Source organism: Rhodococcus artemisiae (assembly GCF_036327795.1).
Classification (GTDB): Bacteria; Actinomycetota; Actinomycetes; order Mycobacteriales; family Mycobacteriaceae; genus Rhodococcus; species Rhodococcus artemisiae.
The window spans coordinates 1-57,328 of record NZ_JAUTXY010000014.1; the positions used below are offsets into that span (position 1 = coordinate 1).

54 protein-coding genes and 1 pseudogene (1 of these 55 cut by a window edge) are annotated in these 57,328 nt (G+C 64.7%); 31 read left to right on the top strand and 24 right to left on the bottom strand.

What is annotated here, in order from left to right:
• Window positions 1-333: 333 nt before the first annotated feature.
• From Q7514_RS24365 to Q7514_RS24375, 3 genes are all read right to left on the bottom strand, one after another.
• Window positions 334-813, bottom strand: a complete 480-nt coding sequence (locus Q7514_RS24365) for a recombinase family protein (RefSeq protein WP_330136026.1) — start codon at window positions 811-813, stop codon at window positions 334-336.
• Window positions 814-1,233: 420 nt separating this feature from the next.
• Window positions 1,234-2,004: a helix-turn-helix domain-containing protein gene (locus Q7514_RS24370; protein ID WP_330135841.1), complete on the bottom strand. Its 771-nt coding sequence runs from the start codon at window positions 2,002-2,004 to the stop codon at window positions 1,234-1,236.
• Window positions 2,005-2,231: 227 nt separating this feature from the next.
• Window positions 2,232-2,639 carry an SgcJ/EcaC family oxidoreductase gene (locus Q7514_RS24375; RefSeq protein WP_330135842.1) on the bottom strand — a complete coding sequence of 136 codons (408 nt, stop codon included), beginning with the start codon at window positions 2,637-2,639 and terminating at the stop codon, window positions 2,232-2,234.
• A gap of 347 nt (window positions 2,640-2,986) precedes the next feature.
• Between Q7514_RS24375 and Q7514_RS24380 the strand changes: the two genes are divergently transcribed.
• Window positions 2,987-3,166 carry a hypothetical protein gene (locus Q7514_RS24380; RefSeq protein WP_330135843.1) on the top strand — a complete coding sequence of 60 codons (180 nt, stop codon included), beginning with the start codon at window positions 2,987-2,989 and terminating at the stop codon, window positions 3,164-3,166.
• 41 nt (window positions 3,167-3,207) lie between these two features.
• On the opposite strand, the gene Q7514_RS24385 is transcribed toward Q7514_RS24380, so the two are convergent.
• From Q7514_RS24385 to Q7514_RS24405, 5 genes are all read right to left on the bottom strand, one after another.
• Window positions 3,208-3,660: a hypothetical protein gene (locus Q7514_RS24385; protein ID WP_330135844.1), complete on the bottom strand. Its 453-nt coding sequence runs from the start codon at window positions 3,658-3,660 to the stop codon at window positions 3,208-3,210.
• A 248-nt stretch (window positions 3,661-3,908) separates the two neighbouring features.
• Window positions 3,909-5,018: an ABC transporter ATP-binding protein gene (locus Q7514_RS24390; protein ID WP_330135845.1), complete on the bottom strand. Its 1,110-nt coding sequence runs from the start codon at window positions 5,016-5,018 to the stop codon at window positions 3,909-3,911.
• The gene (locus tag Q7514_RS24395; RefSeq protein ID WP_330135846.1) at window positions 5,015-5,254 is read right to left on the bottom strand and encodes a hypothetical protein; all 240 of its coding nucleotides are present in this window, start codon (window positions 5,252-5,254) and stop codon (window positions 5,015-5,017) included. Before Q7514_RS24395 ends, Q7514_RS24390 begins: the two co-directional genes overlap by 4 nt.
• Window positions 5,197-6,342 (bottom strand): ABC transporter substrate-binding protein, encoded by a 1,146-nt coding sequence (locus tag Q7514_RS24400; protein ID WP_330135847.1) that lies wholly within the window; start codon window positions 6,340-6,342, stop codon window positions 5,197-5,199. Before Q7514_RS24400 ends, Q7514_RS24395 begins: the two co-directional genes overlap by 58 nt.
• A gap of 29 nt (window positions 6,343-6,371) precedes the next feature.
• Entirely contained in the window at window positions 6,372-6,992 is a 621-nt protein-coding gene (locus Q7514_RS24405; RefSeq protein WP_330135848.1) for a carbohydrate ABC transporter permease, read from the bottom strand.
• Between the two features lie 291 nt (window positions 6,993-7,283).
• Between Q7514_RS24405 and Q7514_RS33255 the strand changes: the two genes are divergently transcribed.
• From Q7514_RS33255 to Q7514_RS24420, 4 genes are all read left to right on the top strand, one after another.
• The gene (locus tag Q7514_RS33255) at window positions 7,284-7,514 is read left to right on the top strand and encodes a cold-shock protein (protein ID WP_408016176.1); all 231 of its coding nucleotides are present in this window, start codon (window positions 7,284-7,286) and stop codon (window positions 7,512-7,514) included.
• 469 nt (window positions 7,515-7,983) lie between these two features.
• Window positions 7,984-8,196 carry a hypothetical protein gene (locus Q7514_RS24410; protein ID WP_330135849.1) on the top strand — a complete coding sequence of 71 codons (213 nt, stop codon included), beginning with the start codon at window positions 7,984-7,986 and terminating at the stop codon, window positions 8,194-8,196.
• A gap of 760 nt (window positions 8,197-8,956) precedes the next feature.
• Complete coding sequence (locus tag Q7514_RS24415) at window positions 8,957-10,156, top strand: hypothetical protein (RefSeq protein WP_330135850.1); 1,200 nt, start codon at window positions 8,957-8,959, stop codon at window positions 10,154-10,156.
• Window positions 10,143-12,968, top strand: coding sequence for an FtsW/RodA/SpoVE family cell cycle protein (locus Q7514_RS24420; protein ID WP_330135851.1), 2,826 nt, complete (start codon window positions 10,143-10,145; stop codon window positions 12,966-12,968). Before Q7514_RS24415 ends, Q7514_RS24420 begins: the two co-directional genes overlap by 14 nt.
• A gap of 4 nt (window positions 12,969-12,972) precedes the next feature.
• Here the strand turns inward: Q7514_RS24420 and Q7514_RS24425 are convergent, their stop codons facing one another.
• A complete protein-coding gene (locus Q7514_RS24425; protein ID WP_330135852.1) occupies window positions 12,973-13,962 on the bottom strand; it encodes a rod shape-determining protein in 990 nt (329 codons plus the stop codon).
• A 297-nt stretch (window positions 13,963-14,259) separates the two neighbouring features.
• Between Q7514_RS24425 and Q7514_RS24430 the strand changes: the two genes are divergently transcribed.
• Window positions 14,260-14,595 carry an MFS transporter gene (locus Q7514_RS24430; RefSeq protein ID WP_330135853.1) on the top strand — a complete coding sequence of 112 codons (336 nt, stop codon included), beginning with the start codon at window positions 14,260-14,262 and terminating at the stop codon, window positions 14,593-14,595.
• A 221-nt stretch (window positions 14,596-14,816) separates the two neighbouring features.
• On the top strand, window positions 14,817-15,653 hold the full coding sequence (locus Q7514_RS24435) for a mycofactocin-coupled SDR family oxidoreductase (protein WP_330135854.1): 837 nt from the start codon (window positions 14,817-14,819) through the stop codon (window positions 15,651-15,653).
• A 483-nt stretch (window positions 15,654-16,136) separates the two neighbouring features.
• Here the strand turns inward: Q7514_RS24435 and Q7514_RS24440 are convergent, their stop codons facing one another.
• A complete protein-coding gene (locus Q7514_RS24440) occupies window positions 16,137-16,547 on the bottom strand; it encodes a YybH family protein (RefSeq protein WP_330135855.1) in 411 nt (136 codons plus the stop codon).
• 111 nt (window positions 16,548-16,658) lie between these two features.
• On the opposite strand from Q7514_RS24440, the gene Q7514_RS24445 reads away from it, so the two are divergent.
• From Q7514_RS24445 to Q7514_RS24455, 3 genes are all read left to right on the top strand, one after another.
• Window positions 16,659-17,654 (top strand): AraC family transcriptional regulator, encoded by a 996-nt coding sequence (locus tag Q7514_RS24445; protein ID WP_330135856.1) that lies wholly within the window; start codon window positions 16,659-16,661, stop codon window positions 17,652-17,654.
• A gap of 108 nt (window positions 17,655-17,762) precedes the next feature.
• On the top strand, window positions 17,763-18,962 hold the full coding sequence (locus Q7514_RS24450; RefSeq protein WP_330135857.1) for a serine hydrolase domain-containing protein: 1,200 nt from the start codon (window positions 17,763-17,765) through the stop codon (window positions 18,960-18,962).
• An 83-nt stretch (window positions 18,963-19,045) separates the two neighbouring features.
• A complete protein-coding gene (locus tag Q7514_RS24455; protein ID WP_330135858.1) occupies window positions 19,046-20,158 on the top strand; it encodes a hypothetical protein in 1,113 nt (370 codons plus the stop codon).
• A gap of 245 nt (window positions 20,159-20,403) precedes the next feature.
• Here the strand turns inward: Q7514_RS24455 and Q7514_RS24460 are convergent, their stop codons facing one another.
• From Q7514_RS24460 to Q7514_RS24485, 6 genes are all read right to left on the bottom strand, one after another.
• Window positions 20,404-20,691, bottom strand: a complete 288-nt coding sequence (locus Q7514_RS24460; protein ID WP_330135859.1) for a hypothetical protein — start codon at window positions 20,689-20,691, stop codon at window positions 20,404-20,406.
• 410 nt (window positions 20,692-21,101) lie between these two features.
• Window positions 21,102-21,383, bottom strand: coding sequence for a hypothetical protein (locus tag Q7514_RS24465; protein WP_330135860.1), 282 nt, complete (start codon window positions 21,381-21,383; stop codon window positions 21,102-21,104).
• Window positions 21,384-21,705: 322 nt separating this feature from the next.
• The gene (locus Q7514_RS24470) at window positions 21,706-22,476 is read right to left on the bottom strand and encodes a hypothetical protein (protein WP_330135861.1); all 771 of its coding nucleotides are present in this window, start codon (window positions 22,474-22,476) and stop codon (window positions 21,706-21,708) included.
• 4 nt (window positions 22,477-22,480) lie between these two features.
• Window positions 22,481-23,227, bottom strand: a complete 747-nt coding sequence (locus Q7514_RS24475; RefSeq protein ID WP_330135862.1) for a hypothetical protein — start codon at window positions 23,225-23,227, stop codon at window positions 22,481-22,483.
• On the bottom strand, window positions 23,224-25,557 hold the full coding sequence (locus Q7514_RS24480) for a TPR repeat region-containing protein (protein WP_330135863.1): 2,334 nt from the start codon (window positions 25,555-25,557) through the stop codon (window positions 23,224-23,226). The genes Q7514_RS24475 and Q7514_RS24480 overlap by 4 nt, the downstream gene beginning before the upstream one ends.
• 53 nt (window positions 25,558-25,610) lie before the next feature.
• Window positions 25,611-25,916: a hypothetical protein gene (locus Q7514_RS24485; protein WP_330135864.1), complete on the bottom strand. Its 306-nt coding sequence runs from the start codon at window positions 25,914-25,916 to the stop codon at window positions 25,611-25,613.
• Window positions 25,917-26,633: 717 nt separating this feature from the next.
• Between Q7514_RS24485 and Q7514_RS24490 the strand changes: the two genes are divergently transcribed.
• Both Q7514_RS24490 and Q7514_RS24495 read left to right on the top strand, forming a co-directional pair.
• Complete coding sequence (locus tag Q7514_RS24490) at window positions 26,634-26,819, top strand: hypothetical protein (RefSeq protein ID WP_330135865.1); 186 nt, start codon at window positions 26,634-26,636, stop codon at window positions 26,817-26,819.
• Window positions 26,820-27,048: 229 nt separating this feature from the next.
• Window positions 27,049-27,252, top strand: coding sequence for a cold shock domain-containing protein (locus Q7514_RS24495; RefSeq protein WP_330135866.1), 204 nt, complete (start codon window positions 27,049-27,051; stop codon window positions 27,250-27,252).
• A 9-nt stretch (window positions 27,253-27,261) separates the two neighbouring features.
• On the opposite strand, the gene Q7514_RS24500 is transcribed toward Q7514_RS24495, so the two are convergent.
• From Q7514_RS24500 to Q7514_RS24515, 4 genes are all read right to left on the bottom strand, one after another.
• Window positions 27,262-28,812 (bottom strand): alpha/beta fold hydrolase, encoded by a 1,551-nt coding sequence (locus tag Q7514_RS24500; protein WP_330135867.1) that lies wholly within the window; start codon window positions 28,810-28,812, stop codon window positions 27,262-27,264.
• 77 nt (window positions 28,813-28,889) lie between these two features.
• The gene (locus tag Q7514_RS24505) at window positions 28,890-29,618 is read right to left on the bottom strand and encodes a MerR family transcriptional regulator (RefSeq protein WP_330135868.1); all 729 of its coding nucleotides are present in this window, start codon (window positions 29,616-29,618) and stop codon (window positions 28,890-28,892) included.
• Window positions 29,619-29,644: 26 nt separating this feature from the next.
• Window positions 29,645-31,558 (bottom strand): S9 family peptidase, encoded by a 1,914-nt coding sequence (locus Q7514_RS24510; protein WP_330135869.1) that lies wholly within the window; start codon window positions 31,556-31,558, stop codon window positions 29,645-29,647.
• Window positions 31,559-31,663: 105 nt separating this feature from the next.
• Complete coding sequence (locus Q7514_RS24515) at window positions 31,664-33,163, bottom strand: alpha/beta hydrolase (RefSeq protein WP_330135870.1); 1,500 nt, start codon at window positions 33,161-33,163, stop codon at window positions 31,664-31,666.
• 151 nt (window positions 33,164-33,314) lie between these two features.
• On the opposite strand from Q7514_RS24515, the gene Q7514_RS24520 reads away from it, so the two are divergent.
• From Q7514_RS24520 to Q7514_RS24535, 4 genes are all read left to right on the top strand, one after another.
• Window positions 33,315-33,920: a TetR/AcrR family transcriptional regulator gene (locus tag Q7514_RS24520; protein ID WP_330135871.1), complete on the top strand. Its 606-nt coding sequence runs from the start codon at window positions 33,315-33,317 to the stop codon at window positions 33,918-33,920.
• Window positions 33,921-34,308: 388 nt separating this feature from the next.
• Complete coding sequence (locus Q7514_RS24525) at window positions 34,309-35,613, top strand: lipase family protein (protein ID WP_408016177.1); 1,305 nt, start codon at window positions 34,309-34,311, stop codon at window positions 35,611-35,613.
• Window positions 35,614-35,674: 61 nt separating this feature from the next.
• On the top strand, window positions 35,675-36,313 hold the full coding sequence (locus tag Q7514_RS24530; protein WP_330135872.1) for a DUF3159 domain-containing protein: 639 nt from the start codon (window positions 35,675-35,677) through the stop codon (window positions 36,311-36,313).
• A gap of 166 nt (window positions 36,314-36,479) precedes the next feature.
• A complete protein-coding gene (locus Q7514_RS24535; protein ID WP_330135873.1) occupies window positions 36,480-37,328 on the top strand; it encodes an HAD family hydrolase in 849 nt (282 codons plus the stop codon).
• 33 nt (window positions 37,329-37,361) lie between these two features.
• On the opposite strand, the gene Q7514_RS24540 is transcribed toward Q7514_RS24535, so the two are convergent.
• Window positions 37,362-38,924: an AMP-binding protein gene (locus Q7514_RS24540; protein ID WP_330135874.1), complete on the bottom strand. Its 1,563-nt coding sequence runs from the start codon at window positions 38,922-38,924 to the stop codon at window positions 37,362-37,364.
• A gap of 597 nt (window positions 38,925-39,521) precedes the next feature.
• Here Q7514_RS24540 and Q7514_RS24545 point away from each other — a divergent pair.
• From Q7514_RS24545 to Q7514_RS24560, 4 genes and pseudogenes are all read left to right on the top strand, one after another.
• A complete protein-coding gene (locus Q7514_RS24545) occupies window positions 39,522-39,701 on the top strand; it encodes an RGCVC family protein (RefSeq protein WP_330136028.1) in 180 nt (59 codons plus the stop codon).
• Between the two features lie 125 nt (window positions 39,702-39,826).
• Window positions 39,827-40,791: pseudogene (locus Q7514_RS24550) on the top strand (TIGR03557 family F420-dependent LLM class oxidoreductase).
• A gap of 77 nt (window positions 40,792-40,868) precedes the next feature.
• Window positions 40,869-41,393 carry a flavodoxin family protein gene (locus tag Q7514_RS24555; protein ID WP_330135875.1) on the top strand — a complete coding sequence of 175 codons (525 nt, stop codon included), beginning with the start codon at window positions 40,869-40,871 and terminating at the stop codon, window positions 41,391-41,393.
• 90 nt (window positions 41,394-41,483) lie between these two features.
• Entirely contained in the window at window positions 41,484-41,849 is a 366-nt protein-coding gene (locus Q7514_RS24560; RefSeq protein ID WP_330135876.1) for a VOC family protein, read from the top strand.
• A 27-nt stretch (window positions 41,850-41,876) separates the two neighbouring features.
• Here the strand turns inward: Q7514_RS24560 and Q7514_RS24565 are convergent, their stop codons facing one another.
• Together Q7514_RS24565 and Q7514_RS24570 are read right to left on the bottom strand one after the other, a co-directional pair.
• Window positions 41,877-42,305: a hypothetical protein gene (locus Q7514_RS24565; protein ID WP_330135877.1), complete on the bottom strand. Its 429-nt coding sequence runs from the start codon at window positions 42,303-42,305 to the stop codon at window positions 41,877-41,879.
• Window positions 42,306-42,373: 68 nt separating this feature from the next.
• Entirely contained in the window at window positions 42,374-43,102 is a 729-nt protein-coding gene (locus Q7514_RS24570; RefSeq protein ID WP_330135878.1) for an IclR family transcriptional regulator, read from the bottom strand.
• A gap of 125 nt (window positions 43,103-43,227) precedes the next feature.
• On the opposite strand from Q7514_RS24570, the gene Q7514_RS24575 reads away from it, so the two are divergent.
• The 8 genes from Q7514_RS24575 (at window position 43,228) to Q7514_RS24610 (ending at window position 53,159) form a co-directional block, all read left to right on the top strand.
• Window positions 43,228-44,814 (top strand): ABC transporter substrate-binding protein, encoded by a 1,587-nt coding sequence (locus Q7514_RS24575; protein ID WP_330135879.1) that lies wholly within the window; start codon window positions 43,228-43,230, stop codon window positions 44,812-44,814.
• The gene (locus tag Q7514_RS24580; protein WP_330135880.1) at window positions 44,811-45,992 is read left to right on the top strand and encodes a hypothetical protein; all 1,182 of its coding nucleotides are present in this window, start codon (window positions 44,811-44,813) and stop codon (window positions 45,990-45,992) included. Before Q7514_RS24575 ends, Q7514_RS24580 begins: the two co-directional genes overlap by 4 nt.
• A gap of 74 nt (window positions 45,993-46,066) precedes the next feature.
• Window positions 46,067-47,782 carry a CocE/NonD family hydrolase gene (locus Q7514_RS24585; protein WP_330135881.1) on the top strand — a complete coding sequence of 572 codons (1,716 nt, stop codon included), beginning with the start codon at window positions 46,067-46,069 and terminating at the stop codon, window positions 47,780-47,782.
• A gap of 139 nt (window positions 47,783-47,921) precedes the next feature.
• A complete protein-coding gene (gene treS / locus Q7514_RS24590; protein ID WP_330135882.1) occupies window positions 47,922-49,757 on the top strand; it encodes a maltose alpha-D-glucosyltransferase in 1,836 nt (611 codons plus the stop codon).
• A complete protein-coding gene (locus tag Q7514_RS24595; protein WP_330135883.1) occupies window positions 49,754-51,148 on the top strand; it encodes a maltokinase N-terminal cap-like domain-containing protein in 1,395 nt (464 codons plus the stop codon). Before treS ends, Q7514_RS24595 begins: the two co-directional genes overlap by 4 nt.
• 105 nt (window positions 51,149-51,253) lie before the next feature.
• A complete protein-coding gene (locus tag Q7514_RS24600) occupies window positions 51,254-51,709 on the top strand; it encodes a MarR family winged helix-turn-helix transcriptional regulator (protein WP_330135884.1) in 456 nt (151 codons plus the stop codon).
• 7 nt (window positions 51,710-51,716) lie between these two features.
• Complete coding sequence (locus Q7514_RS24605; RefSeq protein ID WP_330135885.1) at window positions 51,717-52,139, top strand: organic hydroperoxide resistance protein; 423 nt, start codon at window positions 51,717-51,719, stop codon at window positions 52,137-52,139.
• A gap of 216 nt (window positions 52,140-52,355) precedes the next feature.
• Window positions 52,356-53,159 (top strand): NAD(P)H-binding protein, encoded by an 804-nt coding sequence (locus Q7514_RS24610; protein ID WP_330135886.1) that lies wholly within the window; start codon window positions 52,356-52,358, stop codon window positions 53,157-53,159.
• Window positions 53,160-53,172: 13 nt separating this feature from the next.
• Here Q7514_RS24610 and Q7514_RS24615 read toward each other — a convergent pair whose 3' ends face one another.
• Window positions 53,173-53,964, bottom strand: coding sequence for an MBL fold metallo-hydrolase (locus Q7514_RS24615; protein ID WP_330135887.1), 792 nt, complete (start codon window positions 53,962-53,964; stop codon window positions 53,173-53,175).
• Window positions 53,965-53,999: 35 nt separating this feature from the next.
• Here Q7514_RS24615 and Q7514_RS24620 point away from each other — a divergent pair, with 35 nt between their 5' ends.
• The 3 genes from Q7514_RS24620 to Q7514_RS24630 form a co-directional block, all read left to right on the top strand.
• Window positions 54,000-56,060 carry a phage holin family protein gene (locus Q7514_RS24620; protein WP_330135888.1) on the top strand — a complete coding sequence of 687 codons (2,061 nt, stop codon included), beginning with the start codon at window positions 54,000-54,002 and terminating at the stop codon, window positions 56,058-56,060.
• Window positions 56,061-56,155: 95 nt separating this feature from the next.
• Window positions 56,156-56,989 carry a helix-turn-helix domain-containing protein gene (locus tag Q7514_RS24625; protein ID WP_330135889.1) on the top strand — a complete coding sequence of 278 codons (834 nt, stop codon included), beginning with the start codon at window positions 56,156-56,158 and terminating at the stop codon, window positions 56,987-56,989.
• A gap of 10 nt (window positions 56,990-56,999) precedes the next feature.
• Window positions 57,000-57,328: the 5' portion of a nuclear transport factor 2 family protein gene (locus Q7514_RS24630; RefSeq protein ID WP_330135890.1), read on the top strand. 85 nt of this gene lie beyond the right edge of the window; only the first 329 of its 414 coding nucleotides appear in the window; the start codon lies at window positions 57,000-57,002; its stop codon lies beyond the right edge, outside the window.

Sequence of the window (57,328 nt, forward strand, 5' to 3'; positions counted from 1 at the left end):
GATGAACGCCACTTGATGAGCGTAGACGGGCGCGGTTAGTGCGTGAAATCAGCCATTCAGAATCGAGAAGATCCTGGTCACAGCCCTGCGATCAGGATTTGTGGCCTGGAGTGAGCCAAGTCAGGTCTGACTCCCGCGCGAAACCAGAAAACAGCTCGGATTCAACTACAACTGAGGAGCACGCTCTACGTCGGCACAGGCAGGTGACCGCGATGGCATCTACATCGATCGTTCCATCGCCTCTCCGTACATCGGACTTGACTCTTAGCACCCTGAGATGTCTTGTCTGCTAAGAATGACGAGGTAGCGGCCACTTCCGGGGTTGTCACCGGCTCACTTCAGATGTCGATACAAAGTGGTGCGTCCGACACCGAGGATCTCGGCGATCTCGGCCTGCGCCATGCCGCCGTCACGCATCTTCTTTGCCTGCCGGATCTTGTTGGGGGTCATCTTCGGCGGCCGGCCCCCGGTACGGCCGCGTGCACGGGCCGCGGACAGACCGACCTGCGTGCGCTCACGGATGAGGTTGCGCTCGAACTCGGCGATCGCACCGAAGATCGAAGAGATCAGCCGCCCACCGGAAGTGGTGGTGTCGATAGCTTCGGTCAACGACCACAGGCCCACCCGTCGGACTTCGAGATCCTCGACGACCTGCAGGAGATGCGGCAGGGACCTACCCAGCCGGTCGAGCCGCCACACCACCAGGGTGTCGCCTGCGCGCAGGTGGGTGAACAGATCGGTCAGTTCCGGACGTGCGGTCGTCGCCCCGCTCGCAGTCTCCGTCCAGATCCTCGAACACCCGGCGATGCGCAGAGCGTCGCTCTGCGCATCGAGATGCTGATGAGACCCTCGCGTAGCCCAAAAGTTCGCTCACAGGACGACAGTGTTCCAGAACTCACCGACAACCCGATTTATGCAACATTAGTTTTGGACACGAGTTTTGCAACATCGTCCCCGCAGGTCGGCCGATTCCGGCTGCCCATCTCGCGCGATGTTTCAAATACGTTCGTTCTTGGGATATCGAAATGAGGACCGACCTGACCGAAGCACCTGGAGCGACATCTTTCAAATCTCGTGTCCACAGTCGACGTTTCAATAGTCGGACCTGCACGTGAGTTTCGGGACGATGACAGACGTCTGACTTCGCCTCAAAGTGACACATGAGTCCGATCGGGCGATGTGTAGCTCGCGTGGCGCGGGCGAGATCACAGCCCGTTTGGGGTCGTCGAGTGGTTAAGCTGCCACAGGTGCGCGACAACTACATCGAACGGCCCGTCCATACTCGTCGTCCGGCAACCACCCATACTCGTCGCACCTCCCGCACTTGTCCGGCACCATCCGCGGCGCCGCCAACCCTTGCCAGAGTGGAATCCAGGCCTGCGCGAACCTCATTGGATTGCCCAGACGATGCACTGATTTTGCCGCCGCAACCAACGTCGACACCCCATGCACCTCGATCAACTCGTCGATCGCTGCAGCCGCTTCGGGTTTGAGATATGCGAACGTCGCCGTCAATCCAGCATGCCGACACGCCGCAGCCAGGCCGGCGATGTCGGAACTCAATGGGACGTTCAAAGCCCTTGACGAGCGGTTGGTTTCAGTCCTTGGTATATCAGTACTTATAAGAGCGCCTGGCTCTCCGTCGTCCGCGTCGCCGCCGGTCGGTTTCTCAGGCCCCGGGTTGATAACAGGCTCTTCGTAGATGGTCTGAACGGTGCACCACTGGCCGAGCTCGTTCTGTAACTTCTCGCGCACGAGGTAGCCGAGTTCCGCGAGCTCGCGCAGCGCGGAGCGGATGGCATCACGACCTTCTTTCGGCGACTGCGCGGCGATCGAGTCCGATCGGGTGCGCCAATCGTCCGGCTTCGAAAGTAGCCAGATCAGGACTCCGCGTGCACGGAAGGAGAGGCGGTCGTCGTTGAGGACGGCGTTACTGAGAATGGTGAAATTGCTGGCCAGGCGCGGTCCACGACGCACCCCACCAGCCAAGGTATTCTTGGCCACGTTCGACTCCAGTCAGTCGGACAACCGGCCCGTTGGGAGTTGCCGCTCCTGACGGGCCTTCTTCACTTGTGACGCCGCTCGGAATGGCGACGATCTTGGAATCTTGGCACCGTTCGTACAGCGAACGCAAGACTTTAGTCGAAAATCGCGTGGGTGCAGGAGATTACGGGGTCCGTTCGCGTATTCGCTGTCGGCAGTGGCAGCTCTCGCTGAACGCGGCTTCAGGTCTAACTCGAGACGATGGTGTTCTGCCGCCTCCAGATGAGCCAGCGACCGTCTCGTTTCACGAAGATGTACAGCGCGTTCATCTCCGGCGGATTATCGTCGTCGGCGTCCTGCTTCGTCGACCACGCGTTCTTCCGGGCGGCGATGACGTCGGGAGAAAGCGCGGCGACGTCGCTCAGTTCGTAGTAGGCCGTCGACTCGTTCAGGTAGCCGGCGGCGAGCGCGTCCTCCGATACCTTCTGGATGGCGGTGCGTCCGGAGAGCACGGCGCCTCGCGCATTCACGACGATCGCGTCGTCGGCGAGATGGGCGTTCATCAGTGATGCGTCGTTGGTGTTGAAGCCGTCCTGCACGTCGCGGACGATGGCGCGGATCTGCTCGAGGTCGTGGGGGTCCGGAGTAGTTGTCATGTAGGTGACGGTAGAACCTCGAGCGAGCTCGAGGTCAAGGGTTGGGGCAGGAAGCCGTGGGTGTGCGCGGACGACGAACCCGCACACGCCCACGGCACCGTCAGTAACAGCCAGCACTCGACGGCCGGGACTCAACCCGCGACGAGCGCCGGATCACGAAGGCCGATGCCGCACTCCTGTGCGTTCCAGCTCTCGGACGAGTGCAAAGCCCCATTGCCCAGGTGGAACCGTTCGGGCCGCGCACTGAGTGCGTTGGTGTCGTCGCCACCGGGAAGTGGACCGACGCGCGACGTGCGGGTTTCGGGGGCGACGACGCATCGTGAGCAAGGCAGGGGCAGCGCTGTTCTATGCCGGAGATCCTCGCGCGCAAGCGGGAGATCTTTGAAGACTTCGCTCGCGAAAATGGCACCGCCCAAAGCGCACCCGAAGCCTACGAGGTTTCCGAAGCAGAGCTTGCTCGGGACGTCATTGCCGCCGAGCGCGCACGGTTGTTCTCGAATACGAGGCCGGATGCCGCAGCAACTTGATGCACGCAGATACTGTCGAGCGCCGTTTTCCGCTCACGAGCCTATAGGTTGTCAGGATGGGACGGTCGTCCTGTGCCGATCCAGTGGATCCCGTCGGGACCGGGCGAGTACGGCTCGGGCAGATAGCGAGGATAGAACTCGCCGGTGTGCCAGGCTCCGGCGACCGATTCTGGATCGTCGGGTCGGAATCCTCCTCGCACCGTGGGGAGATGCTCGCACCACCCCACGAGGACGGAGTTGTCGCGGCCCCAGACGCGCACCACCAGGGTCATGATCGAATCGGCCCAGGTCAACCGTTCGATTTCGTAGACTCCGGTGTCCCAGGGTCGCGCCGACAGATGCCTGGTCAGTGCGGACAGAAATCGCATGTCCCAGTCCGACTGCTCGAAGTCCCCGTGCCGCACGGTCGGCAATAGCCACTCTTCATCACCAAGCTCGGCCGTGCTGTAGTACTCGTGTTGGTAGTCGTCTTCGCTGTCTCGGTTGCGGTCCATGGCCGGATTCTTTCAGCGCAGCGCGACTCTTGTCGGTCAACCGCTTCCGGACTACTCGGCGCGCGGTACGCCAATGCGCCCAAGCCCAAATGTGGTCGTATCGAGCCTTCGTCCGTCGCCCTCGGCGTTCCCGCTACATTTCCATTCATACGCACGGGTCGCAGCCGGTGTGTATGGCTGAAAATGTAGCGGGAACAGCTGGACGGCAGTGTATTTCACGGTAGCGTATGTTCGGACGGTGCTAAGGGTCAGCTGTGGGCGAGTGCGGGTTCGTGGATGTCGATGCCGCGTTCCCGTGCATTTCCGAGTGGTTGCTCGGTGAGGTTCGAGTACACGTGAACGTGGCTGCGTTCGCACCATGCGGTCACGTGCTCACCGATCGCGGGCACGTTCTCACTGCCCACCAGGATGGCGAAGGATTCCACGGAGTCGCCTGACTGCACGTGCACGATGCGTTCGCGTCCGGTCGGTTCGATGAGGACGACCCTGCCGTCCACTCGCCAGATCTCCGACGAGTGCAGAGCTCCTTCACCCAAGTGGAACCGTTCGGGCCGCACACCCAGTGTGATGGCGTCGTCGCCACCGAGAAGGGGACCGAAGCGCGACGTGCGGGTTTCGGGGTCGACGCGGAAGAGGTTCATCGGAGGTGTCCCCACGAAACCTGCCACGAACAGGGTCTTCGGCTGCCGGTACAGCTCGTCGGGGGTGCCGAGTTGTTCGATGCGCCCCTTGTTGATGACGGCGATACGGGACGCCATTGCCATCGCGTCGGCCTGGTCGTGGGTGACGTTGATGCCGGTGGCACCCACCGACTGCAGCAGTCCAGCGATCTCCACGCGGAGGGAGGCGTGAAGCTGGGCGTCGAGACCGGAGAGCGGTTCGTCGAGCAACACGATGTTGCTGCGCCGGGCAAGTGCTCTGGCCAGCGCGATGCGTTGACGTTGTCCACCGGACATCTGCCGAGGTTTGCGATCGAGGAGGTGCTCGACCTGCATTCGGGTGGCGATGTCGGTGGCGCGGGCGTCCGCTTCCGCGCGGCTGAGTTTCTTTCCGTGCCGCAGGCCCAAGGTGATGTTCTCGCGACTGCTCAGATGTGGATAGAGGGCGTAGCTCTGGAAAACAATTGCCACATCACGTTTCTCGGGTGGGATCCCGTTCTGCGGTTCACCTCCAAACCGGATCTCACCGGTGTCGACCGCTTCGAGGCCCGCGATGATCCGCAAGAGAGTGGATTTGCCGGAACCGGACGGTCCGAGGATGGCGATGTTCTCACCGGTCTCGACGTCGAGGTCGATGTCTGCGAGTGCCGTGACGTCGCCGAAGGTCTTGGTGACACCCGAGATCTGGACGGCGGTCACGACACGGCTCCTACGATTGCGTTGATGGACTCGACTGCGTCCTGAACGGTGGTGTCGGCGTCGGCACCGGTCTGGAGCTGCTGGTTCATCACTTCGATGATGTCGTAGATCTCGGCGGTGTGTGCGCCGGGGAATCCGCCCCACTGGGTGAGTTCGTTGTCGAAGGTCCACGCGAAGGTCATCTGCGGTGTCGCCTGATCGGATGCCAGCAGTTCGTCGCGAGCAGTGGTGTCCACGGGGATGTAGCTGCGCTGGGTGCCTGACGCCTGCAGCACACTCTCCGGTGTGAGGATCTGGCCGATGAGTTCGTTGCCGAACGCTGCGCGGCACGGATCCTCCGAGAGGACCATGTACCGTTGCCGCCCGCGGGCAGGGCGCGGCTCTGATCGCCTTCGACGGTCGGCAGTTTGATGGGCATCCAGTCGAACTTGTCGCCGATACCTTGGCTGATCGCCGCGATGTTGGAGGTGGTGACCATCGAGATAGGCAACGTGCCCGAGGTGAAGATGTCCATGGCCTGGGTGGCGTCGGGAATTCCGGCCTCCCACCCGTTACTGCCGAGGTCGGACGAGATACGCAGTGCGTCGATACCGGTAGCATCACCGAATGCTGCTGCGCCGTCGGAATCGACGAATGTGCCGCCGGAGGCCTGGATGAGTCCTTGCGCAAACCATTCGGGTAGTCCCGTGGGTGCGATGGAGACGGAGGGCGACCCGGTGTGAGCGGTGACCTTCTCCGCGACGCGCAGAAGATCGTCGTAGGTCTTGATGTCTTCGGCGGTCCCCGCGTCGGATTCGTCGAGCAGGTCCAGGTTGACGACCATGACCGGTGCGGAGATCTGCGCGGGCGCCACGTAGGTGACACCGTCGCGTGCCGTGCCGGCGCCGAGGAACTGCTTCTGGTAGGTGTCGGCCAGAACCGAGGAGTCGAAGGGGACAGGGTTGTACGTATCGACCCAGAACTGCATCTGTCCGAGTCCGGTCATGATGACGTCGGGGCGGTTGCCGACGGCGATGTCCGCGACGATCTGCTGGGTGAGGTCGTCGTAGGAGGTGGATGCTGCCGGTTCCGCGTCGAACGTCAGGCCCGGGTATTTCGCTTCCATCGCCTTCACGGCAGCAGCCATGGATTCGGTTGCCACCGCGTTGAACGCGACATCGATGACGGTTCCTTCAGTGGCGCACTGGGCGACATCGACGGCGGCGGCCACCGACGCTCCGTCCGCGGGTTGGTTCGTGGTGGTGCCGGCGCCGCCGCATGCGGCGAGACCGAAGGTGAGTACGGTGGTGGTGGTGCCGACGAGGACACGTGTGTGAGAACGCATGCGTCTGTTGCTCCTGTAGTGAGGGGGATTCAGCCGGTGATTTCGGTGCCGCTCATGCCCCGGACGAAATGCTTCTGGGCGAAGAGGAATACGGCGACGATGGGTACGGTGACGATCGCAGCACCTGCCGCGAGCGCCGGATAGTCGAATCCGGTGCCGGCATCCTGAAAGATCGCCAGCGCCAGTGGGGGAGTTTGGATCTCGGGGATGCGTGCCACGAGAAGGGGCCACATGTAGTCGTTCCAGTGAACGAAGATCGAGTACACGCTGAAGGCTGCGATGCCGGGCAACGCGATCGGTGTGACAACGCTGACCATGGTGCGGATCGGTCCGAGACCGTCCATCTCGCACGCCTCGAACAGCGCATCCGGAATAGACATCATCTGATTGCGGATCATGAACGTGCCGAGCACCGATGTCGCGAACGGCAGTATCAGTGCGGCCAGGGTGTCACCGAGTCCGACCTGATTGAGGCCGATGAACAGCGGAATCATCGTCACCTGTGCCGGAATGAGCAGGCAGAGCATGACGAAACCGAACACTCGGCCTGTCCACCGCTTTCGGTGCACCGTCAGCACATATGCGGCGGGGATGCAGGTGAGCGGTTGCAGAGCGAGAATGCCGAAGGTGACGGTGAGGCCGACCAGCATGGCATTGCCCAGGGACGCGTCGTTCCACCCGCGCGTAACCGTCGAACGTGAGGGTGTCGGGTAGCAGGGAGAACCCGGAGCCGAACACCTGGTCGTGGTCTGCGACCGAGGTACGGAGCATCCAGTAGAAGGGAATCTCAATAGGGTTTGTCAACAGTGAGGCCGCAGCCGTTCCTTCCTGCATCGGCGCTGCAGGCGGTGTAGGGCCGCAGGGCCTGCATTCGAATGCGCCAGCATTGTTGTACACACAACACATCTCTGACCAGCGCTGACTTACTGCATCATCAGTAGATGACGTCCCGGGACATTGTTCGATCTTGGAAACGTGAAGAGGGTTGGGGCGCGATCGATTGCGCGCAGACCCCTGCTGGCCGCTGGGTCCACTGCAGCGAAGTCAGCACCGCGGGAATCCGAATGCTCACCCCTGGTCAAGAGGTCACCTTCGAACGGCAGAGGACGAGTAGGTCGGTGGAGGGTTTCGCCTTCGTGGCCACCCGCATCCAACCAGTCGAGGCTGGCTGACGATTGCCGGAAGTCGACCTTCGATGGCTATTGACCGTACGGACGCGGAGGCAGCGGGTTGGTCTCATGCCTCTTCCTGTGCGACATGCTCTGCCGCCGCCTGCGTCCAATACCCATCCAGGTAGCCGGTCCCCTCTCGCAACTACAGAAGTACCTGCTCATGTCCACCCTGGTGTCGACGGAGCAGCACATACACGGCAGGTGCCAGCTGGAATCGCTCGACTCCGTTTCCCCGTTTTCTGGATAACCCGGTACCTCGGCGACGACTTCGGCCGAGCGATGCGGCCCCACCATGCCTAACCCGCTCGAAACCGATCATCGGTCGCGATCGCCGTTTCGGGCAGTAGGAAACGGCCGCAACTCTGCGCATGCGATGGAGGCGCCTTCCGCACCGGCCAGGTGCCGAGGAGAAGCTGTCTATCGCGTAAGTTCAAAACGCCTCGGACAGCCAACGGAAGGTTCATTGACAATGCGAAAGCTACTGGTGATCGCGGCCGCGACCGCGACACTCGGCCTCGGAATTCCCGCCACCGCCGCCGCCGCCCCACCGCAAGGGCCATGGCCCATCCCCTCGGGACCATGCGACTACATCGGCCCCAATTCCCTGGAGTGCCTGCTGATCACCATCCTGACGACAGGATCGGCGAACACCGGATCGGCCGAGACCCTTTCGGCAGGCTGACCAGCAAGCACACACCATGGCGCCCCACCTACTTCTAGATGGGGCGCCATGGTGTGTTCCGGCTCCATCGCACGGGGCTTCCGAGGCGGACCCGACCAGGTAAGGTTCGATACAGCCATTCTTCCGGTGGTCCAACCCTGCCTCATCTGAGCACACACATCTGGGCTACCAAACAGCACACAGCGGACATCGCAATTACGCCGCTGCAGTAGTGGTCGGCCCGCGCTGATAGACGGTGTTATCGCGCACCATTGCCCACAACACATTCGACCTGCGTCTGGCCAACTGAATCTCGATCATGCGTCGAGGTGCGCCGTCGACCTTCACCGCGAGGATGTCCGTACGCTCGAGTCCATCGCGGGTGAACGCCGGGGCTCATCCGCGGCGCGCAAGCTCCGCGGCGACACAGTGCTCGCCGATTGTCTTGGTTTGCTTCGTATCCACCATGTACCGATTGTAATTTCGATTGCGCAATGAGTTCAGATCGTCGTTCGGAACAACCTTCGTGCGTTCGACGAGGGCCGAGTCCCCGACGAAGTTCGACTTGTGTGGTTCTACCCCCGGCAAGCGGGGTGGGCTCGGCAACAGCCTCGGCCTTCGCTGCCCGGCAAGGGTTTCGCTGAAACCCGAGCCAACTCGTGGGCAAATAGCACACAATGGATTTCGTAAACGAATCATCAAGGGGGAAAGTTAGTTCAAGGTCAAATAGCTTCCCGCTCCGGTCTGGTATGCGGGAGGGCCGGCGTTTGCAGGATGCGTGATGATCGAAGCAGCCTTGGGAGTTCATGCGACGAACCACGAGCACGAGGAGGATTGCTCCGGACCGCCCGTATGTATCGACGACGACACGGGTGGTGTGGCGCTCGCAAGACTGCTTGCCATTGCGACGTTGACCCCCGCGCAGGCGGCACTGCTCGTCACGGATGTCGTCGATCAACTCGAACTCGCACACGGCCGGGGCCGTCCCCCGATCCGTTTCCGAAACGATGCTGTAATGGTGTCCGGAGCCGGACACCTCACGATCCGGTCGACCGGCGATGCCGGGTCCTGGGACGAGGTGCGCGACGCGGCGGCGGGTCTGCTTCACCGGATCGTGACGAACTGCAGCAGTGAGGTACTTGCAGACCGAGTTGACGTGGCGATCGCCGAGTCGTCGGACATCGTAGGCCTGGCGAGACGGGTTCGTTACTCTGCCGCAACCGAATTCGACGACGCCGAGATCGGAAGGAAACGATCACAGATCGCCGCGCTCGTCACGGCTGTGAAGGGGCGTGCTGGCACGGAGGATGCTGCGGCAGAACGGACGGACGTACCGATCTCGGCGTCCGGCCGGAACCGTCGGCACCCGTTCGCGGGGAAGGTGTGGCATCGCAGGAGGAGACGGCTGTCGAAGCGCCGGGGGATTCTCGCGTTGCTCGCCGTGCTACTCATCGTCGGGATGGTGTGGGCGGCTCCCACCGCGTGGTCGGAGCTGAACCGGGCCTGGCGCACACTTCTCGACCCGGTGGAGTCGTCGATGGATGATCGGATCAGTCCGGTTTCGCCGCCGGCCGAGCCGGAAACCGGACCCGGGCCCGTCGATACGGCTCTTCCGGGCGCCGCCGGCCCGATCACTCAGGTGGCCGCGACCTTCGCGAGCGGCCCGTGCGAGGCAGGACGGTCGTGCACGGTGCGGGTCGATGTGAGACTCGACCCCGCTGTGAGCGTGGGCGCGGTGACCTGGAATCCGACCGTCTACGACCGATGTACCGGCGCGACGCTGCCCGGTGGGGACGTCACGATTCCGGTCCCGCCGGGTGCGCAGGAGGCATACGGCATCGGCAGCGTCGACCTGCCGCCGAGCTCGGCGCTTGCCGTCGCCGCTGTCACCACCGTCCCCGCCGCCACCGCGTCCGAACCGATGTACGTTCCCAGCGAGAACGCAACCTGCTCGCCCGGGAGCCCCAGTGACGGCGGATAGACGACCCTCCGATCCCTGGCTCGTCACGGCGGCCGTCGCGCTGGTCGCCCTCGGGATGCTCAACATGATCGCGACGGGCATGTCGTCGCTCGCCGTGCGTCACGCCGTGCTCGCCGCCGTGGGGCTGGGAGCGATGTGGGCGGCCTCGCGCACACGGATCGCTGCCTTGAGTCGTTTCGGGTGGGCGTCATTCGCCGCCTCGGTGGTGCTGCTCGCGGCGGTGCCATTGATCGGGATCGCGACGAAAGGCGCTCAGCGCTGGCTGAACCTCGGTGTGTTCACCCTCCAGCCCTCCGAGATCGCCAAGCTTGCACTGGTTCTGGTGCCCGCCTCGATCCTGGCCGCCGGGTACACGTTCGGCAGGTTCGTCCAAGTCCTGGCCGTGTCGGCGGTGCCGATCGTGTTGGTTGCGGTGCAGCCCGACCTGTCGACCGCCGTGGTGCTCGCGGCCACCGTGCTGCTCATGCTGATCCTGGCGCGGGTGCCGTGGCGGACCCTGGGCCCACTGTTCGCGCTCGGGCTCGTCTCCCTGCCGCTGGCCGTGCTGTTCCTGCGTCCGTATCAGCTCGAGCGGATCCACGTGTTCCTGTCGAACGACGCCGACCCGCAGGGGTCGGGGTGGGCCGCGTGGCAGGCGGACATCGCAATCGGCAGCGCGGGTTGGTGGGGTCTCGGACGGGAACCGGACTACGACCTGCGATCCCAATACCTGCCCGAGTCGGAACACGACCTGGCCTTCGCAAGCCTGGTGTACGGGTGGGGTCTCGCTGCCGGCATAGCCGTCGTGGTCGCCGTCGTGATCATCGTGTGGCGATGCGTTCTCGCCGCCCGGCTCGCACGGACCCGGGAAGGGGCGCTCGTCGCGGCCGGCGTCGGCGGACTGTTCGGGATCCACACCGCGGTGTCCGTCGCCCAAAGCCTGTCGCTGCTGCCGCACACCGGCATGCCGATTCCGGTGTTCAGCTACGGGGGCACAGCCTCGATCATCGGGTTCGTGTCCATCGGCCTGGTGCTGGCGGTACGCCGGGACGGTGTGACGCGACCCCTGTGGGTGACCGAGCCCCATCGGAGACGGCTGCCGCGAGTGGTGTCGGTGGGCGCGCTGACGTTGACGGCCTCGCTGGTCGCGATGTCGGTGTTCGCGTGGCAGTTGCAGAGCGACCAGGGTACGGAACTGCGCGCGACCAGCGACACGCAGATGCTGCGCTGCATCCGCCTGCCTGCCGAGCGCGGTCACATCCTCGATCGGGCCGGTGTTCGCGTCGCGGCCAATGCCGACGAGTACACGGTCGCGGTGGTCGCGCGGATGTTCGACGAGGGAGACCCGGCGGTGCGTGACGAACTCGCGGCTCTGCTCGGTATCACCCCGGAACAGTTGGGGGAGGCACTCCGAGATGGCGACGGAGAGCTGCAGGTGACGCTCGGACGGGTCGGACCCGAGCAGGCCCGGGCCATCGTGGACGCCCAGCTGCCCTGGGTGCTCGTCTACCCGACGGGCCGCAGACACTACCCGCACGGGGAAGTGCTGGCGTCGGTCCTCGGATACGTCGGGATCGCGGACCAGCAGGACATGCAGGCCTGGCCGAATCTCGCCCTCGGATCACGGGTGGGCAAGGCCGGGCTGGAGAGGCAGTACGACGCGTTGTTGCGCGGCGTCGACGGCAGGCAGTGCATGTATGTCGATCCGTCCGGGCGTCCCGTCGGCACAGGGGAGCGGGTGGACCCGATTCGTGGCCACGACCTGTGGCTGCACCTCGACCTCGGCATGCAACAAGCCGCGACCGATGCGCTCACCCAGGCCGTGCGCAGCAGTGGCGGCGACCTCGGCGCGGCGGTCGTGATGGACGCTCGCACCGGGGCCGTGCTGGCGTTGGCCAGCGTGCCCGGTTACGACAACAACGTCTACGGCCCCCCGGTCGATCCGGTTGCGCTCGCGGCACAGACCGACGGCGACGGACCGGGCCGCATGCTCAATCACGCCGTCCAGACGGCGGTACCTCCCGGCTCGACCTTCAAGATCGTGACTGCCTCGTCGAACGCGGCGTTCCATGTGCTGTCGCCGGACGCAGCCCTCGCCGGCGGCGCGGCCTACACCTACGGCGGCCACACGTTCGCGAACTGGCAACCGATGGGACCGAACAGCCTGCTCGGGGCGATCCAGTGGTCGGACAACGTGTACTTCTACCAGCTTGCCGACCTCATTGGACCTGAGCGCATCGCGACCACCGCCACCGAACTCGGGGTGGGCTCACGCTCGGGAATCGACCTGCCCAGCGAATCCGAGGGCTTCCTCGGCACACCGGAGAACGTCGGGAGTATCGGCGGAACCTGGTACCCGGGATCGACGCTGCTGATGGGAATCGGTCAGGGCACCGTCACCGCCACGCCGCTGCAGGTGGCGCGCTGGACATCGGGCATTGCCTCGGGCGCGACGGTGACCCCGCAGCTCGCGGCGGCCTACGGTCCAGCGGGCACTGTGCCTGTGCCCACCGCCGAACCGCGTCGGTTGTCCTTCGCGGACGAACTCGAACCCGTGCGCGCGGGGATGCGGGCGTCGGCGTCGGCCGGTACTGCCGGTCAACTCGCGAGTCTGCCGGTGCCGGCCGCCGCCAAGACCGGTACGGCAGAGGATCCGTCGGCGCCCGGCAAGGGCCTCAATGCCTGGTTCTCGGCGGTGGTACCTGCCGACGCGCCGGAGGTCGTGGTGACGGCATTGGTGCGCGGCGGCGGATTCGGGTCGGCGACGTCCGGTCCGGTCGTCAAGGGTCTGCTCGAGCATTACCTCGCGCAGATCCGTGCACCGAACCCCTGAGTGGTCAGGCGGCGTACGCGGCGATCACGTCGCGCTGCGCCATGCACGCGGTGGCGCCTTCGGCGACGCAGGTGAGTGGTCGCTCGGCCGTCTTCACCGGCAGGCCGAATGCCTCTTCGAGCAGTTGCGGCACGCCGCGCAGCATCGACCCTCCGCCGATCGCCAGGATGCCTTCGGACATGACGTCGCTGATTGCGCGCGGTGGCAGGTCGTCCAGGCAGGTCGACAGCGTCTGCACGATGCTCGTCGTGGTGGGCCGGATGGCGTCCATGACCTCTTCGGTCTCCAACGTGACGAGACGCGCGCGCCCGGTCGCGGCGTCGCGGCCCTCCACGACGAGCGATCGTTCGTCGGCGGTGTCGGGCGCGCCCAGCTTGGCGCGCTCGGCGGTGAGTTCGCTGACCACGATCTTGTGTTCCGCGCGCAGGTACCGGAGTATCGCGCTGGTCAGATCATCCCCGGCGATGCGGCAACTGCGGTGGGAGAGGATGCCGCCGTAGCAGAGCGTGGTGACTTCCGACGTGCCACCGCCGATGTCGACGACGAGGTGCGCTCGCGGTTCGAGCGGGTCGATCCCGCAGCCGAGGGCGCCCGCGACCGGTCCGGGTATCAACCCGACCTTCCGGAGACCGGCCTCCTGTCCGACCTCGAGTAGTGCGCGACGCTCGAGCGGCGTGGCGCTCACGGGCGCTGCGAGGACGGCCGTCGGACGCATGCCGTAGCGGCGACGTGGGGCGACCTTGGCGAGGACGGCCGTGACATATGCCCGTGCGGTCTCCAGATCCACAATCACCCCGTCGCATATCGGACGGACCGGTGCGATCCCAGGCGGCGTGCGGTCGAGGAGATCGCTCGCGTCCCGTCCGATCGCGAGTGCTCGGCGTCGCTCCGTCGTTCGAACCATCATCAGCGACGGCTCGTTCAGGACTATGCCCTCGTCGGGGATCCCGACGACGGTGTTGGCTGTTCCGAGATCGATACCGAATCCACGCACGTCGGGCCTCCGGGAAGATTCCAGCAGGGTGTTCAGATGATGTGTGACAGAGGCATTGGGAATGGGGGCGTACCAAAGTTACCGCTGTCGATTGCCTCGGAGAGTCGTGTTCGCCGGAATGATATTCACTTCGTAACCCGAGTGACCGGACCGTGACCTCCGTTCGATGTCGGGCGAACGGCCATTCGTCGTCTCCCGAATGAATTACGTTGCACTGCAACGGAGAACAACTGCGATCGTGCACTTTCCCTCGCTTCGCCTCGATCCAGCCCTCTTGCCGCGGTCGACGGCATCGCTGTGTTCGGCACACTCGCCGCGAGCTACATCGCCCTGCCGGTCGGTGGTCTGACTTTCGGGCATTTCGGTGACAAGCTGGGCCCCAAGTCGATGCTGGTGATCACCATGGTCATGATGGGCATCGCGAGCTTCGCCTTTGGCATCTTGCCCACCTACGAGCAGATCGGCATCCTGGCGCGCATTCTTCTCGTGACGATGCGCGTGATTCAGGGCGTAGCCGTCGGTGGCGAGTGGGGCGGAGCAGCGCTGATGTTCGCGGAGCATGCGGATCCGCGTCGTCGCGAGTTCTGGACCTGGGTTCGCCGAGCGGGTTTCTGCTGTCGACGCTCGCGATGATGACGGCAACGTTGCTGCCCGACTCGTCGAGCCGGTACCGCAGCTGCTCCGCACTCCGCATCCGCTCATCCTCGCGCGCGGTGGGTACGGTCCCTTCGCTCTGACCGGCTACGCCAAAGGATGTACCCTCTGCCGACAATCGTCGGGTTTCTACTCGGGACCAGCGGGGGAGGAACTAGCGTGTGCTACGGGGATGGTCTCGCAGCAAGGAGCGCTGACGCATGGGACGACTCGACGGCAAGGTCGCGTTCATCACCGGAGCTGCTCGGGGACAAGGTCGCAGTCACGCCGTGGTGCCCGCGCAGCATGGTGCCGACATCATCGCCACCGATATCTGCGCGCCGGTGGCCTCGGTCGGTTATCCGTTGGCAACTGCAGAGGATCTCGCCGAAACGGTCCGCCAGGTGGAGAGTGTGGGGTGCAGGATCGTCGCGGCCGAAGCAGATGTGCGAGACGGTGCCGCCATGAAGTCTGTCGTCGATGACGCGGTGGCGCACTTGGGGAGGCTCGACGTAGTGATCGCGAACGCCGGGATTCTGAGCCTCGGCCTGGTCGAGAACCTCACCGACGGCATGTGGGACGACATGATCGATATCAATCTGTCGGGGGTGTTCAAGACGGTGCGGGCCGCGCTGCCGCACGTGAAGGCCACCGGAGACGGAGGCGCGATTGTGTTGGTCAGCTCCACCTCGGGGATCAAGGGTTACGGCAATCTGGCGCACTACGTCGCTGCCAAGCACGGGGTCGTCGGGATGATGAAGGCGCTCGCCAACGAGTTGGCGCCACAGATGATCCGCGTCAATTCGGTGCATCCGACGTTCGTGGACACCGACATGATCCACAACGAGTACACGTACCACGTGTTCAATCCTACGAAGAAGCCCTCGGAGATCATCCGCGACGAGGCCGCAGCGGTCTTCACGACAGTGAGCGCGTTACCGATCCCGTGGGTCGAATCCGTTGATGTCAGCAACGCGATTTTGTGGCTGGTCAGCGACGCGGCGCGTTACATCACCGGCGTCCAATTGCCGGTCGATGCCGGCGCGGTCATCAAATAGGCGCGTATCGTCGTCGTGCTCGTCTTCGAGAGCAGTGTGGTCTGTGGGGTATCCAGGCCTGCGCGAATCGCATGGGGTCGCTGGGGCGATGCACTCCATGCACCTCGATCAACCCGTCGGTCGCCGCAGCCGCCTCGGGTTTGAGATATGCGAACGTCGCCGTCAGCCCCGCATGCCGACTTGCCGTGGCCAGTCCGGCGATGTCGGGGCTGAGTGGGACGTTCAAAGCCCGTGACGGGCAGTTGGTTTCCGTTCTTGGTTGATCAGTAGGATAAGAGCGCCTGGCCCTCCGTCGTCCGCGTCGCCCCGGTCGGTTTCTCAGGCCCCGGTGTGATGACAGGCTCTTCGTAGATGGTCTGGACGGTGCACCACTGGTCGAGCTCGTTCTGGAATTTCTCGCGCACGAGGCAGCCGAGTTCGGCGAGTTCGCGCAGCGCGGAGCGGATGGCGTCGCGGCCTTCTTTCGGGGACTGCGCGGCGATTTTAACTCGAGACGATGGTGTTCTGCCGCCTCCAAATGAGCCAGCGACCGCCCCGCTTCACGAAGATGTACAGCGCGTTCATCTCCGGCGGATCACCGTCGTCGGCGTCCTGCTTCGTAGACCATGCGTTCTTCCGGGCGACGATGACGTCGGCGGAGAGGCCGGCGACGTCGCTCAGTTCGTAGTAGGCCGTCGACTCGTTCAGGTAGCCGGCGGCGAGTGCGTCCTCGGAAGCCTTCTGGATGGCGGCGCGTCCGAAGAGGACGGCACCTCGTGCATTCACGACGATCGCGTCGTCGGCGAGATGGGCGTTCATCAGTGATGCGTCGTTGGTGTTGAAGCCCTCCTGCACGTCGCGGACGATCGTCTGGATCTGTTCGAGGTCACGGTGGTCTGGAGTAGTTGATGTCATGTGGGCGACAGTAGGACCTCGAGTTGGCTCGAGGTCAAGGACCGACCGACAGTTCTACGATCCGGGGAGTTCGGCGCCCATCGAACCGACCTTGTCGCCTACCGTGGACGAGTGTCGTCACAGCCGGACCCGAGACCACCGCGTAGCCGTCCCCTGGCGGCTCCCGAATCGGATTGGGACGCGATCCGTACCTGGACCGACGACAAGTACATGCGGTTCGACGTGCAGCCGATCGGTCGGAACATCATCCCCGCGTCGTCGATGTTCTCGGTGCAGATCAGCACCATCACGATGACGCGTTTCTGCTACGGCGTGGAGGTCGACCTTCGGAATTTCGACGCCGACGCGGGAAACGTCCTCGTGCTGACCACCCTGCAAGGATCGACTCGTCACGCTGCAGGAACACGCGACGAGACAGAGCTGACCGTGGGTGGGACCTTCGTCGCAGACTGCAGCAGGGTGGACTATCGGCTCGGCGCGGCACCCGACCATCTCCAGCTGAACCTGACGATTCCGCACCGACTCCTGTCCGATCTGGCATTGCAGTGGTGGGGCCACGTCCCAGGCGAACGGTTGTGGAGCCACCGGTGCCCGATCGGTGGGCAGAACAGTCCGTGGCTGGCGCTGCTCGAGTACGCAGCGCGAACGGCGTCGACGGCGCCCCAGGCCGTCGCCACCGGGAGGGTCGGCCGGAATCTCGAGGAGATGATCGCCGCTCACCTACTCGACGAGTGGTCGCGCTCTGCAGGCGTCGATCTCTCCGAGCCCTCCTCCGTTGCGGCGCCCGGGTATGTGCGGGCAGCCGTGCAATACATGGACGAGCACGTCAAGGACCTGCCGACCGTCGCCGAGACAGCGCTGGCGGCAGGTGTCAGCGTTCGCGCGCTGAACGGCGCATTCAACAAATACGTGGGAATGTCGCCGCGCGCATATCTCATCGAGCGTCGGCTGCACGGCGTCCACCGCGCACTGAGCGCGGGAGCGTTGTCAGTGTCGGCGGCTGCCCACGAATGGGGTTACGTCAATATGGGTGTTTTTGCAGCCGCCTATCGCCGCCGATTCGGGGAGAACCCGTCGGAGACGCTGGCTCGGCGGCGTAACGGCTGAACACCCCGTTGCTGCCGATTGCAGATGGTTACTGCCGATCGTGGACGTATCAGGGTGAGGGATCCCCATACCTTTCGTTGTGCTGCTCATCACACCGAAAGGATCGACATGTCCACGCTGAAACAGTCTCCGTTGAAGTCGACGCTCGACGATGCCCTCGCCGATGTCACGACGGGTTCCAACGGACCCGATCGGGTTGCCGGTGTCGCGGCCGCGGTCACGCGCTCGGCCGGGCCCGTGTACGAAGGTGCGGCAGGGGTCCGGTCGTTGAACGATGTGGCACCCATGACGACCGATTCGGTGTTCGCGATGTTCTCCACCACCAAGGCCATCACCGGAACGACGGTGCTTCAATGCGTCGAGGAGGGGTTGCTCGACCTCGACGCTCCTGCCTCGGACTACATTCCTGAGATCGCAGACCTGTGCGTCGCAGAGGGGTTCGATGATGCCGGAGCCCTGAAGCTGCGCGCGCCCAATACCCCGATCACCACACGAATGCTCCTGTTGCACACGGCCGGATTCGGCTACTCGTTCTTCGACGAGACGTATCATCGTCTCCTCGTCGACGGCGTGCATCCCAGTGTCATCACAGCGACTCGCGCGGCTTTGAACACCCCGTTGTTGTTCGAGCCGGGTACCCGGTGGAACTACGGGTCCAACATCGATTGGGCGGGGCTGGTGGTCGAGGCCATTCGTGGAAAGCGGCTGGGGAAGGTCATGGCAGAACGGGTCTTCCGGCCACTCGGTATGAGCGACACGGCGTTCCGTCTGACGCCGTCGATGGAAGAGCGGCGGACCGAGATCCACCAACGCGGAGCCGACGGCACACTGGAACCGACCGGTCTGGTGCTGCCGCAGGAACCCGAGGTGGATATGGGTGGCCATGGTCTGTATTCGACCGTCGGTGACTACAGCCGTTTTCTGCGAATGTGGCTGAACGACGGCGAAGGTGAGCACGGACGGGTGCTGCGGCCGGAAACCGTTGCGAACGCTGCGGTCAACGGTCTCGGCGACCTTCAGGTGACCATGTTGCCCGGTGTCGAGCCGGAGCTGTCGAACGACGCAGAATTCTTTCCGGGCCAGCGCAAGACGTGGGCCTACACCTTCATGGTCAACGAAGAGCAAGCGCCCACGGGTCGCAGCGCCGGATCCTTGAGTTGGGCCGGCCTGGCAAATCTGTACTACTGGATCGATCGCAGTGCTGATGTCGCCGGTATCTGGGCGACGCAGATTCTGCCGTTCGCCGACCGCGCATCTGTCGACGGATTCCTCGAATTCGAGTCACGCGTGTATCGCTCGCTGGACTGATCAGTGGCAGGGCGTCCGGGGTGCCCTGACGCCCTGCCGTACACCCACCGGTGACTCGGTCGTCCGGTGATCTACTGGTCGGCATGACGGCAAACGCATTGTTGGCAGGCCCCCGTGGCCGCAGGTTGTTGTTGGAGTTTGCGCGGGAAGCCGACCGCGCCACCCAGCAGAACTACGACCGGAGTACATTCAACTCCGCCGTCTTCTACGCCGCACACAACCTCGACCCCAACCCGGGTGTCCTGTACGGCCCGGGTGCTGACGAGCCGCTGCCGGACATTACACCGGATGAGGTTGCGCGCCGGCTCGCAACAGTGCCGCTTCCCGAGGTGACGGAAGCTGTTCTGCGCTCGGCGCTCGGGATGGCGGTGGACAACGCCCGCTACTGGCAGGAACCCGAAGGGGAAGACATCCTCGCCGCCACCGCCCCCATGCGACGAGAACTGCGACGCGTCGCCGACCACATCGCGCAGTCATCTCACGTCGAGTGGTGGTCGACCGAGGTGGCTCGCGACGACCAGTGGTCGGTGGGCTGGGGCGATTCGGCCGAGTCGTTTATGCAGGAACCTCCTGAACAAAGGCCGCTCACCGACCGCCTGGTCGCGTGGCGTAACCGCATCGTCGAACAGGAAGTCCAAGCGGAACGCGAGCGCCCGCGAGACCCGAAGGCGAACTACTCGGGCGAGTGGTGGTCTTTTCCGTGGGAAGCGCGTTGTTCGGCGCGGTCCTTCGATGACGGGTTGCCGGCGGGCGTCCTGTTCGTCGAAGACAGCATGGGCTGGGAGCGGGCCTTCGCTCGACGCATGCCGGTGCCGGCGGAAATCGAGGTGTTCGAAATCGACGTCACTGATGCGTGGGCAGATCTGTGCCGGCGCTACCCGTTGGAGGTGACAGCGCAGAAACGTCACGACTGGTACCGGGCCACCGGCCGCGACGGTCGCTGGGTGATGCCCGACTGGAGTCGCGTCGCAGACGCCTACGGGGGAGTGCACCTCACGGTGAGGGGATATCTCGCTGCCGCGGGAACAGCGATCGACGTCGACGACGACACCGCGAGCGTGATCGCCGGATGGGCGCCCGACGAGACCCACTGGCTCACCGATGCTGTTCGTCCCGACAGCGACGTGGTCGAGTGGGTGCTCGACGACGCCCGCGAGCGCTGGCGGCGAAAGACCGCTCGCACATCGAAACGATGATGGAGGGGTCTTTGGTGGAATATTGGTCGTTGGGTGGGTAGAAATGCACCAAAGATGCCGGGCGCGGTGGCATCCCTCCCGTATGCCGCGTACCTCCGGCATCGCGGAGATATTGGATGCGCCTGTGTGACGGAGTGATCGGCGCCCACTTGCTCGGACCCGCTCGCATCTCTCCGTGAATGCAGGGTGACGCCATGCGGTGTGGCTGTTTCACTGCATCAGATGCTCCGGACACCCCCACGATTCTATGGATGCTCGTCGATGAGGGCTGGCCATCCGGGGTAGAACGGCTCGACGACGGGCGCGGCCGGAAGCTCCTCCTCTGGGGGTGCTTCCGGGTTGTATCCCGGCATGTCCTCATGGCAGATGGTCCCCATAGACCTCTTGCTGCCGCGGTTGCCATCTGCTCGTTCTATTTCGAGGCCTTCGAATACATTCCACGTCGGATAGGGAAGTCGATGCTCGTAGTCGAGTGCTGGAGTGGTGACGGGGCCGTCGGCGGACAGTCGGATTCGTAGGGGCGTGGACCGCATTGTATGGATTCGTATCCATGCGTATTTTGTGGATATCGCGGTGTTCATATAGTCGCTGCACACCAATACTTCTGTTACGGGTTCGCCGATGTAAAGGGAGGGTTCGATCAGGAGGATGTGGTGGTAGACCGTCCCATATTCGGGTATGGGAGTGGTTTCCCATTGGGTTCGGACATCCCAGAATCCGGGGTGGACGCTGGCTCGATCTGCCGTGTGGTCGTAGGTGCTTGCGCTTTCGATGTAGGACCGGACCGCTTGTAGTTCTCGTAGGTCGAGTGAAACACCGTCTGGTGCATTCCAGCGATGTGACAACAGTTTTGCGTCGGCGTCGAGTGCTGCGAAGGAGACCTGTTCGGGTTCAGGTGGTGTCGGCACGGGGTCGGGTGTCGCGCAGGCCCCTGTCGTGAAGGTCAATGCTCTAAAGTCTGGTCGGCGAGGTCGGTGATTTTGTCGAGGGAGGGGTCGCCGCTCGGGTAGGTGAGTGTTCCGTCGGATCTCAACAGTCCGAGTGTGCGAAGGTCGTCCACGATAGTGGGATCGTCCGGAAATCCGTACCGCCCCACCGCATTCTCCAGCAGGTTGTACGCGTTCGGCGCGCTGTATCGACTGAAGTCGCCGGTGAACGGCGTCAGCTCGGGGTTATCGAATGCCGGCACGAATGTGTCTCGGATGGAAGTGCTGTTGACGTCCATCAAGAGTCCGACCGTGCCGCTGAGGCGAGGATCGAGTGTCTTCCCGGCGTTGCTGCACGAACTCGTCGATCCGTGTCCGGTCGTCGAACCTTTCCCTTCCTGCGTTGTAGATGCCGGTATCGAGCAGCGCTTGGAGACGACCCGCGTGGGACGCACCGAGGTAGGAAGGCCTTCGACGAAGTTGGCTGCGTGACCGAATGTTGTAGCTGCGCTTCCGAATGTGCCACTCGATTCCTGACCTGTCGCTATGAGGGTGAAGACATGCCGCGCGGTCTCGGTTGAATGATTCACTGCAGGAATCGTTCCGGAGACGCTGATCCTACTATTCGCCGTCGTCGACAACAGTAGGCCATCCGGGATGGAACGGCTCGACGACGGGAGCTGCGGTGAGCCTTTCGGTCACGGGGGTGTCCCGGTTGTATCCCGGCATGCTTGTCCTGCAGATGCGCCACGGATCGTTCTCGCCTATCCGTTTGTCGGTAAAGCGTTCGACTTCCCAGCCGTTGAAGACGTTCCAGGTGGGGTACGGCAGGCGACGCTCGTAATCGAGGGTGGGTAGAGTTTCAGCCACCTGCTCGGTCTGCTGGATCCGGAGGGAGGAGGAGAAGCGCGTTTCCATTCGGGTCCATTCGGTATCGGTGGGCATGGCGGTCTGCATGTAGACGTCGCAGACGTGGATTTCTGTGGCGGGTCGACCCAAGTGGGTGGTGGATTCGACCTGGAGGATGTGGTGGGTGATCGTCCCGGTTCGCGGTGTAGGTGGGGACTTGTACGCGTGTGCGACGGCGATGTATCCGGGGTAGAGGGTGTTGGGGTCGGCGGTGCGGTCGTAGTTGTTCTCGCTCTCGATGTAGCCACGGGCCACTTGTATTTCTGGTGAGTCGAGGTTGATGCCGTTGGGTGCGGTCCAGCGGTGGGACATGACCTTTGCGTCGGCTTCGAGTGCGGCGAAACGGTCGGGTTCCGGCGGGCGTGGGGGAGTGGTGTCCGGTGTACACGCCCCCATGACTGCGGCAAGTGTTGCGATGCCGACGGCCCGGGTGAGCATCCAAGTCGAATGATTCACTGGGGGAGTCGTTCCGGAGGTGATCATGTTCCTACTCATTGTTGTCGACGAGGGTCGGCCAGCCGGGGTAGAACGGCTCTATGGCAGGGGCTCCCTGAAGACGTTCTTGCACTGGGGTATCCGGAGTGATTCCCGGTATCTGCGACATACAGATGCGCCATGGATCGTTCTCGCCCATCCGCTTGTCTGTGAAGCGTTCGACTTCCCAGCCGTCGAAAATGTTCCAGGTGGGATAGGGGAGCCGATGTTCGTAGTCGAGATTGGGTGGGGGGCTGGTGGCTCGCTCGGTCTGTTGGAGTCGGAGCGATGTGTAGAAGCGCCTTTCCATGCGGGTCCATCCATCAGCGGTGGACATAGCGGTTTGTGTGTGGACGTCGCAGACATGGATTTCGGTGACGGGTCGCCCTAGATGGGTGGTGGATTCGAATTGGAGTATGTGGTGGTTGATCGTCCCAGTTCGGGGCGTAGGAGGGGACTTCTCGACGTGGACGATGTCGGTATAGCCGGGGTACAGGGTGTCTGGATCGGCAGTGCGGTCGTAGTTGTTCTCACTCTCGATGTAGCCACGGACCACCTGGATCTCTGCCGTATCGAAGTCGATGCCTCCTGGTGCAGTCCAGCGGTGCGACAGTATCTTCGCGTCAGCCTTGAGCGCGGCGAAGGGGTTGGGCTCCGGCGGGAATGGCGGAGTCGTTGCCGGTGCGCACGCCAAGGCGACGGCGGCGAGTGTCGCGATGACTGTGAATTGGATGATCGCGCGGGCACATGGCTTTTTCATCGTGGAGCGTTCGGTTCTCTGTTCGTGGGTGCGATACTTCCATAGGCGTCGATGTAGTACTCGCGGAAGGTTGAGAAGTTGATTTTGTAGTTCTCTAGGGCTCTGTCGGCGGCGCCGGTAATAGCGTCCAGCGGTGGATTGCCGCTCGGGTAGGTAAGGGTGCCGTCGGATCCAAGGAGATTCAGATCGCCAAGGTTCGCGATGACTTCGGGATCCTGCGGTAGCCCGTACCGTCCCACCGCATTTTCCAGCAGGTTGTACGCGTTCGGCGCACTGTATCGACTGAAGTCGCCGGTGAACGGCGTCGCCTCGGGATCTTCGAACGCGGGCACGAATGTGTCTCGGATGGAGGTGCTGTTGATGTCCATCAGCAGTCCGACTGTGCCGCTGAGACGAGGATCGAGTGCGACGAGATTCCGGATGACCGTGTAGTTCGTGTTGAACGTGTCTTCCCGGCGTTGCTGCACGAACTCGTCGATCCGTGCCCGATCGTCGAACATTTCCCTTCCTGCGTTGTAGATGCCTGTATCGAGCAGCGCTTGGAGACGGCCCGCGTTGGACGCACCGAGGTACGAGGGGCCTTCGACGAAGTCGTCCGCGTAGTACCGACCGAATGCAGTAGCCGCGCTTCCGAATGTGGCGCTGGATTCCTGATCCGTGGCCATGAGGGTGAAGATGCGCCGCGCGGCTTCGTTGGAATTGGGCGATTCGAGGCTGTTTTGTTTCCAGTCGCCTACGTTATCCGCCCTGACAAGTTCGGGGATGTACCCGTGCAACCCATCGGCGAATGCTCGAACCAGTCCGGGATTCACCTCACCGATGTTGGAAGTATTTTCGCCGTGGACGTCCATCAAACGGTCGAAGTTCTCTTCGTGCGCAAGATACTGAGACAAATTGAGTGCGGCGAACTCCGCTCGGTCGACGCGTGCTGTGTCGCCGCCAGCGCGTGCGTCGCCCAACTCGTGGGTCATCCAATTGGTGAGGCGCCCCGCGGATTCTCCACCGTCGTCCCAGGCATGAGTGAACAGTGGTGTGAGAATGTCGTCACGTTGAACCTCTGGGATGCCGTCTCCATTCAGGTCTCCTGCAAGTATGCGGGCACTGACGTCGTGGTTGCTGCTGGTGACGTCGAGCATCGATTCGCCGGCATGGCCGACCGTGATGGGGATGGTGTCGTACGGCCCGGTGCCGGATCCGGTCGCATCGATCACGGATGCTTGCGATGCGGCCGATTCGACGAGTTTCGTGCCGAGTTCGGCGCCGGGAGTGCCGTTCCCCGTTCCGACGAACTCCCAGAATTCGCGTCCGCGGATCACGGAGTCGATGTACGCGGCGTCACCCGGATTGGCGAGTGCGTTTCGGTGCGCCGAGGCAGCGGCGCCCGGCTCGGACTCGAGCTCGCCCCGGATGTCGGGCGGCAGGGTGTCCATGAATGCGGACAGGGTGGGCGGGACTCGGTAGCCGTCGAGCTGGACCGCGCCAGGGCGGGCTTCGACGAGATCGCGGACGTCTTGCGGTAAGCGATCCCATCCGCCGCGCTCGTCGTCGACGTCGCGTACGTGTTCGTTCGACAGCGCGAGAATCCCGCTTGCGAGACTGTCGCGAGCGCCGAGCGCCGAGGTACTGCCGTCGGCAAGGAGTTGCCGCTGCAACTCCATGACACCATCCGCTCCCGCCTCGCCGTACAGATTCTCGAGGTAGCTGAACGCGCCTGCGGGCAGGGCGGTGACGACCTTGCCTTTCGCAAGCTCATCGAGAGACTGCGGGTCGAGTCCGGCTGCGGCAAGGTTCGTGGTGAACCGTCCCAGATCTTCGGACGTGACCGTGCCGTCGGTGAGCATGGCCCAGTCGTGGGCGGCTTCGTCGGGGGAGAAGGCTGCTGGCGATGGTGTGACGTCGATGAGGTTCGAGACGATGCCGGTGATGCGGCGTGCATGGTCGTCGTCCACCTCACCGATCACCCGCAGTGCGTCTCGAATCATGCCCCAGTGCGCGGCGGCATCGGGTTCTCCCTCGTAGACCCCTGTGAAGCCTGGCCCGGCGGTGACACCCCCGTCATCGACTGTGAAGCCGGCTCGTTCGGCCGCGGCAATTCTGTCGAGAGTCACGCGGGCTGCGTGTGCGAGATCTTCGTCGGCTCTTCTGGTGGCGGAGGCAAGTTCGCGTAGTTCGTAGGAGATGGTGGTGTCGGACTTGCGTTCGCGGTCGAGGTGGTCTGCTGCGGCGTCGGCGGCGATACCCGTCCATACAGACCAGAGGTCGTTGGTGGATGTGTGGATCGAGTCGCGGGCGTCTTCGAGTCGGGTGGCGACCGACTCTGTCGAGATCATCTGTTCGGATAGCGCCGACCAATTCCAGTGACGTACATCGGATACCGAGGGAATCACGCGGACACTGCCCTCGCGAGTTCGTCCCTGAAGTATTCCTCGGTTTGTGAGTAGTCCTCACACACGCGGTTCATGGTGTCGTGCAATGCCCATGCTCGATCGGCGAGGATCAGCAGGGCGCGGCGGGTTGCAGCCTCGGCGCCACCGAGCGCGGCGGCGACCGACGAGACCTGCAGGAATCCGCTTGGCGAATGGGACCTCATCAGTGAGGTGTCGATCTCGCAGAGCTCTTCGGCGTGCAGGTCGAAGTGGCGAGACACCGACCGGATTTGTGGCAGGTCGGCTTCGAGCGTATTGGTCATCCCCATGATCCCCCATCGATCGGTCCCCTTGTCCGATCCGCCACAGACTAGCGCCTCGGATGGTGTCCACCAATTCCGCGGTCGATGGCCGCCGTATCGGCATCCGTCGCCCGCGGCATTCCCGCTACATTTCCATACATACGCGCGGGTCACAGCCGGTGTATCTGGCTGAGCATGTAGCGGGAGCAGGGGGCCGCCCACTTCGACGCTGCTGACCTTCGAGCGCGTTCCGTGGAGGCATACCACCCGATTGTCGACGGGTACTACCGCAATACGCGGTGGGGTAGAAAGTCCTCAATATTCTCGCTGAACGACCTCTCTGCCGGTGCCGGAACATCCCTGTGCAGCGCCGGAGCCGGTCTGCCTTTCCGAAGTCGGCACTGTGTGGGGAGCGCAGAAAACCCCTTTGACCAGGTGTGGAGCCGCCGACGCGGCCGCATGAACACGGCCGCAGATAATCTGCACAAACGTACCGAAACCGCCTCTCACCAGCACAAAGCAGGCGTATTGCCTAGGTGGCCGCGGCTGGGACTGTGATGTAGAACTATCTCAGGGGAAAACGGGTTGTGATCTGTCGCATACCAATCGCATGCCGATGGACACACCACACGCACGCCACACTCACAGCTCCCAGGGGGTCGGACCATCCTCGGTCCGGCGGGGATTTCGGAAAGGCCGAAGAACTTGCAGCTGCTGATACCACTGACCGGCCCGCGCATGGACGCGCGCACGAACCACCCGAAAGCGTCGGATTCCCGACTTCGGTCGCATACGGCCATCGCGCTCGGCTCCGGTGTCCCGGCCGGCGCACCCATGTTGGTGCTGACCGGTTCGCTCGCCCTGTGCGCGCTGATCGCCGTGCTCACCGTCCTCTGTGTCGGCCTCGCCGCCGTCATGATCTGACCGACACATCGCCACTGCTGCAATGCAATCGACCCATGCTCGGAGACAGAGGAAGTCCCGCATGAATACATCGCGAACATCGGGATTTCCCCACCGTGCGGCGTGAACACCCGCCCATGCCGGCCACCGGACTCGCCGGGACCGTAGCGCCGCAGGGGGCGCTACGGTCCCGGCGTCATGACCCGCGCCGAGAGGTGCGCGCTCACACCGAAGATAGAGGACAGAAATCGTGATGCAGGGCATCGTGAAGTGGTTCAACAGTGCACGGGGCTTCGGGTTCATCACTCCGGCCGACGGCACCACTGAGATATTCGTGCACTACTCGGAGATCGCGGGCAACGGCTTCAAGACGCTGCACGACAACCAGCAGGTCGAATACGAGATCGGCTACGGAGTGACAGGCCCCCAGGCCCGTAATGTGCGGACACTGTGACGGCGCAGGTCACAGACCGCACCGGGAGTGTTCCGGCGGAGACGCCAGATCGATGAGATAGTCGGCGACGATGGCGTCTACGCAGTCGCTGGTGCCGTCGAATGCAATCGTGTGCTGATCACCGTCGACGGTGAGCAGGCTGCCACCCAAGGTGTCGGCGAGGCTCACACCTGCCTCGTACGGTGTGGCCGGGTCGCCGGTGATCGAGATGGTCAGAGTGTCGGGCAGTCCGTTGATGTCGGTGGCGTACGGGTAGCTCAATGTGGGTTCCGCGGGCCATGATTCGCAAGGGTCACGTGCGCCGTCGGGTCCGCGCCCGGCGTCGGTGAACGGGGCGGCCTCCTGGATGCGGCGCTTGAGTTCGACTTCCTGTTCGGGAGTGCTGCGTTGTTCGTCCATGCAGTTGATCGCGAAATTCGCTTCTGGAAAGTTCGGGTACACACCGTCCTCGCCCCGGCCGCCGAACGCATCGGTGATGCGCAGGAGCGTCTCGGGAGCGCCGGAGCGTAATTCGCCGATCCCCTTGGTGATGGCCGGCCAGACCCGCGAGTCGTACAGCCCGGCAATCACAGCGCCGTAGGCAGCATCGAAATCCATCCGGCGCCCGTCGGTTGTGATGATCGGATTCTCGATCAGCGGGCGAGTGATGCTGTGGAACACCTCGACGGCTTTGCTCGGGTCGGTGCCCAGAGGACACTCCGGGTCCTTGGCGCACTCGGCTGCCATCGCATCGAAAGAGTCTTGGAAAGCCGTGAATTGGGTGATGCGACGTTCGGCGGTTCCCAGGTGCGGATCGGCGGCACCGTCGAGGACCAGTGCCCTCACGTTGGTGGGGAACATCTCGGCGTAGACGGCGCCGAGTCTCGTGCCGTAGCTGCGGCCGAGGTAGCTGAGCTTGTCGTCGCCGAGTGCGGCGCGCAGGATATCCATATCGCGTGCCGCGTCGCGGGTGCCGACACCGGCGAGTACCTCGTCGCCGCCGGATCGTTGCGAGCATTGATCGACGAGTGCTCGAGTATCGTCCTCGGTCCATGATCCGGAGCCGGTGAGCACAGTCGTCGCGGCTTCACCCGCGTCGGTTTCGGCGTCGGTGAAGCAGTCGATGGCAGGTGTGGAGGCTCCGACACCGCGGGGATCGAAACCGATGAGGTCGAAGTTCGCGGTGAGCGGGCTCTCGGCCAAGGTAGTGGCGCCGACTGCGGCCATGCTCATGCCGGCCCCTCCGGGCCCACCGGGATTGAGCACCAATGACCCGAGCGGTTCGCCCCGGGCAGGTGCTTCGAGTAGTGCGATCTGCGCGGTCTCTGCGCTGGGTTCGTCGTAGTCGAGAGGAACTTCCAGACGGGCGCAGCGGAATTCGGGATCGCTGGTGAAGACGGCCTGGTCGGCGGCGGTCGTGGCGTAATCCTCACACGCACCGAACACCAGGTCCTGGTCGTAGAAGCGTTGCAACTCCACCGAGGACTCCGGCTCGGGTTGTAGTGCGTGCGACGTCGTCGGCCCGGAACTGCACGCGCCGAGGGTCAGGAGCGTCGCGGCTACAAGAGCGAGAACGGGCATGGGCCGTGGCAGCGAGAGCGCGCCTCGAAATCGAGGTCCGAACATGGGAACCGAGCTCCGATCGGGAATGGGGATTGTCAGTTGTCGGCGCTGTCGTCTGGTTGACGGGCCAATGCGACTCTGCGCAGTACGTCGAGTTGTGCGGGGTTGTAGACCTCGGACATCACGGCTCCGATCTTGCGCGCAGTGCGGTGATCGTGCGCGATTTCGCTGTCGAAGGCGCCGGGATACTGCTCGGTCAAGGTTTCGATTTCGGGGATCATTCGTCGGGCAAGGTCTACCCGCGTCTGTTCATCGGCGTCAGCAGGCAGGGCGTCGAAATCGGCGCTGGCCTGTGTGGCGGGACTGCGCAACAGTTCGCCGTACGCATCGAGGTCGGATGGACTGAGCACTCTGGTCAAGTACGTCGCGAAAGACCGGTCGGCATCGGAGAGGTCGCCGACATTGCCCGCGAGAGCCAATTCGGGCGGAAGATCGGGTCTCGCGGAATGCCGCAGAAGTAGGCCGACCTCCATCCGCGCACGCTGTAGCCGTTCGATGGTGGCCGCCAATTCGGCGTCCAATGCCTGCAACGACTGCACCGGATGCGTGATGTCCTCACCCATCTCGGCGACCTGCGCGAGCGAGAATCCGAGCGTGGTGAGGCGTTTGATCTGCAACACCCGAACGAGATGCGCGACGCCGTACTGCTTGTAGCCGTTGGACGCCCGCGGCGGCTGATCGAGAATGCCGATGTCGTGATAGTGACGCACCGACTTCACCGTCGTGCCCGCGAGTTCGGAGAGTTCGCGAGTGCTCCAGCCCATGCCGTCTCCTGTGCCTCGGTGTTCTGTCATTGTCTCCCACCGAGATGCTCGGCGAAGTGACGTTCGACCGCATGGTAGAGCCGGTGTTGGTTCTCCGGGTTCGCAAAACCATGGCCTTCGTCGTCGGCGAGGAGGTACTCGACCGGCACACCGCGATCTCGCAGGGATCGAACGATGTTGTCGGACTCCGCTTGGACGACGCGGGCGTCGTTGGCGCCCTGGGCCACCAAGAGTGGAGTGCGAATCTTCTCGACCATGGTGATGGGCGATCGGGTGGCCATATCTGCTTCTTGGGCGGGATCGTCGGGGTTGCCGACATAGCGGTACCAGCTGTTGGTGAAGTGGGCGCGTGCGAACGGGGGCATAGACCGCAGGAAGTTCGCCAGGTCGGAGATTCCCACGTAATCGACCGCGGCGGCGAAATGGTCGGGGGTGACCGTGACACCGACAAGTGCCGCATAGCCGCCGTAAGAACCGCCGAAGATGCCGAGTCGGTTCGGGTCGGCATAGCCCTGAGCGACGGCCCAGTCGGTGGCATCGATGAGATCGTCGTGCATCGCACGCGCGAATTCGCCGATAGCAGCCGTGACATGCCCTCGGCCGTAGCCGGTCGAGCCCCGAAAGTTGACCTGCAGCACTGCATAACCGCGGTTGGCCAGCAGCTGCGCCTCCGGGCTGTATCCCCAGGCGTCGTGAGCCCACGGGCCGCCGTGGACGAGAAGGACCAGCGGCAGGTTTCGTGGCTCGATCCCGACCGGAAGGGTGAGGAATGCGTGCAGTGGTAGTCCGTCGCGGGCCTGGAATCTCACGGCTTCCATCGGAGCCAGCGCTGCCGTGTCCAGGTGCGGATACGGCCGGAACAGCTGCCTGCTCTCGCCGGTGGCGTGATCGTAGAACCAGGTCACCGCTGGGTCGCGGTCGTGGATGAACGTGGCGATCCAACGTTGCTCGGACTCGTCCGACGACAACGTGCCCAGCACCCCGTCGGAGAGCTTCGCCAACTCGGCGTGAACCTCGGCGAAGTGCGGATCCAGGACCTCGATTCTGGGCCTGTCACCGACGAACCGGGCGGCGATGACCTCGCCGGTGCGGCGGCTGAGGAAGACGGCCGGTGGAAGCAGGCCGGGGGCGTGGATGTCCAGAGTGCACAGGCTGTGCCCGCCGACGGCGCAGACCACTGTTTCCTCACCGGTGTCTCGATCGATGCGGACCAATCGCAGGTCGTCGGAATCCTGGTAGCTGCCGAGGAGAAGCCCCTTCCCGTCGGGTGTCACGATCTGCGGGTAGACGCCGAGAGGATGCTCGGCTCCGCCCAGACGACGCAGGAGGCGGCGGTCGTCGGTTGCGGGGTCCACCGCGGAGATCTCGAGGGTGCCGTCCTCGGTCTCGACAGTTTCGAAGGTTACACACCCGTTGCGGTCGAGCAGTGTGCTGACGGTCGGTTCGGCTTGCTCCATATGCATCGCCGTCTCGCCGGCAGCGACATCGATTCGGAACACGTCGATGAACGTCGGTCGCTGATTCATCCACACCAGCACGCTGCCGGGCGACGACGCCAGAGGCTCGACACCGAACACTCGTGATCCCGGTGGCAGCGGAGTCAGATCGACGGCCGGTACATCCGGGGCATCCGGGTCCACCCGGTGGAGATGCCAGTCTTCGTTGCCGTCGGTGTCTTGCAGGTAGAGCAGCCAGCGGGAGTCTCCGGTCCAGTGGAAGGTCGAGATCCCGCGCCTGCTGTCGTGCGTGACGCAGACGGCGTCGTCGTGGTCCTCGTGAATGCCGCGCACCCACACATTGCGTCGCCCGTGTTCCGGTGCCAAGTAGGCCAGCCTGGTTCCGTCCGGCGAGATCGATGCGCCGGCGAAGTGCGGGTCGGCGAAGAAGTCCTCGACGTCGATCAATTCGGGCAAGGAATCGTCGGTCATCGGGGTGGGCATTCGGACTCCGATCAGTAGGGGCGTCGTGAGCGACACGGCGACCGGTTCGGTGACGAGATCGGTCGGCCGCTCACCACAACGAAACACCGTGCCCCTAGGGCATGGTCAAGCCTCGCCGCACGTAGTGTCCTGTTCGGGCATGACGCCCTCGACCAGGTAGTCGGTGATGATGTCCTGTGCATAGGGGTTGTTGCCGAGGGCGTAGACCCCGTGACCGCTTCCATCGACGGTCAGCAGCCGTGATCGCTCGCCGAACTTCTCATCGAGAAGCTCACCGCCGCGCAGAGGTGTCACAGGGTCGCGTCGGTTCTGTGCGATCAGGACATTGGTCGGTCCCTCCGGACCGATCGACACGGTCGGCTCGGCCGGCGTGTGCTGCCAGAACGCGCACGGCATGATGTTCGCGGTCGCAGCGCCGAAGAGCGGATAGGTCTCGCGGTCTTCGTCCACCGCTCGTCGGTAGGCGTCGACATCGTCGGGCCATTCGACGTCGTTGCACGTGACCGCGAGGAATACCGACCAGCTGTTGTCTGCTGCCGATGGCCCGTTGCCCGTCGGTGGCTCGTCCGCGGGTGCTGCCGCCTCGGTGGGGTTGAGAAAGGACTGCCAGCTCTCGGCTGCTGTCTCGTAGGACGCCTGGTTGTACAACGTGACGAAGGTGGCCAATCGGAACAGGCGGCCGTCGACCCCGTCCACGGGCGTTCGATCCAGACGTTCCGCGATGGTGAAGTAGGTGTCGCGCACCTGTTGCGGTGTTTCCCCCAATCCGTATCGATCATGCCGTGCAGCAGCCCATTCCGCGAAGCCGGGGAACGTCTCCTCCATGCCTCGCGAGTATCTGCGCATCCCGTCGTGATCGAGGTGGGTGTCGCCGATGTTGCTGTCGAGCACCACCCGATCCGCACTCTGCGGGAACATCGAGGCGTACGCGGCACCGAGCGCGGAGCCGTACGAGTATCCGAGGAAGCTTGCTTTCTCCTCGCCGAGCGCTGCCCGGATGCGGTCCAGGTCGCGGGCCATGTTTGCCGTGTTCACGTGGCGCAGTCGGCCGTCGTGGTCGTTGGCTGCGCATCGTCCGGCGACTTCCTTCGCAGTTGCCGTCTGCTCGGCGAATGCTGCCTCGTCCACGACGTATGGCGGGACCGCGCCGTAGTACGCCAGGTCGTCGGTGAATCCGCAACTGATGGGCGAGGAGTGTCCGACTCCGCGGGTGTCCATACCGATCAGGTCGTAGCTGTCCAGCACGCTCGGCGATATGCCCTGCGATACAAGGAAGTTGGGCTGATCGAGGCCGGTGCCACCCGGGCCGCCCGGGTTCAGTAGCAACACACCTCGTCGTGTGTCGGGGTTGTTCGAGGGTAGCCGGGAAATCGTGATGTCGATGTGTGTGCCTTCGGGATCGTCGTAGTCCAGGGGGACGGGCACAGTGGCGCACTGCAACTGGGGCGGGCCGTCTTCTGGATTCTCGACGCCCTCGGGGCAGGCGCTCCATTGCACATCTGTCGAGCCCATCGGCTCCGTGTTGATGTGTGCAGGGGCCTGCGAACAGCCGGCGACGACCATGCTGGTCAGCGCAACGGTCAGGGTCGTGGTGCGAGGTTTCATGTGTTCCTTCCCGAACTTGCAGGTTGGACGAGGTTTCTCCGCTGGAACGGCAGCGACCAGCACGCTGTACTATTGCGGGGTGACCCGACGGTAGCACACTGTGCTAGTACGGCGTGCTAGTGCAGTGTGCTGGTGATGGAGGAGTGGGACGATGGAGCAAGATCAGGGTGGTCTCGACACGAAGGCGAGGATCATCATCGCGGCCTGCGAGCTGATCGAGGAGGACCCCGCATCGACGCTCAGCGTGCGGACTGTGGCGGCCCGAGCCGGGGTGAGCATGGGGTCGCTGCGTCACCACTTCCCGACGCAGCGTGCACTGCGCGACGCCGTCCTCGAAACGATCTACGACGTGGTCACACCCGATAGCGAGATCATTCACGACACGTCGGTGCCGGCTCGCGACCGGTTGGTTCGGTGCCTGCGGCAGGTTCTGAGTGTGGAGGTAGGTGAGCGATCACGACAGGCCTGGATCAAATTCTTCGACGCGTTCGTCGTCCCGGAACCCACCGACGACATCCGAACTGCGTACGTCGCCATGACAAGTGAAGGGGAGCGCAGGGTCGAACGCTGGCTCACGCTTCTCGCGAATGAAGGCGCTCTACCCAAAGGTGAGATCACAGCGTATGCAAGGCTTCTGAACACTGTTCTCAGCGGCCTGTCGATGGAGCGAGCGCTACCGTCGGATCACTCCATTCTTCAACGAGAAACCGAGATCCTCTACACCGCGGTCGATGCGATTCTCGACTCTCCCGCCTAATCATCCGAGCCGTCGCTCTGCAGATCGAGGGTCTGATCGGTAATCGCGACCCCCGGGCAGAGCGGGTCGCTGTGGAGCGAGTCGCGTGACGGACTTTCCTATTGATTCTCCGGTTACTGCGACAACTGGGACAAGTTCGACAATCATGTATACGACGGATGGGTGCTCCGGCTGCGTTGGTGTGCGATGCGATCATGCTCGGGGTGCGCGTGCTTCCGCCGCTGAACATCGGTGATCTTGTTCCGCATCGCATCATTGCTCGAGGCAGCGTCGCGCCGAGGACTCGCTCCGCACGCCGGATCCCGTCCCGGTCTGGTTCTCATCCGACGACGGACAGTATTCCGCCCTCTTTCTGGGCGGCAGCCTTGTCCGAGACAGGCTTCCCGACATGGCCCCAGTCAGCTTTCCTGCCCGTCCGGTACCGCGTTGTGCCGGTGCCGTGTTCACCGCCGCTGTCCTGCTCGCCGGGACGGTGGCCGGTGTGGGCACAGTAGCCGCACAGCCAGCGGCCCCGATGGTGGTTCCGTTGCCGTCGGCCGACCCGTTCTACACGTGGGACGGGCCGCTCGACGACGTCGCACCCGGTTCGGTGCTGGACACCCGGACGATGCCCTACGGATTCCATGATCAGGACACACCGATCACGAGCACCCAGGTGCTGTATCGGACCACCGACCAGTTCGACCGCCCGACCACGACGGTCGCGACGATCCTGCGTCCGCTGCTCCCCGGCCCGGCCAAGCTGATTTCGTATCACATGGCGTACGACGCGCTCGGGTCCGAGTGTGATCCGTCGTACACCCTCACCGGGAACGGCACCTACAGTCAGGCGGGCACGTTCGAACAGGGCGTGATCACCGGTTACCTGGCGTCCGGATACTCGGTGGTGGTCCCGGACTACGAGGGACCCGACCTCGAGTGGACCATCGGACGCCAATCGGCCTACGCGGCACTCGACGGTGTCCGTGCCGCAGAGTCGGTGCTGGGTCTTCCCGCGTCGACACCGGTGGGGTTGGCCGGGTACTCCGGCGGATCGGTGCCCACCCAGTGGGGTGCGGAGGTCGCGCCGGCGTATGCACCCGAGTTGAACATCGTGGGCGCGGCAGCCGGTGGCCTGCCCGTGAATCTGGCCCACAACCTGCCCTACGTCAGCGGCAGCAAGGACTGGGCCGGGGTCATCCCGGCACTGATCGTCGCCTACCAGCGCACCTACGGTCTCGATACCGCCGCGTTCCTCAACCCGTACGGGCAGCAGATCGTGGACACAGTCAGCTCCCAGTGCATAAACGCGTTCGCTTCTCACTACCCGGGCCTGACCGACACCGAGATGCTTCAGGGTCCCTACACGTCGCTGCTCGAAATCCCCGGCGTCGTCCGAGCCATCAACGACAACATCATGGGCACAGCGGGCACTCCGCAGGTGCCGATGCTGCTTGCAGTAGGGGATGTCGACGGTACCGGCGATTCGGTGATGATCACCGCCGACGTCGAAGGTTTGGCGCACGAATACTGCGAGCGTGGCGTTGCCGTCACCTACGCGCAGTACGACCGCCTTTCGCACAGCGACGCGTTCCTACCGTTCCAGGCGCAGACCGCGCAGTTCTTCACCGACCGTTTCGCCGGCGCAGCCCCCACCGACAACTGCGCCGCGGTGGGTCCCGGAAACGCCCTCGCCCCCACTCCGGTTCCGTGACCGCCGGAGATCCCTGCACACCTCGGCCCTACCCACCACCCGACTGGAAGGACGCAGTGCCATGTCTGACTCTTCAACCAAGAATCTGAATCCGTTGTCGATCTTTGCCGGCTTCATTCCCTGGATCGTGTTCACCTTGGTGGCCCAACGGCTGGCCGCGGACGGCGTCGCCTGGAGCGCACTGCTGGCTGCCGTGATGAGCCTCGTGTTCGTCATTTACGGGCGACGTACGTCAAGCCCCATACAGCTCGACATTTATTCGCTGGTCCTGTTCACCGTGATCGCTGTGGTCGGGTTCATCGGCGACCACCGCGTGGACCAGTGGCTGTACGAGTGGGGACGTCCGCTGGTCGGTGTGGTCCTCGGTCTGGCCCTGCTGGCAACCTCGTCCGTCCGACCGTTCACCGCCGAGTACGCCAAACAGTCGACACCTCGCGAATACTGGGACTCGCCGCTGTTCAGGCGGATCAACCTGGTCCTGTCCGCGACGTGGGGTGTCGCCATTGCCGTGATGGGGGCTGCGGCGGTGCTCGTCACCGTCCTGGACGCCCACGCCACGGGCACCGACAGTCCATACCTGATCGATTTCCTGCTGAACTGGGTAGTCCCGATCGGCCTGATCGTCTGGATGATCCACTTCACCAACACCTACCCCGACCGCGCCGAACGAAATGCGGAGGCGTCGAGCACTACCGCCTGAAAGGGGAGGCGAGCACAGCAGGTAATCCGTGACGTCGAGCGGACGGCGCATCCGGCCGCTGCTGTGCGCGCGGTCATGACGATCTGCCATCTCATCGCACAGCTCACGGCAGCCACCGAGCCGGCCCTCGAGTGGGGGTGCATGTGCTGCCTGGCATCATGCGAAGGTGACGCAAATTCGGCTCCTCGCGACGGACCTCGACGGCACCCTGCTGCGGTCTGACCGCACGATCTCTTCTCGCACCGCCCAAGCCATGGAAGACGCGCGACGGTCGGGAGTCGAGGTGGTGTGGGCGACGGCTCGCGCTCGGCATTCTGTGCACGAACTGGCGCAGTCGTGCGGATTCCGCGGCAAGGCGATCTGCGCGAACGGCGCGGTGGTCCTCGACCTGGCCGATGGCACTCCGGTAATCACGGCGACGACGCCTATTGCGGTGGCGTCGGCCGCGGCGGCGATGGACCGGGTGCGGACGCTGATGCCCGGTGTCGTGTTCGCGAACGTCGGCCCTACCCGCTTCGTCGCCGAGCGGGCGTACGCGGCGTTGTGTGAGTTCGCCGACCACCACCGGCATCCGCACGAGATGGCGCTGTCGGAAGTGCTGCCCGACATCGACGAGCCGATGGTGAAGATCGTCGCCCGACATCCGGAGGTTCCCAGTGCCGAGCTGTACCGGGCGGCAGTGGCGGCCGGCATCGACGGTGTCGAGCTGACGCACTCCGGCGCGCCGTACGTCGAGATGGCGGCGTCCGGCGTGTCCAAGGCGAGCGCGCTCGCCGAGCTCTGCGCTGTCGACGGGATCTCTGCCGAGGAGGTGGTCGTCGCCGGCGACGCCATCAACGACATCCCGATGCTGACGTGGGCAGGAACGGCACTCTGCCCGTCCAACGCGCTGCCGGAAGTGCTCGCACTCGCCGACCACGTCCTGCCGAGTAATGACGAAGACGGTGTTGCCGGCTACCTCGAAATGCTTGCCGGTGCCGCACTGAATTCCGCTGCATTGCAGGGTGATCGGTGAGCGACTCGGCGACATGATCCGCCGACCCGCGCCCTATATCGCATCGAGTTCGACCGCGCGAAGATGTAGCGCGTGCCGGTCGATCTTGCCGACGTGGTTACGCGGCAGATCGGTCACGAACGTCCAGCGATCGGGCACTTTGTAGGCCGCCAGCCGCTCGGCGGCGAACGCCCTCAGGTCGGCTTCGGTGGGCGGGTCGGCGAGTCCGTGCTTCAGCTCGACGAACGCGTGCACGAGCGACCCGAGCCGCGGGTCGGGCGTGCCGACGACCCCGCACAGCTCGACTCCGGGACTCGCCTCGAGCACATCCTCCACTTCACCGGGGGCGATGTTGGAGCCGCCCTTGATGATGATCTCTTTGATGCGTCCCTGGAAGTGCAGGTAGCGGTCGGTGTCGCGGCTGCCCAGGTCTCCGGTGCGCAGCCAGTCGCCGACGAAGGTCGCCGCAGTGTGCTCGGGGTCGTCCCAATACCCGGTCATCACCGAGTCGCTACGCACCCAGATCTCGCCGGTTTCGCCGGGCGCGGCATCCGGCACCTGCGAACCGTCGGTGTCCTCCGCAGTGGAGGCTGCCGCGACGATGCGCACCTCGACGCCGGCGCGGGGAAGGCCGAAAGAGCCACGCTCGACCACCCCGAACGGCGGGTTCATGCTCACGGCTTCGCATTCGGTGAGACCGTACAGCTGGTTGAGCTGCAGGTCTGTGACCTTCGCGAACTCGTCGTAGAGGTCGGACGACATCTGATCGCCGCCGCATGCGACCTCGCGGAAGCACCCGAAGTCCACACTCTTCGCGCGCGGGTCGACCACGGCGTCGAGCAGTTGCGCGGGCAGTAACACGGTGCGCGTGGGCCGGTGAGTCTTCAGCGCGTCGAGGAACAGCCCCGGATCGCTCTCGGCGAGGATCACCACGGTGCCCCCTGCGTACAGGGTCGGAAATGTCACGCCGATCGCGGCCCCGGCATGGCAGATCGCAGTGGCCGCCAGCGAGATGTCGTCGGCGTCCAGCTGTTGCGTGGTCACGCGGCTCGCTGCGGTCGCTCCGATCGAGCGATGGGTGTGGGTGACGCCCTTAGGTTTGCCCGTGCTGCCCGAGGTGTAGAGGATCATCGCGGGATCGTCGTCGTCGACCTCGGGCCAGGCGACTGAATCGGAGGCCGCGGCTACCACGTCGCTCCACCGGTTCGGAGCGTCGGGTGCCACGTCACCGCCGTACACGTACATCCCTGTGAGACTTGCCGCCTGCTCGGGCACGTCCTTCACGATCGGCAGCAGCGACTCGTCGGCGATCAGCAACTTCGCCGTGCAGTGGTTGATGGCGAAGACGACCTCGTCGGTCTGGAACCGGTGGTTCAGCGGCACCGCGATCGCACCGATGCGAAAGCACGCGAAGTACAGCTCGACGTACTCCCACCGGTTGCGCATGAAGATCGCCACGCGATCGCCGCGGCCGATCCCGAGCGAGAGCAGGCCCCGGGCCGAACGTTCGATCGCGTCGTGGAGCTCCCGATATGACAGCACGGTGTCCTCGAACATGAGGGCGGGTTTATCGGGTGTGGCGGCAAGCGCGTCCTGCATCAGGCGGCTGAGCAGCATACATGCCAATGTATCAGCGGGCGGCGCCGACCGCGGGACGTGTCATAGAGATCCTCGTGCACGTAGTGGGATCGGGTGGACCGGTACCCCGACCACGAGTCAACGCCGACGCCGTCCAGCGGTGCGACCTTGTGGGATCATTCGCCCGGATTTATCCGCGAGATCAGCGGTTCGAATGTAGTTTTCTGCGACTCTCGAAATATGCTCGCGCAACCTGAATCTCGGGTGAGCTGAGATCGATTTCAGGGGCTGCGACCCAGCGATGCGACAAACTGGCAGTTCTTCGGCGTGTAGATCGAAGCGGTGAGTTACCGACCTCAGATGTGGCAGGTCGGCTTCGATCGTGTCGGTCATCCCCGTGTTCCCCCATCGATCGGTCCCCTCGTCCGATCGGCGACACATTGGCGTCAGGGGTGTGCGATCGCCAATCCGACGGCAGAAGCGGGGATGGCGCGGTCCTGTCGGGTGCAGGGTAGCCTCGGGGTTGCCGAGGACACTCGAATATGAGCGATCAGCCATGTCGTCCTCGGCGCGTACCCGGCCGGAAGTCGAAAGGCCGAGAACTGGAGCGCCACCATGGCGTCGAACCCGACCGAAATGTTGAACCCGGCACGCGCGGAGGAATCAGCGCTGTCCTGCACGGCATGTCCGCACAGCAGGGATTCCCACGATGCGCTCGGTATTCGGTTTTGTGCCGTGACCTCGAACCGAAGCCTCGACCGCAAATGCATCTGCTCTGGCGAAGCGCAGACTGTGCAGCATTACAACCGGTACTGAACGAGAAATTCACCCCGTCACGTGTCGTCGGCAGGTTCGAGAAGCGTCGCCGTGGGTAGACCGCTCTACGAGGCAATCGTGTGCGCCTATGCATGCGCACTGCCGAAAGAGTGAACGGAGTCGCTGTGAAAATCGGATACAAACTGTTCGCGGAGGCGTATTCACCGACCGAGCTGGTGCGGCAGGCAGTGCGTGCGGAGGAGGCGGCTTCGATTTCGTCGAGATCAGCGACCACTACCATCCGTGGCTGCACGACCAGGGACACTCTGGTTTTGCGTGGTCGATACTGGGGTCGATCGCTGCGAAGACCTCGACGCTCGGCCTGGCCACCGGCGTGACATGCCCGATCATTCGCTATCACCCCGCGATCGTCGCGCAGGCTGCGGCGACGACAGCCCTCCTGTCCGAAGGCCGGTTCGTCCTCGGTCTGGGAAGCGGTGAACGGCTCAACGAACACGTGGTGGCCCGCGGCTGGCCACCCGCCGCGACACGGACGGAAATGCTTCGCGAGTCGATCGAAGTGATCCGCCTGTTGTGGAGCGGCGGCTACCACAGCTACAACGGCCGCCACATTCAGCTCGAGGACGCGCGTGTGTTCGATCTCCCCGACGAGCTCCCACCGATCGTGATCGCGGGTTCGGGCGGGCCGGCAGCGAAGCTCGCTGCAGAGCTGGGCGACGGACTGTTCACCACGGATGCCGATCCCGATCTGGTCGAGAAGTACAAGAAGGCCGGTGGTGACGGGCCGCGCTATGCCGAGGTGTCGTTGTCGTGGGCCCCGACGGAAGAAGCAGCGCTGACGTCGGCCCACACTCTGTTCCGCTTCTCTGCCACCGGATGGAAGGTTCAGGCGGAATTGCCGAATCCGGTCAACTTCGAGGCAGCGGCGTCCGTTGTTCGTGAATCGGACATAGCCGAGAGTTTCGCCTTCGGCCCCGATGTGCAACGTCATCTGGAGAAGATCCGAACGTATGCGGATGCCGGATTCGACCATCTCGCCCTTGTGAATGCCGGGCCGGACGTCGACGGGTTCTTCCGGTTCTACACGGACGAACTCGCACCTGTGCTGTCGACGGTAATCCGCGAATGACGACGCCACGACGGGCATAGCGTTGACGTGCCGGTCGCCTCGAGGCCGGCAGTTCTCCCGGCGAGAGGATATCCGCCATGAAGGTTCTCGTGATCTTCGAATCGATGTACGGGAACACCCGTCACGTCGCGGAAGCGATTGCGCAGGGGATCGGAGAAGCTGCCGCGGTGACCACCGTCGCCGCTGCAGACGCGAAGGACGAAGATCTCACCGCGTACGACCTGGTGGTGGTCGGCGGCCCCACCCACGTGCACGGCATGAGCAGGCCCACCACCCGCCACGGCGCAGTGGAGGCGGCCGAGAAACCCGACAACCCGCTCACCCTCGAACCCGATGCAGAGAGCGACGGCGTGCGCGAATGGCTCGCTTCCCTCGGACAGGTCACCGGGAAGGCCGCCGCGTTCGACACGAGACTCGACGCCAACCCGTTGTTGACCGGCCGAGCATCGAAGTCGATCGGCAAGAAACTTCGCAAAGCCGGTTTCACTCTCGTTGCAGAGCCGGAGAGTTTTCTCGTCGACAAGCGGACAGTCCTTGCACCTGGCGAAACGGAACGTGCGAGTCAATGGGGGCGCGCACTCATCGGAACGGATAGCGCGTGACGGACTTGCGTGAGCCCGAACCGCCACGGGGACGGCCGTGTCTGTAGTGGAATCGGGTGGAACGCAGCCGATTCTGAAGGAGATACCGACATGCGTCCCACCGGTCTCACCGCAAACCTGAACGTCCCGAGCATCGAGGAAGCCCGCAGCTTCTACGTCGACTATCTCGGGCTTTCCGTCGAGGAGATGAATCTGGGATGGGTCGCCCGATTCACGACCCCGGACGGGCGCGCCACCGTGCAACTGGTGAGCGGCGACGAGACAGCGCCCGTGGATTCCGCCTTGTCCATCCACGTCGGCGACGAGGTGGAGGCCGCCTACGAGGACGCGCAGCGGCGCGGGTTCGAGATCGTGTACCCGCTGACGACGGAGCCGTGGGGTGTGCGGCGATTCTTCGTGCGCGCGCCGGACGGCACCGTGGTCAACATCGTGAGCCACTCGGACGACGATCAATAGCTTTTCGGCGGCATCGATCCCGCTGCGTCACTCGGCTGCGTCGGGACCCGCCACTGGTGACGCCCTGTATTGCCGAGCGGTCTTGATCAGACCCGCTGCCACGATGACCTGACCGACCATGAGCGACGTGGGCAACAGCAGCAGTTCCCAGCCCGTCGAGGCGAAGCCGAACGCCCACACGACGACGACAAGCGCCAGCAGCACCGTCGTCACCTGGCCGATGGTCATGAGTACCGTCTCGAGCCCGCGAGTGTGCCGCCCGAGTAGACCGGCGACCCCGGCGGTGGCTCCGATGAGTGAGCAGGGCAGCCCGATCAGAGTCGGAAGTACCACCATGTACTCGACACTGCCCCCGACCTCGACAACTCCCGAGGCGACCAGTTGTGGAACGACGAAAAGCAGGATCGGCACCGCGCAGAGCGCAGAGATCGTCGACGCAATCGGGAGTAGCCGCATGGGATCAACGTACTTGGATCAGGAACTGCATCGACAACTGATCCGCTGCCGCAATCCCGGACGAACGGTTATCCCACCCGCATGATGCTCTCGGTCACCGTGCCCACCGTCTCCTGCAGCAACCGGACCCATTGTTGCTCGTCGGGCACAGCTGCTCCGACGATCCCGAGCGCCGCGGACATCCGTCCCGACGGCCCACGAATCCCGATGGCAACGCCGTAGCGTCCGTATCGATACTCCTCGCGCTCCCATGCGATACCGGTCTGGCGGGTCCGGGCCAGCGGCGCAGAGAGCGCGGCGATGTCGAGGGTGTAGCGGGTGTAGCGCTCGGTGACGGCTGTGGGCGGATCTCCCGCGGCGAGGAACACCTTGCCGACTGCGGTCGCGTGCAGGGGGAACCTGTCGCCGATCTCGACAGCAGTGCCGTCGCGCTGCGGGCCGAGGGCCCGGTCGACGATCATCACCGCACCTCCGACGGCTGCGCCGAGCACAACGGTGCGGCCACTGGCAGCGGCGAGGCCCCGTAGGTGCCATGTGGTTTCCCGTTGGATGCGCTGGACGCAGGGCGCGTGCGACCCGATCGCCCACATCCGCATGCCGACGCGATAGCTGCCGTCTTCGAGACGGTCGAGCGCGCCCCAGTCCACGAGTTCGCGGACCATCCGCAGCGTGGTGGCGGACGACAGGCCGCACCGCCGCGCGATCTCGTGGAGTCTCAGCGGTGACGCGGAGTCCTCGAACGCTTCGAGAATGCTGAACAGGCGCCGGGCGACTCCAGTTCGAGTAGCGCTGGTCATGGGCTTGACCTCCGTGACATGGACTACACGATTTCAACCAATGAAATTCGAACGTAGACCTGCGTGGCCCGGACGCGAAGAGTTCTGCGCACAGCATTCGTCCACCTCAGAAAGTTCCGAAGCCCATGTCTGCTTCTCGAATCGTGCGCGCGGCAGGTGCGGTCCTCGCCGCGAGTATCACCGCGTCCGGTCTTGCCGCCTGCTCCGACAACTCGACCGGCCCACGCTCGCTGCGGATCGCACTGTCCGCGGACCCGCAATGCCTGGATCCGCATCAGGCCCCCTACACCGAATCTCTGCACGTAGGTCGGCAACTGGTCGCCAACCTCACCGACCAGGACCCGCAGACCGGCGAGATCGTCCCCTGGATCGCCACCGAGTGGACGGTATCCGACGACGCCACTCGCTTCCGGTTCACGCTCCGCGACGACGCCACCTTCAGCGACGGCACCCCGATCGACGCGGCGGCCGTGGCCGCGAACTTCGAGGACCTACGCGACCTCGGTGCGAAATCCCCGTTCGGGCTCTCGTATGTCAGCGGACTGCGGAGCATCGAGATCCCCGATGCTCGCACTGTCGAGTTCGCGTTCGACGCACCGAACGCGCAGTTCCTGCAGGCGACGTCGATGGTGACCACGGGGCTTCTCGCTCCGGCAACACTCGAGACGAGCCCGGAGGAGCGATGCACCGGGCAGCTGATCGGGTCGGGCCCGTTCGTTCTCGACGAGTACGCCCCGAACGCCTCTGCGACACTGTCGTCGCGCACCGACTACAGCTGGCCCGGCACAACCGCAACGCACACCGGTGCCGCGACGATCGAACGACTCGAGTTCTCGGTCATGACCGAGTCGGGGGTGCGGTCGGGAGCGTTGCAGACCGCCCAGATCGATGTCGATACCGATGTTCAGGCGCAGGACGAGTCGGCGCTGTCCGGCGCAGGCATCGAAGTATTCGCGCGTGCTCGCCCCGGCATCGTCTACACACTCCTCGCCAACGACCAGAGCCCCGCACTGTCGGATCCCGCAGTGCGTCGCGCTGTCAACCACGCGATCGATCGACCGGAACTGGCCTCTGTGCTGTCGCAGCACGAGAGCTACGCCACCAGCGTGCTGTCCGCAGCGACACCCGGCTACGTCGACCTGTCCGCCGACCTTGCCTACGGCCCGGATCGCGCGGCCACCGAGCTCGACGCCGCGGGGTGGCTGCAGGGACCGGACGGCATCCGCGTCCGTGAGGGGAACCCGTTGACCCTGCGTCTGGTGTTCGCGGCGACCGAGACCCGCTCGGACGTGTACGAGATCGTGCAGCAGCAGCTGGCCCGCGTGGGAGTGGACCTCCAGCTGGTGCCGCTGCACACGGGGGCGAATCTGGAAGCGCAGAACAACGGCGACTACGACTTCGTGTGCTGGGCGGTGACGCGACCCGACCCGGAGGTGCTGAATACCGTGTTCTCGTCGGCGAGCGCCGGCAACCCCAACCGGCGCACCGAGCCCGCCCGTATCGATGAGTTACTCGACGAACTGGGAGGCATCACAGAACCGTCGCTGCGCCAACGTCTCACCGACGAAGCGGCGCGCGAGGTGATCGATCAAGGATATGCCATACCTCTGGTCGAGCAATCCGCTGTGGTCGGCACGTCCGCGTCGGTCGACGGCATCGTGCTCGATGCGTCGAGCCGGCCCCTCTTCTACGGAGCGAGGTTCGCATCATGACCGGCTGGAACAACTGGGCCGTCGGCGCGGCGGTCACTGCGGCGGAGTTCGTCCGCAGCGCAGGCGGCCTCATCGGCGCGGTGCTGGTGCAGGTCCCGGGCGAGCAGGTGCGGAAGGACCTCCTCGCCGGCCTCGCCGCATCGCTCGCCACGACCGGGCGCGAATCCGTCCTCGGAGTCGAGCATTTCGAGCGCACCGGTGACGACCGCCGACGGGAGCTGGCGTGGCAAGCTCGCGTGATCGGTTCCGGCATCACGACGCTCGCCGAGCAGTCTGCAGTTCCGGTGCGTGGAGTGGCGTTGCGCAGCAACTGCGAGGGACATCTGTGGACGCCGGCCGCAGCCACGCACCTCACCCGGACTCCGAATGCGCCGGCGGTGATGCAGCTGTACAACGAGTGGCTGCACCAACTGGTACTCCTCCGCGACGCGCTGCTGCCGTTCCGCAACTGGGAGCAGGTTCGGCTGCGGGTCGACGAGCATGGTCTGCGTCGCATCGAGGATCCGCGCCGCGCGTTTCTGACCGACTACCTCACCCGCTCGCCCCGGCATGACGTGGTCGTGCAGCTCGCAGCCTGGGCGGTATCGGAGTTCCGGGTTCCGCAACGTGCCTATGGTTTCCGCGTCGAAGACGGTACGGCGCTGCCCTCGGTGGTGACGGGTTCGCCGCTCCACTCGCCGCGCGGCCTGCTCGACTGGTCCGATGCCGCAGACGGTGAGCCGACGGCGTTCATGCCGGCTGTCGACGACTACCTGGCAATCCCTACCGCCGACCCGGCACCATCCGGACCACAGCGGCAGCCGGAGTACATGCTCATGGAGACGGCCGAAGGTGCCGGCCGCTCTCGGCTGACGCTGCGGTCCGATCACGCGCCGGACGTCGATCTCGGTCAGGCGCTGCGAGGACACCGGTATGCCTATCTCGCTGTCGGCGGAGAACCGCACGCACGCGAGGGAAGTGGTTCCCACTACACGGCATCGCAGGTGCTGGCGGCAGACGGCCTCGTCGACTTTCCTTCCGGAACACATCTGATCGACGATGTGCCGGCCCGGACCGTCCTCGCTCTTCTCGGAAAGATAGTGCCGCACAATATAGTTCTCTGGGACGGCCGAGACCGGACCCGAGCCGCAGGTACGGGGAAGGCCGGGCCACCCCGGGTGGTGGTGCGTGTCGCCTGACGGGGTACCTCTCGTCGGGGCGACGGCGTGTACATCATTGACCCAGAACGGTATTTGAGCGAAACTGACCCACCATGGGGATTGCAGGGGTGGGTATCGATGGTGTGAGCACGCTACGTCAAGGTCTCGGTCGCTGGATTCAGGCCAAGACCATCAAAGGGCTCGAACCCGGACCGTACGACATCGAGGTCCGTAAGGATCTCCGTGTTCCGATGGACGACGGGGTCGTGCTCCTCGCCGACCTCATCACCCCCCTCGGCGATACCGATCCGCGCCTGCCCACCGTCGTGATTCGCGGTCCCTACGGGCGCAGCGGCGGGGTGGCGGGTTCGGCGCGCGCACTGGCCCGCGAGGGTTTCCGGGTGTTGTTCCAGAGTTGCCGAGGCACGTGGGGGTCCGGGGGAGTATTCACCCCGCAGATCGACGAACAGCGCGACGGTATGGCCACGCATCGCTGGGTCCGCGCCCAGCCATGGCACACCGGTCCGATCGCGACCTACGGCGCCAGCTACATGGGATTCACCCAGTGGGCGGTGGCCGCAGAACTCGAGCGCACCGACCCCGACAACGCCCCGAACGCGCTCTGTCTGCTCGTCACCATGCCCGACTTCGGTGCCATCACCTGGGACAACGGCGCTTTCTCCATGCGCAATGCGCTGGGCTGGACGCAGATGATGGACCGCATGAATCACCGGGAGTTGCTTCCGCTGCTGCTGGGGCTACGCGGCCCGGATTCGAAACTGCGGAAGGCGTTCGATGTGCTGCCGCTTGCTGCCGGCGACGTCGCAGCGAACGGACGGAAGGTCGACTGGTACCAGGATTGGATCGCCCGCGAGGACCTCGCCGACCAGTACTGGACCCAGCAGTCGCATACCGCGTCCGTTCCCGAGGTCGCCGCGCCGATCTTCATGGTCACCGGCTGGTACGACATCTTCCTGCCCTGGCAGTTACGCAACTACGCCCAGCTCGTCGAGGCGGGCAGGTCGCCGCGTCTGACGGTGGGACCGTGGGCTCACCAGTCCCGCGGTATGGGTGCGCCGACGATCACGGGAACAGTCGAGTTCCTGAAGGAGCAGTTCGCCGACGCGCCCACCACACGCGTCGCACCGGTTCGTGCGTTCCGCACCGGCGCCGACGAGTGGCACGATCTGGCCACGTGGCCACCCCAGGGCGTCTCCACCGAATCGCTGTTCCTCCAGCCCAGCGGCAGGCTCGGATCCGACACGCCCGCTGGTGGCAGCACCACCTACGTCTACGACCCCTCCGATCCCACCCCTGCCCTCGGCGGCCCGAGCCTTGATCCGAAATCGGATCCGGTGGACAACACCGAACACGAACGACGGGCCGATGTGGTGGTGTTTCGCGGCGACGCACTCGCCGAACCCCTGACGGTCGCCGGTGAACCCGTCGCCCGAATCCGATTCCGCTCGTCTCGGCCAAGCGCCGACCTGTTCGTCCGTATCTGCGATGTGCATCCGGACGGCCGCGCGATGACGGTCTGCGACGGCATCCGCCGGATCGGCTCCGTCGGAACGAAAGCCACCGATCCCGAACCGGATTCGGAAGGATTCCGTATCGTCGAGGTCCGCCTGTGGCCGACCTTCCACGAGTTCGTCGCCGGTCACCGCGTCGGGATCCAGATCAGCTCCGGGGCGCACCCCCGCTACGCTCGCAACCCTGGGTCGGGTGAACCCGCCGCCACCGCGACCACCCTGCACCGGGCAGAACAGGAGATCTCCCACGAGTCGGCCACGCCGTCGTGTATCGATCTTCCGACGTGGTCGCGCTGAGCGCATTGTCTCTGTTCGCGTGGGGTGGACCGCACTGATCGGGAGCGACCTCATGTTTTAGCACCAACAGTGTGTGGATTCCCGGACAACGGGGAACCCTCCTCACGTCTGTCCGCGACGCGACGAGTACGGAGGCGCCATGCCAGCGGAAAGCTCCCACCCGGACCCTCGCGCAGTGGAACCGGAGCACACCGCGGACGGACACATCGTCGAGACGCGATCCGAGGACTTCGCGCACGCGCGCAGTCTCCCTGTCGATCCGGACTGGTTCAAAACCGCGGTGTTCTACGAGGTGCTCGTACGCGCGTTCAACGACTCGAATCAGGACGGCACCGGCGATCTCCGCGGGCTGACCGAAAAACTCGACTACATCGCCTGGCTCGGCGCCGACTGCATCTGGCTGCCACCCTTCTACGACTCTCCGCTGCGCGACGGAGGCTACGACATCCGCGATTTCCGCGCGATACTTCCTGAATTCGGTACCGTCGACGATTTCGTGACGTTCCTCGACGAGGCCCACAAGCGGGGTATCCGTGTGGTGACCGACCTGGTCATGAACCACACCTCCGACACCCACGCATGGTTTCAGGACTCGCGTACCGACCCCGACGGACCGTACGGCGATTTCTACGTGTGGTCCGACTCCGATACCGGGTACCAGGACGCGCGCATCATATTCGTCGACACGGAGTCGTCGAACTGGACGTGGGATCCCACCCGCAAGCAGTACTTCTGGCACCGCTTCTTCTCGCACCAACCGGACCTGAACTACGACAACCCCGCCGTGCAGGACGCGATGCTCGATGTCCTGCGGTTCTGGCTCGATCTCGGCATCGACGGATTCCGCCTCGACGCGGTGCCGTACCTGTTCGAGCGTGAGGGCACCAACTGCGAGAATCTGCCCGAGACGCACGCCTTTCTGAAGAAGTGCCGCGCGGTGATGGACGTCGAATATCCGGGCCGGGTCATGCTGGCAGAGGCGAACCAGTGGCCGACCGACGTCGTCGAGTACTTCGGCGAGCCCGAGATAGGCGACGAATGCCACATGGCCTTCCACTTCCCGTTGATGCCGCGGATCTTCATGGCGGTGCGACGACAGAGCCGGTTTCCGATTTCCGAGATCCTCGCCCAGACGCCGCCCATCCCGCGGACCGCCCAGTGGGGAATATTCCTCCGTAACCACGACGAACTGACCCTCGAGATGGTGACCGACGAGGAACGCGACTACATGTACGCCGAGTACGTCACCGATCCCCGGATGCGTGCGAACATCGGGATCCGCCGGCGTCTCGCCCCGCTGCTCGAGAACGACCGCAACCAACTGGAACTGTTCACAGCGTTGCTGCTGAGCCTGCCCGGTTCGCCGGTGCTGTATTACGGCGACGAGATCGGTATGGGCGACAACATCTGGCTCGGCGATCGCGACGCGGTGCGCACACCCATGCAGTGGACGCCCGACCGCAACGCGGGTTTCTCCCGAGCCGACCCGGCACGCCTGTATCTGCCGACGATCCTGGACCAGACCTACGGGTACCAGGCGGTCAACGTCGAGTCGCAGCTCAATTCGACGAACTCGCTGTTGCACTGGACGCGCCGGATGATCCAGGTGCGCAGGCAGCATCCTGCGTTCGGCAAGGCTGCGTTCACCGAACTCGGCAGTGCCAATCCCGCGGTGCTGTCGTATCTGCGGGAGATGGATCCCGGACCGGGCCGCAACTACAGCGACGTGATCCTGTGCGTGAACAACCTGTCGCGGTATCCGCAGGCCGTGGTGCTGGATCTGTCGAGATTCGCCGGGTGGATCCCGGTGGAGCTCACCGGGTCCGTGCCGTTCCCGCCGGTCACCGACGAGGGCTACATGATCACTCTTCCCGGGCACGGGTTCTTCTGGTTCGCCTTGCAGCCCGACCCGGCGCGCGAAGGTCCCGGAGTGCATCCGGTCAGCAGCGAGGCGGAAGCGGCGGTGCAGCCATGACCGAACAGAACAATCGGTTGTATCAGGATTCCGAACTCGAGGTCCGGTTGGTGGAGTGGCTGCCGCACCAGCGATGGTTCGCCGCGAAGGGGCACGCGATCACCGGCGTAAGAGTCGTACTGCGGCAACCCCTGGCAGAGGAGCCGGGGTTCGGTGCAGACCACCTGCTCGTGACAGTCATCTTCGAGTCCACACCCGAGCAGATCTATCAGGTGCCGCTCGGCTATCGATCGCATCTGCCGGACGAACTGGCGCCGGCGACGATCGCCGCGCCGGACGAGACGGCCGGCCACTCCGTGTTCGTGTACGACGGGCTACGCGACCAGGAGATCATCGGGCTGTACGCGCAGAGCCTGGCGCGCGGTGGAACCCGCGGCCCCATCGACCTACACACCGTTCCGGGGACGCAGATCGAGCCGGGGATGCGGGGGCGTGCACTGAGTGCGGAACAGTCGAACACCTCGGTGGTGCTCGGGGAACAGTTGCTGCTCAAAATGTTCCGTCGTGTCACGCTCGGGATCAATCCCGACGTCGAACTCCACCTCGCGCTCGCAGAGGTGGGGTGCCGGTCGGTGGCGCCGATACGCGCGTGGATCGAGGCGGATGTGGACGGTGTCCGTACCACCCTCGCGATGGTTCAGGACTTTGCGGCGAACTCCGCCGACGGCTGGTCGATGGCGCTCGGCAGCGTGCGCGACCTGCTCATCGAAGGAGATCTGCGCGCCGACGAGGTCGGTACGGACTTCGCGGGTGAGGCGCACCGGATGGGCGCCGCGGTCGCAGAAGTCCACGCTGATCTCGCCGCCGGTCTCGGTGTATCGGAGCGCCCGGCGGCGGATCTCGCCGCGGGTATGGTCGGGCGACTCGAGGCTGCAGTCGCCGAGGTCGACGAACTCGCTGCCTTCGTGCCCGACGTGCGGGCGTTGTTCGAGGAGGTCGCGGCGATCGGCCCGGTTGCGGTGCAACGCATCCACGGCGATCTGCACCTCGGTCAGGTGCTGCGGACACCGGAGCGGTGGCTGCTCATCGACTTCGAGGGTGAGCCGGCGAAGTCGCTCGCGGAACGTCGACTCCCCGACACGACGCTGCGAGATGTGGCCGGGATGCTGCGGTCCTTCGACTACGCGGCGCACCATTCGGTGCGTGAGCGAGAACCCGATGGTGTCGCGACGCAGCGGGAGTTCCGGGCGGGGGAGTGGGCGCAGCGCAATTCCGCCGCGTTCTGCGACGGATATGCCGCCACCTCCGGATCCGATCCGCGGGACATCGGTGTACTCCTTCGCGCGTACGAGGTGGACAAAGCGGTATACGAGGTGGTGTACGAGGCACGGAACCGGCCGACGTGGTTGAGGCTGCCCCTCAATGCGATTCGACGGCTGATTCAGCCATGACAGACAGGAGCGCAGTTCACCGAGTTCGCTCCTGTGTCGCGCTCCACCAGTAGATTGCGGACAGCTATATTGTGCACAACATAACTGTGCACTACATTCAGTGTCGTGTCCGATCCCTTCGCGCTCGACGAGCAGGTGTGCTTCGCCCTGTACCGGGCGTCGCGCGTCACCACCGCCGTGTACCGGCCGCACCTCGAGCGGCTGGGCGTCACGTACCCGCAATACCTCGTACTGCTGGCGCTCTGGGAACGCGATGCACGCGGCGTACACGATCTGTGCGACGCCCTCGATCTCGATACCGGCACGCTGTCGCCGCTACTCAAACGGCTCGAGACCGCCGGGCTCGTCGAACGTCGACGGCAACGCGCCGACGAACGCCGAGTCGTCGTTCACCTCACCGATGCCGGCAACGCGCTACGCGAGGAGGCCGAGCACATACCCGGCTGCATCGCGCGCTCGAGTGGGCTCGGCGTCGACGAACTGGTCGCGCTTCGAGACACGCTTCACGATCTGACCGCCGCGCTGCAGGACGCAACCGGCGGAACCTCCGAAGAAGGGTAGGACCCCCATGAAGATCATCTACACCGCAGAAGCTCTCGCCACCGGTGAGGGACGCAACGGTCACGCCCGCACCAGCGACGGAAAGCTCGACGTGAACCTTGCGATCCCCACCGAAATGGGTGGCAACGGCGAGGGCACCAACCCCGAGCAGCTGTTCGCCGCGGGATACGCGGCGTGCTTCCACTCCGCCCTGCAGATGGTCGCGCGTCAGGAAGGTGCCGACGTCAGCGATTCCGCAGTCGGTGCTCGTGTCGGTATCGGCCCGACGGACGCGGGCGGTTTCGCGCTCGCGGTGACCCTCGAGGTATCACTGCCGAATCTGACGCACGACACGGCGCTCGAGCTCACCGAGAAGGCGCACCAGGTCTGCCCGTACTCCAACGCGACGCGTGGCAACATCGACGTCGTGCTCGCGGTGGCGGAAGACTAGATCCGTCACCTGTGCCGGTTGTACGCGGTGGACATCGCGCCCGGATTGTCACGGCGCAGATCGAACTTCGGTTGGATCGACGTCGCTATACGCCGTTGAAGTCACCAAGAAATCCGAGCGATCCCGAATCGGGTGTGAGTACGGACGTCAAGCTTGCGCTCCATATCGTGCAGGTATTCGCCGACCGGCGCTGCGACGGCGACCTACTCTGGTGAAATGACAATTCTCGTGACGGGAGCAACCGGAAACGTCGGCAGACTCGTGGTGGACGAACTGATGCGCGCTGATGCCCCACACGTGCGCGCTTTGACCGTGAACCCCACGCGGGCGGCGCTACCCGGCGAAGTGGAAGTCGTCGAAGGGTATGTGGGCAAGCCTCATTCACTCAGCGGGGTGTTCGACGGCATCGATACCGTGTATCTCGCGCCGGTCCCCGCGGCAGCGCGGGAAGTTGCGATCCTCGCGCGCGACGCCGGGGTGCGCCGGTTCGTCACCCTCACCGGCGGACCGGGAACCGACTGGTACGGCATCGAGGCCGACGTCGAAGCGTCCGGCCTCGAATGCACCCACCTCGAACCAGGCGAGTTCATGACCAACGCGACCATCTGGGCAGAGCAGATACGCACGACGGGTGAGGTCCGAGGCACGTATCCGACCGCGGCGAATGCCCCGATTGCGCTCGAAGACATCGCTGCGGTCGCGGCGCAGGCACTGCTCGGCGAGTCCCATTCCGGCCGAACGTATGAACTCACCGGGCCACAGTCGCTGACTCATCCGCAGATGGTGCAGGACATCGGTTCGGCGCTCGGGCGCCACGTGCCGTTCGTCGAGGTGTCGCGGGAGGAAGCGGAAGCGGTGCTTGCTCGCTCGATGGGGGAGTACGCCGGGTGGTATCTGGATGGTCGGGCGCTGCTCGTCGATCATCCACAATCGGCATTGACGACGGTCGAGGAGATTCTCGGCCGGCCCGCGACGACCTTCGCTCAGTGGGCCGTCGCGAATGTCGAATTGTTTCGCTGACCCGTAGAGCGCCTCACTCGTGCGGCGCGCCGAGTGCGCCACCCGGGGACAGTTCCACGGCGTCGATACCTGACCGCTGCGCATGGTGGACGAACTCGGCTCCGGGGCCGAAGAACAATCGGGGGCGCACGGCATCGAGGCCGACCGGCCACAGAGTGCCGTAGTGGACCGGTACCGCCACGCCTGCCGCCACGAGACGCGCGACGACCGCCGCCCGTGACGGATCGAGGTGGCCGTTGCCCAGGGTCGGGCCCCAGCCTCCGACGGGAAGCAACGCGATGTCGACGGGGCCGACGTGGTCGGCGAGGCCCGGATACAGATCGGTGTCGCCGGCGAAGTACGTCCGGCGGTCGCCCTCGACGACGAAGCCGATGGCCGGCGCGAGTTCCGGGCCGCGTCGCCAGCGTCGTCCGTCGTGTCGGGCGGGCACGGCTCGGACAGTGATGCTGCCGATCCGTATCTCGTCGCCGGTTCGCAGCGGCACCAGGCGGTCGTCGAAACGGCGCAGTGCGGGCAGACCGTCGATCGCTCCCCACGGGGTCACGATCGGAATACTCGGATCGAGCAGCCGCAACGACGGTAGATGTGTGTGGTCGGCGTGCAGATGCGAGAGCAGGACCGCGTCCGGGTTTCGCACGTGCGGCCCGCTGGGAGTGGGACCCCGTCGGCGGCGCAGATGCGCGACGCGGTCGGTCAGCACCGGATCGGTCAGGACGACCGTTCCTCGATCCGCGATCAGCGTGCTGGCGTGTCCGAGCCAGCGCACATCGGACGGGACGGCATCTCGACCCGCAGTGGCGTTCACGACCCTTACGATTCCAGACGAGGGAAGGAACTGCGATGCGCACGGTGAGTGGCATGGTTCGGGTGCTCGTCGAGTTCCTTGTGCTGTGGGGGTCGTCGGCGCTCGCGATCATCGTGCTCGACCGCATCCTCGGCGGCATCACCTTGGATCCGTCCGGCTTCGCTCCGATTCCGACCCTTCCGGCCGCGCTGGCGCTGTCGTTGGTCTTCGGGCTGTTCAACGCGGCACTGTGGCCCGTGATGATGCGGTTGATGTCATGGATCGGCCCGGTGCTGTTGTTCGTCGGGGTGTTCGTGGCCGGTGGACTGCTCATGCTGTTGACGCTCTACCTCGTACCGTTGGCGTCGGTGGACCGATGGCAGGATGCGTTCTTCCTCGCGGCGCTGCTCTCGCTGTTCACGTCCGTGGTCTCGGGTGCCATCGCTTCTCGTTCCGATATCGCGTACCGGGTGATGCAGGTACGCCGACAACGGTTCCGATTGCGTCGCCACAGGGTGCTCGCGGACGCGTTGCCGGGGTTGCTGTGCATCCAGATCGACGGACTCGGCTACGACGTGCTGCGCCGCGCGATCGCCGACGGTGTCACGCCCGGGTTGGCAAAGCTGGTGCGCGAGACCCACCGCCTGATGCCGTGGCAGACCGACTGGAGCAGTCAGACGGGCGCGACCCAACTCGGCGTGCTGCACGGCTCGAACCACAACGTGCCGGCCTTCCGCTGGTACGACAAGACCACCGGACACATCTCGGTATTCAGCAACCCGGCCGACAACGAACAGCGAGAACTCGAACGCAGCGACATTCCCGGGCTGCTCGCGAGCGATGGTGCGAGCCGCGGCAACCTGTTCACCGGCGGCGCGCACGACAACGTTCTCGTTGTCAGCCGCATGCGTGGTGCGCGCCTCGGTGGCGGTGCCGGCTACCGCGACTATTTCGCCGATCCGGCGAGTGCACTGCGCACCGTCATCAGGATGGTTGCCGAACTGCAACGGGAAATACGTCAGTCCCTGCGGCAGAAGCGAAAGGACATTCGGCCGCGGGTGCCGCGGGGCGGGCTGTATCCGTTCGTCCGGGCGTTCGCGACGGTGCTGGCCACCGACGTCGCCGCTGCCGCGGTGGTCGGAGATCTGATCAAGGGGCGCAGCGCCGTCTATCTCGATCTGATCGGGTACGACGAGGTGTCGCACCACTCCGGTATCTCCCGGCCCGAGACGCTTGCGGTGCTGACCAAGCTCGACGACGTCGTCGAGATGCTGCTCGCCGTGGTGGCGCAGGCCGACCGGCCGTACCGCGTGGTGGTGCTGTCCGACCACGGCCAGAGTCAGGGCGCGACCTTTCTGCAACGCTATGGGGAAACACTGGGGCAGTTGGTAATCCGGCTGGAATCGACGCGCGAATCGGATGCTGTCCGCCATCGGCCTGGATCCGACCTCTCGCCCCGACCTGGAGCAGAAGGACGTGGTTACGCCGCTGCGAGTGTGCATTCGCCGGCCGCCGGCGAGGAGGCGCACACGTCTACGGGTGAGCCGATCGTGCTCGGCTCGGGCAACCTCGGTCTGATCTATTTCCCGGACCTGCCCGGTCGTGCCGACATCCACGCCATCGAGGCTGCTCACCCCGGGTTACTCACCGGCCTGCGGGAGCATCACGGGATCGGCTTTCTGCTCGTGGCGGCACCGGGCGGATCCGTGGTGCTCGGGCCTCACGGCCAGGTCGACCTGACTACCGGTGAGGTGACCGGCGACGACCCGCTGGCGGTGATGGGCGACGACGCGCTGGCGAAGGTGCGCCGCACCGACACCTTCGACAACGTCGCCGACATCATGGTCGGCGGCGCGTACTGGACCGACACCGACGAGGTTGCGGCGTTCGAGGAGCAGGTCGGTTCGCACGGTGGGATGGGCGGACCGCAGAGCACGCCGTTTCTCATCTACCCCGCAGACCTGCCTGCACCGCCTGCGCCACTGCATGGTGCCGAGATGGTGCACAAGGTGCTGGTCGGATGGCGGGATCATTCGACCGGACCGCACACAGCGGAAACTCGGCGCGACACGGCAACGCGCGGGGGCAACCTGGGGCGCGCGAGGCCCCGAGGCTGATTGCGGAAGGCCGGCTCGATCCTTGCGATTCCCCGAGGGCGTCCCGCCCGAGCTCTCCGCTCAGATGGGCTTCCATGCGCAATACACTGGCAGGTGTGGAACCGGTCGTCGATTATTCCACCCGCGCAGTAGCGGAACCGCTGCGCGGACTGGTCGACGGCTACCTCGGCTATCGCATGACGGGGTTTCCTGCGGGAATCCACCGCGGCCTGCCGTCGCGGCACATGACGTTCATCGTGAGCATCGGGGCCCCGATCGTCGTGTGCGCGCAGACAAATCCGGCGCAACATCCCGACAGCTACCGGTGTGTACTCAGTGGTCTGCAGGCGTCGACCGCGCTGATCGCTCACGACGGCAGCCAGGAAGGTGTCGTGATCGAACTGTCGCCCGTGGGGTGTCGCGCCCTGTTCGGAATGCCGGCGGCCGAGTTGTGGGACGGCTCCTTCGAATCCGCCGACGTGCTGGGACAGGTGGGGGACGAGCTCTGGGAGCGACTGCAGGGACTCCTCGATTGGCCCGAGCGGTTCGATGCGTGTGACAGGGTCCTGCTCCGGCTGCTGCGGGAGAAGACCGTTGCTCGCGAGTTGGCGGCCACGTGGCAGGGGATCGTGGAAGGCGGCGGGGCGCTGCCCGTCTCCCGGCTCGCAGCGCGTACCGGCTACTCTCGCCAGCACCTGACTCGGTTGTTCCACAACGAATTCGGGCTCGGACCGAAGCTGGCGAGCAGGGTGGTCCGGTTCGAACGGGCCCAGCTGGCGCTGCGGTCGCCGCGATGGCGCGGATCCGTCGCGGACGTCGCTGTGTCGTGTGGTTACTCCGACCAGGCGCACTTGACGCGGGAGTTCGTCGATCTTGCCGGCTGCACGCCCCGGGAATTGATCGGTGGGGATCTTCCAATCGTTCAAGACGATGCTGTCCTTGAACCATGATGCTCGGACTATGAACACATCGATCGACGCCACGTTCCACGCACTGCTGAGAGGGTGGGCGGACGCACTCGTTGCCGACGACGCCGACCGGATCGGCGCCTTTGCCGAGCCCGACTGGATGCTCGTCGGACCCGAGGGCGGTGCGGTCGGACGCGAAACGTTCCTCGCGTTCGTCGCGTCCGGAGACCTGACGCATTCGGCGATGGACTTCACGGTGCTGGACGCGCGGGTGTACGGCGACGTCGCGGTGGTCCTGGCGCACGGTACCAACCGGGGGAGCTGGCGCGGCGAACCGTTCGCGGCCGACGAATGGGTGACAGATGTCTTCGTTCGGCGCCC

Coding starts and splice junctions, on each gene's coding strand:
- Q7514_RS24375 (WP_330135842.1), bottom strand. CDS start 2,639: ATGACAACTACTCCGGACCCCCACGACCTCGAGCAGATCCGCGCCATC.
- Q7514_RS24380 (WP_330135843.1), top strand. CDS start 2,987: ATGCCGGAGATCCTCGCGCGCAAGCGGGAGATCTTTGAAGACTTCGCT.
- Q7514_RS24385 (WP_330135844.1), bottom strand. CDS start 3,660: ATGGACCGCAACCGAGACAGCGAAGACGACTACCAACACGAGTACTAC.
- Q7514_RS24400 (WP_330135847.1), bottom strand. CDS start 6,342: ATGCGTTCTCACACACGTGTCCTCGTCGGCACCACCACCACCGTACTC.
- Q7514_RS24405 (WP_330135848.1), bottom strand. CDS start 6,992: ATGCTGGTCGGCCTCACCGTCACCTTCGGCATTCTCGCTCTGCAACCG.
- Q7514_RS33255 (WP_408016176.1), top strand. CDS start 7,284: ATGACGTCCCGGGACATTGTTCGATCTTGGAAACGTGAAGAGGGTTGG.
- Q7514_RS24410 (WP_330135849.1), top strand. CDS start 7,984: ATGCGAAAGCTACTGGTGATCGCGGCCGCGACCGCGACACTCGGCCTC.
- Q7514_RS24415 (WP_330135850.1), top strand. CDS start 8,957: ATGATCGAAGCAGCCTTGGGAGTTCATGCGACGAACCACGAGCACGAG.
- Q7514_RS24435 (WP_330135854.1), top strand. CDS start 14,817: ATGGGACGACTCGACGGCAAGGTCGCGTTCATCACCGGAGCTGCTCGG.
- Q7514_RS24440 (WP_330135855.1), bottom strand. CDS start 16,547: ATGACATCAACTACTCCAGACCACCGTGACCTCGAACAGATCCAGACG.
- Q7514_RS24450 (WP_330135857.1), top strand. CDS start 17,763: ATGTCCACGCTGAAACAGTCTCCGTTGAAGTCGACGCTCGACGATGCC.
- Q7514_RS24455 (WP_330135858.1), top strand. CDS start 19,046: ATGACGGCAAACGCATTGTTGGCAGGCCCCCGTGGCCGCAGGTTGTTG.
- Q7514_RS24460 (WP_330135859.1), bottom strand. CDS start 20,691: ATGCGGTCCACGCCCCTACGAATCCGACTGTCCGCCGACGGCCCCGTC.
- Q7514_RS24465 (WP_330135860.1), bottom strand. CDS start 21,383: ATGGACGTCAACAGCACTTCCATCCGAGACACATTCGTGCCGGCATTC.
- Q7514_RS24470 (WP_330135861.1), bottom strand. CDS start 22,476: ATGATCACCTCCGGAACGACTCCCCCAGTGAATCATTCGACTTGGATG.
- Q7514_RS24475 (WP_330135862.1), bottom strand. CDS start 23,227: ATGAAAAAGCCATGTGCCCGCGCGATCATCCAATTCACAGTCATCGCG.
- Q7514_RS24480 (WP_330135863.1), bottom strand. CDS start 25,557: ATGATCTCGACAGAGTCGGTCGCCACCCGACTCGAAGACGCCCGCGAC.
- Q7514_RS24485 (WP_330135864.1), bottom strand. CDS start 25,916: ATGACCAATACGCTCGAAGCCGACCTGCCACAAATCCGGTCGGTGTCT.
- Q7514_RS24490 (WP_330135865.1), top strand. CDS start 26,634: ATGGACGCGCGCACGAACCACCCGAAAGCGTCGGATTCCCGACTTCGG.
- Q7514_RS24500 (WP_330135867.1), bottom strand. CDS start 28,812: ATGCCCGTTCTCGCTCTTGTAGCCGCGACGCTCCTGACCCTCGGCGCG.
- Q7514_RS24505 (WP_330135868.1), bottom strand. CDS start 29,618: ATGGGCTGGAGCACTCGCGAACTCTCCGAACTCGCGGGCACGACGGTG.
- Q7514_RS24510 (WP_330135869.1), bottom strand. CDS start 31,558: ATGCCCACCCCGATGACCGACGATTCCTTGCCCGAATTGATCGACGTC.
- Q7514_RS24515 (WP_330135870.1), bottom strand. CDS start 33,163: ATGAAACCTCGCACCACGACCCTGACCGTTGCGCTGACCAGCATGGTC.
- Q7514_RS24520 (WP_330135871.1), top strand. CDS start 33,315: ATGGAGCAAGATCAGGGTGGTCTCGACACGAAGGCGAGGATCATCATC.
- Q7514_RS24525 (WP_408016177.1), top strand. CDS start 34,309: ATGGCCCCAGTCAGCTTTCCTGCCCGTCCGGTACCGCGTTGTGCCGGT.
- Q7514_RS24530 (WP_330135872.1), top strand. CDS start 35,675: ATGTCTGACTCTTCAACCAAGAATCTGAATCCGTTGTCGATCTTTGCC.
- Q7514_RS24540 (WP_330135874.1), bottom strand. CDS start 38,924: ATGCTGCTCAGCCGCCTGATGCAGGACGCGCTTGCCGCCACACCCGAT.
- Q7514_RS24545 (WP_330136028.1), top strand. CDS start 39,522: ATGTTGAACCCGGCACGCGCGGAGGAATCAGCGCTGTCCTGCACGGCA.
- Q7514_RS24555 (WP_330135875.1), top strand. CDS start 40,869: ATGAAGGTTCTCGTGATCTTCGAATCGATGTACGGGAACACCCGTCAC.
- Q7514_RS24560 (WP_330135876.1), top strand. CDS start 41,484: ATGCGTCCCACCGGTCTCACCGCAAACCTGAACGTCCCGAGCATCGAG.
- Q7514_RS24565 (WP_330135877.1), bottom strand. CDS start 42,305: ATGCGGCTACTCCCGATTGCGTCGACGATCTCTGCGCTCTGCGCGGTG.
- Q7514_RS24570 (WP_330135878.1), bottom strand. CDS start 43,102: ATGACCAGCGCTACTCGAACTGGAGTCGCCCGGCGCCTGTTCAGCATT.
- Q7514_RS24575 (WP_330135879.1), top strand. CDS start 43,228: ATGTCTGCTTCTCGAATCGTGCGCGCGGCAGGTGCGGTCCTCGCCGCG.
- Q7514_RS24580 (WP_330135880.1), top strand. CDS start 44,811: ATGACCGGCTGGAACAACTGGGCCGTCGGCGCGGCGGTCACTGCGGCG.
- Q7514_RS24585 (WP_330135881.1), top strand. CDS start 46,067: ATGGGGATTGCAGGGGTGGGTATCGATGGTGTGAGCACGCTACGTCAA.
- treS (WP_330135882.1), top strand. CDS start 47,922: ATGCCAGCGGAAAGCTCCCACCCGGACCCTCGCGCAGTGGAACCGGAG.
- Q7514_RS24595 (WP_330135883.1), top strand. CDS start 49,754: ATGACCGAACAGAACAATCGGTTGTATCAGGATTCCGAACTCGAGGTC.
- Q7514_RS24605 (WP_330135885.1), top strand. CDS start 51,717: ATGAAGATCATCTACACCGCAGAAGCTCTCGCCACCGGTGAGGGACGC.
- Q7514_RS24610 (WP_330135886.1), top strand. CDS start 52,356: ATGACAATTCTCGTGACGGGAGCAACCGGAAACGTCGGCAGACTCGTG.
- Q7514_RS24620 (WP_330135888.1), top strand. CDS start 54,000: ATGCGCACGGTGAGTGGCATGGTTCGGGTGCTCGTCGAGTTCCTTGTG.